General features: G+C 69.6%; 49 protein-coding genes, 1 tRNA gene, 1 pseudogene and 1 riboswitch (1 of these 52 running past the window's edge). Of the genes and pseudogenes, 30 read left to right on the top strand and 21 right to left on the bottom strand.

Going from position 1 to position 56,108, the window contains the following annotated elements; translation table 11 throughout:
• The 8 genes in view from SPF06_RS16815 to SPF06_RS16780 are tightly spaced (at most 54 nt apart) and all read right to left on the bottom strand, a layout consistent with a single transcriptional unit that may run on beyond the window.
• On the bottom strand, positions 1-29 hold the 5' portion of the coding sequence (locus SPF06_RS16815; protein WP_323280288.1) for a hypothetical protein. The gene continues 676 nt to the left of window position 1, outside the view; 29 of the gene's 705 nt are visible here — the first part of the coding sequence; its start codon is at positions 27-29; its stop codon lies beyond the left edge, outside the window.
• Positions 17-1,639 carry a serine/threonine-protein kinase gene (locus tag SPF06_RS16810; RefSeq protein WP_323280287.1) on the bottom strand — a complete coding sequence of 541 codons (1,623 nt, stop codon included), beginning with the start codon at positions 1,637-1,639 and terminating at the stop codon, positions 17-19. Before SPF06_RS16810 ends, SPF06_RS16815 begins: the two co-directional genes overlap by 13 nt.
• The gene (locus SPF06_RS16805) at positions 1,636-3,072 is read right to left on the bottom strand and encodes an FHA domain-containing protein (RefSeq protein WP_323280286.1); all 1,437 of its coding nucleotides are present in this window, start codon (positions 3,070-3,072) and stop codon (positions 1,636-1,638) included. The genes SPF06_RS16810 and SPF06_RS16805 overlap by 4 nt, the downstream gene beginning before the upstream one ends.
• A complete protein-coding gene (locus SPF06_RS16800; RefSeq protein ID WP_323280285.1) occupies positions 3,050-3,871 on the bottom strand; it encodes a PP2C family protein-serine/threonine phosphatase in 822 nt (273 codons plus the stop codon). The genes SPF06_RS16805 and SPF06_RS16800 overlap by 23 nt, the downstream gene beginning before the upstream one ends.
• Complete coding sequence (locus SPF06_RS16795) at positions 3,868-6,192, bottom strand: transglutaminase TgpA family protein (RefSeq protein ID WP_323280284.1); 2,325 nt, start codon at positions 6,190-6,192, stop codon at positions 3,868-3,870. Before SPF06_RS16795 ends, SPF06_RS16800 begins: the two co-directional genes overlap by 4 nt.
• Positions 6,192-7,508 (bottom strand): DUF58 domain-containing protein, encoded by a 1,317-nt coding sequence (locus SPF06_RS16790; RefSeq protein ID WP_323280283.1) that lies wholly within the window; start codon positions 7,506-7,508, stop codon positions 6,192-6,194. Before SPF06_RS16790 ends, SPF06_RS16795 begins: the two co-directional genes overlap by 1 nt.
• A complete protein-coding gene (locus tag SPF06_RS16785; RefSeq protein ID WP_323280282.1) occupies positions 7,505-8,479 on the bottom strand; it encodes an AAA family ATPase in 975 nt (324 codons plus the stop codon). The genes SPF06_RS16790 and SPF06_RS16785 overlap by 4 nt, the downstream gene beginning before the upstream one ends.
• A 54-nt stretch (positions 8,480-8,533) precedes the next feature.
• A complete protein-coding gene (locus tag SPF06_RS16780; protein WP_323280281.1) occupies positions 8,534-14,575 on the bottom strand; it encodes an Ig-like domain-containing protein in 6,042 nt (2,013 codons plus the stop codon).
• A 212-nt stretch (positions 14,576-14,787) separates the two neighbouring features.
• Between SPF06_RS16780 and SPF06_RS16775 the strand changes: the two genes are divergently transcribed.
• On the top strand, positions 14,788-15,003 hold the full coding sequence (locus tag SPF06_RS16775) for a helix-turn-helix domain-containing protein (protein ID WP_323280280.1): 216 nt from the start codon (positions 14,788-14,790) through the stop codon (positions 15,001-15,003).
• Between the two features lie 254 nt (positions 15,004-15,257).
• Here SPF06_RS16775 and SPF06_RS16770 read toward each other — a convergent pair whose 3' ends face one another.
• The 3 genes from SPF06_RS16770 to SPF06_RS16760 are packed head-to-tail and all read right to left on the bottom strand — an operon-like array spanning position 15,258 to position 19,101.
• Positions 15,258-16,559 (bottom strand): aspartate aminotransferase family protein, encoded by a 1,302-nt coding sequence (locus SPF06_RS16770; RefSeq protein ID WP_323280279.1) that lies wholly within the window; start codon positions 16,557-16,559, stop codon positions 15,258-15,260.
• A 32-nt stretch (positions 16,560-16,591) separates the two neighbouring features.
• Positions 16,592-17,632: a phosphotransferase enzyme family protein gene (locus SPF06_RS16765; RefSeq protein WP_323280278.1), complete on the bottom strand. Its 1,041-nt coding sequence runs from the start codon at positions 17,630-17,632 to the stop codon at positions 16,592-16,594.
• Entirely contained in the window at positions 17,629-19,101 is a 1,473-nt protein-coding gene (locus tag SPF06_RS16760) for an APC family permease (RefSeq protein WP_323280277.1), read from the bottom strand. The genes SPF06_RS16765 and SPF06_RS16760 overlap by 4 nt, the downstream gene beginning before the upstream one ends.
• A 134-nt stretch (positions 19,102-19,235) precedes the next feature.
• On the opposite strand from SPF06_RS16760, the gene SPF06_RS16755 reads away from it, so the two are divergent.
• A complete protein-coding gene (locus SPF06_RS16755) occupies positions 19,236-19,850 on the top strand; it encodes a TetR/AcrR family transcriptional regulator (RefSeq protein ID WP_323280276.1) in 615 nt (204 codons plus the stop codon).
• On the opposite strand, the gene SPF06_RS16750 is transcribed toward SPF06_RS16755, so the two are convergent.
• Positions 19,847-20,857, bottom strand: coding sequence for a GTP-binding protein (locus SPF06_RS16750; protein ID WP_323280275.1), 1,011 nt, complete (start codon positions 20,855-20,857; stop codon positions 19,847-19,849). The two genes, SPF06_RS16755 and SPF06_RS16750, sit on opposite strands and share 4 nt — an antisense overlap.
• Positions 20,858-20,941: 84 nt before the next feature.
• On the opposite strand from SPF06_RS16750, the gene ykgO reads away from it, so the two are divergent.
• Together ykgO and SPF06_RS16740 are read left to right on the top strand one after the other, a co-directional pair.
• Positions 20,942-21,064 carry a type B 50S ribosomal protein L36 gene (gene ykgO / locus SPF06_RS16745; RefSeq protein ID WP_323280274.1) on the top strand — a complete coding sequence of 41 codons (123 nt, stop codon included), beginning with the start codon at positions 20,942-20,944 and terminating at the stop codon, positions 21,062-21,064.
• 30 nt (positions 21,065-21,094) lie between these two features.
• Positions 21,095-22,516 (top strand): dihydrolipoyl dehydrogenase family protein, encoded by a 1,422-nt coding sequence (locus SPF06_RS16740; protein ID WP_428985788.1) that lies wholly within the window; start codon positions 21,095-21,097, stop codon positions 22,514-22,516.
• A 47-nt stretch (positions 22,517-22,563) separates the two neighbouring features.
• On the opposite strand, the gene SPF06_RS16735 is transcribed toward SPF06_RS16740, so the two are convergent.
• Positions 22,564-23,409, bottom strand: a complete 846-nt coding sequence (locus SPF06_RS16735; RefSeq protein WP_323280272.1) for an aldo/keto reductase — start codon at positions 23,407-23,409, stop codon at positions 22,564-22,566.
• Between the two features lie 219 nt (positions 23,410-23,628).
• On the opposite strand from SPF06_RS16735, the gene SPF06_RS16730 reads away from it, so the two are divergent.
• The 5 genes from SPF06_RS16730 to SPF06_RS16710 all read left to right on the top strand — a co-directional run bounded on the left by SPF06_RS16730 (position 23,629) and on the right by SPF06_RS16710 (position 29,587).
• On the top strand, positions 23,629-25,101 hold the full coding sequence (locus SPF06_RS16730; RefSeq protein WP_323280271.1) for an MFS transporter: 1,473 nt from the start codon (positions 23,629-23,631) through the stop codon (positions 25,099-25,101).
• Between the two features lie 58 nt (positions 25,102-25,159).
• Positions 25,160-26,050, top strand: coding sequence for a helix-turn-helix transcriptional regulator (locus SPF06_RS16725; protein ID WP_323280270.1), 891 nt, complete (start codon positions 25,160-25,162; stop codon positions 26,048-26,050).
• 188 nt (positions 26,051-26,238) lie between these two features.
• Positions 26,239-26,922: an ABC transporter ATP-binding protein gene (locus SPF06_RS16720; protein ID WP_323280269.1), complete on the top strand. Its 684-nt coding sequence runs from the start codon at positions 26,239-26,241 to the stop codon at positions 26,920-26,922.
• Positions 26,919-28,955 carry a YhgE/Pip domain-containing protein gene (locus SPF06_RS16715; protein ID WP_323280268.1) on the top strand — a complete coding sequence of 679 codons (2,037 nt, stop codon included), beginning with the start codon at positions 26,919-26,921 and terminating at the stop codon, positions 28,953-28,955. Before SPF06_RS16720 ends, SPF06_RS16715 begins: the two co-directional genes overlap by 4 nt.
• On the top strand, positions 28,952-29,587 hold the full coding sequence (locus SPF06_RS16710; protein ID WP_323280267.1) for a TetR/AcrR family transcriptional regulator: 636 nt from the start codon (positions 28,952-28,954) through the stop codon (positions 29,585-29,587). Before SPF06_RS16715 ends, SPF06_RS16710 begins: the two co-directional genes overlap by 4 nt.
• Positions 29,588-29,757: 170 nt before the next feature.
• Here SPF06_RS16710 and SPF06_RS16705 read toward each other — a convergent pair whose 3' ends face one another.
• Together SPF06_RS16705 and SPF06_RS16700 are read right to left on the bottom strand one after the other, a co-directional pair.
• Positions 29,758-31,356, bottom strand: coding sequence for a glycoside hydrolase family 68 protein (locus SPF06_RS16705; RefSeq protein ID WP_323280266.1), 1,599 nt, complete (start codon positions 31,354-31,356; stop codon positions 29,758-29,760).
• 315 nt (positions 31,357-31,671) lie between these two features.
• A complete protein-coding gene (locus tag SPF06_RS16700) occupies positions 31,672-33,276 on the bottom strand; it encodes a glycoside hydrolase family 32 protein (protein WP_323280265.1) in 1,605 nt (534 codons plus the stop codon).
• 78 nt (positions 33,277-33,354) lie between these two features.
• Here SPF06_RS16700 and SPF06_RS16695 point away from each other — a divergent pair, with 78 nt between their 5' ends.
• Positions 33,355-33,906: a hypothetical protein gene (locus tag SPF06_RS16695; protein WP_323280264.1), complete on the top strand. Its 552-nt coding sequence runs from the start codon at positions 33,355-33,357 to the stop codon at positions 33,904-33,906.
• Here SPF06_RS16695 and SPF06_RS16690 read toward each other — a convergent pair.
• Both SPF06_RS16690 and SPF06_RS16685 read right to left on the bottom strand, forming a co-directional pair.
• Positions 33,851-34,402: a SixA phosphatase family protein gene (locus tag SPF06_RS16690; RefSeq protein WP_323280263.1), complete on the bottom strand. Its 552-nt coding sequence runs from the start codon at positions 34,400-34,402 to the stop codon at positions 33,851-33,853. The genes SPF06_RS16695 and SPF06_RS16690 overlap by 56 nt on opposite strands.
• 25 nt (positions 34,403-34,427) lie before the next feature.
• Positions 34,428-35,237: a winged helix-turn-helix domain-containing protein gene (locus SPF06_RS16685; RefSeq protein WP_323280262.1), complete on the bottom strand. Its 810-nt coding sequence runs from the start codon at positions 35,235-35,237 to the stop codon at positions 34,428-34,430.
• Between the two features lie 583 nt (positions 35,238-35,820).
• Positions 35,821-36,013, top strand: a riboswitch (cyclic di-AMP (ydaO/yuaA leader).
• Between the two features lie 4 nt (positions 36,014-36,017).
• Here SPF06_RS16685 and SPF06_RS16680 point away from each other — a divergent pair.
• On the top strand, positions 36,018-36,698 hold the full coding sequence (locus tag SPF06_RS16680; RefSeq protein ID WP_323280261.1) for an aggregation-promoting factor C-terminal-like domain-containing protein: 681 nt from the start codon (positions 36,018-36,020) through the stop codon (positions 36,696-36,698).
• Positions 36,699-36,918: 220 nt separating this feature from the next.
• Here the strand turns inward: SPF06_RS16680 and SPF06_RS16675 are convergent, their stop codons facing one another.
• Positions 36,919-37,962, bottom strand: a complete 1,044-nt coding sequence (locus SPF06_RS16675; protein WP_323280260.1) for a hypothetical protein — start codon at positions 37,960-37,962, stop codon at positions 36,919-36,921.
• Positions 37,963-38,163: 201 nt separating this feature from the next.
• Between SPF06_RS16675 and SPF06_RS16670 the strand changes: the two genes are divergently transcribed.
• The 3 genes from SPF06_RS16670 to SPF06_RS16660 are packed head-to-tail and all read left to right on the top strand — an operon-like array spanning position 38,164 to position 40,704.
• Positions 38,164-38,904, top strand: a complete 741-nt coding sequence (locus tag SPF06_RS16670; RefSeq protein WP_323280259.1) for a response regulator transcription factor — start codon at positions 38,164-38,166, stop codon at positions 38,902-38,904.
• The gene (locus SPF06_RS16665) at positions 38,901-40,454 is read left to right on the top strand and encodes a sensor histidine kinase (protein ID WP_323280258.1); all 1,554 of its coding nucleotides are present in this window, start codon (positions 38,901-38,903) and stop codon (positions 40,452-40,454) included. Before SPF06_RS16670 ends, SPF06_RS16665 begins: the two co-directional genes overlap by 4 nt.
• Positions 40,455-40,473: 19 nt before the next feature.
• Positions 40,474-40,704 (top strand): hypothetical protein, encoded by a 231-nt coding sequence (locus SPF06_RS16660; protein WP_323280257.1) that lies wholly within the window; start codon positions 40,474-40,476, stop codon positions 40,702-40,704.
• 68 nt (positions 40,705-40,772) lie between these two features.
• Here SPF06_RS16660 and SPF06_RS16655 read toward each other — a convergent pair whose 3' ends face one another.
• The gene (locus SPF06_RS16655; protein WP_323280256.1) at positions 40,773-41,687 is read right to left on the bottom strand and encodes a DMT family transporter; all 915 of its coding nucleotides are present in this window, start codon (positions 41,685-41,687) and stop codon (positions 40,773-40,775) included.
• Positions 41,688-42,102: 415 nt separating this feature from the next.
• On the opposite strand from SPF06_RS16655, the gene SPF06_RS16650 reads away from it, so the two are divergent.
• Genes SPF06_RS16650 through SPF06_RS16640 form a run of 3 tightly spaced genes read left to right on the top strand, consistent with a single transcriptional unit; the run spans position 42,103 to position 47,730 of the window.
• On the top strand, positions 42,103-43,410 hold the full coding sequence (locus SPF06_RS16650) for a bifunctional glycosyltransferase family 2/GtrA family protein (RefSeq protein ID WP_323280255.1): 1,308 nt from the start codon (positions 42,103-42,105) through the stop codon (positions 43,408-43,410).
• 46 nt (positions 43,411-43,456) lie between these two features.
• Positions 43,457-45,640, top strand: coding sequence for an ArnT family glycosyltransferase (locus SPF06_RS16645; RefSeq protein ID WP_323280254.1), 2,184 nt, complete (start codon positions 43,457-43,459; stop codon positions 45,638-45,640).
• On the top strand, positions 45,640-47,730 hold the full coding sequence (locus tag SPF06_RS16640; RefSeq protein WP_428985786.1) for an ArnT family glycosyltransferase: 2,091 nt from the start codon (positions 45,640-45,642) through the stop codon (positions 47,728-47,730). Before SPF06_RS16645 ends, SPF06_RS16640 begins: the two co-directional genes overlap by 1 nt.
• Before the next feature lie 84 nt (positions 47,731-47,814).
• Here SPF06_RS16640 and SPF06_RS16635 read toward each other — a convergent pair whose 3' ends face one another.
• Positions 47,815-48,192 carry a glyoxalase superfamily protein gene (locus tag SPF06_RS16635; RefSeq protein WP_323280252.1) on the bottom strand — a complete coding sequence of 126 codons (378 nt, stop codon included), beginning with the start codon at positions 48,190-48,192 and terminating at the stop codon, positions 47,815-47,817.
• Between the two features lie 184 nt (positions 48,193-48,376).
• Here SPF06_RS16635 and SPF06_RS16630 point away from each other — a divergent pair, with 184 nt between their 5' ends.
• From SPF06_RS16630 to SPF06_RS16620, 3 genes are all read left to right on the top strand, one after another.
• Entirely contained in the window at positions 48,377-48,973 is a 597-nt protein-coding gene (locus SPF06_RS16630) for a protein tyrosine phosphatase (RefSeq protein WP_323280251.1), read from the top strand.
• Positions 48,974-49,199: 226 nt separating this feature from the next.
• Positions 49,200-49,712: an RNA polymerase sigma factor gene (locus SPF06_RS16625; protein WP_323280379.1), complete on the top strand. Its 513-nt coding sequence runs from the start codon at positions 49,200-49,202 to the stop codon at positions 49,710-49,712.
• Positions 49,709-50,362: a hypothetical protein gene (locus tag SPF06_RS16620; protein ID WP_323280250.1), complete on the top strand. Its 654-nt coding sequence runs from the start codon at positions 49,709-49,711 to the stop codon at positions 50,360-50,362. The genes SPF06_RS16625 and SPF06_RS16620 overlap by 4 nt, the downstream gene beginning before the upstream one ends.
• Positions 50,363-50,384: 22 nt before the next feature.
• Here the strand turns inward: SPF06_RS16620 and upp are convergent, their stop codons facing one another.
• Complete coding sequence (gene upp / locus SPF06_RS16615) at positions 50,385-51,020, bottom strand: uracil phosphoribosyltransferase (RefSeq protein WP_323280249.1); 636 nt, start codon at positions 51,018-51,020, stop codon at positions 50,385-50,387.
• Between the two features lie 124 nt (positions 51,021-51,144).
• Between upp and SPF06_RS16610 the strand changes: the two genes are divergently transcribed.
• The 10 genes and pseudogenes from SPF06_RS16610 to SPF06_RS16565 all read left to right on the top strand — a co-directional run bounded on the left by SPF06_RS16610 (position 51,145) and on the right by SPF06_RS16565 (position 56,028).
• Positions 51,145-51,297, top strand: coding sequence for a hypothetical protein (locus SPF06_RS16610; protein WP_323280248.1), 153 nt, complete (start codon positions 51,145-51,147; stop codon positions 51,295-51,297).
• Between the two features lie 37 nt (positions 51,298-51,334).
• Positions 51,335-51,841, top strand: a complete 507-nt coding sequence (gene tadA, locus SPF06_RS16605) for a tRNA adenosine(34) deaminase TadA (RefSeq protein ID WP_323280247.1) — start codon at positions 51,335-51,337, stop codon at positions 51,839-51,841.
• Positions 51,842-51,868: 27 nt separating this feature from the next.
• On the top strand, positions 51,869-52,378 hold the full coding sequence (locus SPF06_RS16600; RefSeq protein WP_323280246.1) for a methylated-DNA--[protein]-cysteine S-methyltransferase: 510 nt from the start codon (positions 51,869-51,871) through the stop codon (positions 52,376-52,378).
• A gap of 61 nt (positions 52,379-52,439) precedes the next feature.
• Complete coding sequence (locus SPF06_RS16595; protein WP_323280245.1) at positions 52,440-52,943, top strand: RNA polymerase sigma factor; 504 nt, start codon at positions 52,440-52,442, stop codon at positions 52,941-52,943.
• Positions 52,940-53,650, top strand: coding sequence for a methylated-DNA--[protein]-cysteine S-methyltransferase (locus tag SPF06_RS16590; protein ID WP_323280244.1), 711 nt, complete (start codon positions 52,940-52,942; stop codon positions 53,648-53,650). Before SPF06_RS16595 ends, SPF06_RS16590 begins: the two co-directional genes overlap by 4 nt.
• Complete coding sequence (locus SPF06_RS16585) at positions 53,647-54,378, top strand: alpha-ketoglutarate-dependent dioxygenase AlkB family protein (RefSeq protein ID WP_323280243.1); 732 nt, start codon at positions 53,647-53,649, stop codon at positions 54,376-54,378. The genes SPF06_RS16590 and SPF06_RS16585 overlap by 4 nt, the downstream gene beginning before the upstream one ends.
• Complete coding sequence (locus SPF06_RS16580; RefSeq protein ID WP_323280242.1) at positions 54,375-55,025, top strand: DNA-3-methyladenine glycosylase I; 651 nt, start codon at positions 54,375-54,377, stop codon at positions 55,023-55,025. The genes SPF06_RS16585 and SPF06_RS16580 overlap by 4 nt, the downstream gene beginning before the upstream one ends.
• Positions 55,016-55,291, top strand: a pseudogene (locus SPF06_RS16575) (AlkA N-terminal domain-containing protein); the annotation flags it as partial. The gene SPF06_RS16580 and the pseudogene SPF06_RS16575, both read left to right, overlap by 10 nt.
• A gap of 65 nt (positions 55,292-55,356) precedes the next feature.
• A complete protein-coding gene (locus SPF06_RS16570) occupies positions 55,357-55,854 on the top strand; it encodes a DNA-3-methyladenine glycosylase family protein (protein ID WP_323280241.1) in 498 nt (165 codons plus the stop codon).
• 87 nt (positions 55,855-55,941) lie between these two features.
• Positions 55,942-56,028 (top strand) — tRNA-Ser (locus SPF06_RS16565).
• The last annotated feature ends 80 nt before the right edge of the window (positions 56,029-56,108 follow it).

Below are 56,108 nucleotides of genomic sequence, written 5' to 3'. Positions count from 1 at the left end.
TGCACTTCGGAATCGCTCACGGCGCGCACCCCAGCGTGGGATTGTCCGACGTTCTGCCCGAGGAGCGGCGCAGGAACACCTCAATGCAGGTCTTCCCGCTGGCCGCCGCGGGCACGGTCGCAGAGGGCTTGTCGCTTGCTGTGAGCGGGCCCGACGAGCCTTGGTCGACCGTGTGCCAGAGGAAACCGTCGCCGTCCTTCGGATCCGGGTCTGACCACGTGAAGACGATGTTGGAGCCGTCGACTTTCCCTGTCACCGCGGCAATCGACGGCACCGTCGCGGCGGCCTGGATGTCGACGGGAGCCGCGGTGGAGGGCCGCGGGGTGTTCTGCTTCGGGCTATTCAGCAAGCCCGTGGCGGAGAGCCCGAAAGACAGCGCAATTCCAGCGACGACGACGGTCGCTGCACCGGCGGCGATCAGCACGCCCTTGCGACGGCGTCCGGCCGGCACTTCCTCGACCGGCTGCTCGGCGGCCACGGGGCGGAGGACAGTGTCCGCAACCGGCGGCGCCTCTGGAGCCGCGAAACGCGAGGACGACGACGGCGACGCCTGAGAAGGCGACCGAGCGGGCTGAATCGTCGTACCCCAGTGCGCGACGTCGTCGGACGCAGCGAGCGGTTCCGCGTCAGCGACGGCTGCCCGTGATCGACTATTTCGAGGATGAGGCTCATTCGGCGCTGGTGCCGACGGCGCCTGCGCATCAATGGTGACAATATTTCGGATGCGCGTTCCGTCGTCGCCATCCGGGTCTTCGTCGAAAAGGAACTCGTCCTCCGTCACGTCAATGGGCGTGGGTTGGATGCCAAGCCCGATCTGCGTCCGCTGAAGTTCGCGCGCGAAAGCCATGGCGCTCGGAAAACGATCCCCGGGCGACTTGGCCATGGCCTTTCGGAGGACATCCTCGAACGCAGACGAGACGTCGGCGCGGCCTATCGCCGGCACCGGAACGGTGTTGATCCGGCCGATCAGGTCGATATAGCTGTTTGACGCCCCGGGGATTTCGAAGGGCGATCGTCCGGCCAGCACGGTGTAGAGAGTTGCCCCCAGAGCGTAGACGTCGGAGGGGGCCTCGCTCCGCGCCGGCGACGCGAACGATTCCGGAGGCGACCAGGGCACCGACATCCCGCTGGCCTCAACGGCCCCGCCCGCCGTCGCCGCGATCCCGAAGTCCGTGAGCGCCGGCCGGCCGTACTCGGTGACCAGGACGTTCGCGGGTTTGATGTCGCGGTGAAGGATCCCCGCCCGGTGTGCTGTCTCGACAGCGCCGGCGATCTGCACTCCAACACGCAGGGCCTCGGCTTCGGAAAGGCGCTCTCGGCGATACCGGGTTTGGAGGTTCGGCTTGGAACAATATTCCATCACCAAGTACGGGCGTCCGTCTCCCGAGATGCCGGCCTGGTAGACCGAGACGATCGAGGGATGCGTGGCAAGCTGAGCCATGGCGTTCGCCTCGTCGGTGAACTGGCTAATCGTGTCTGCGCCAAGTTTGTCGGAGAGCATGACCTTGACCGCGACTTGCCGCCGGGGCAGCTGCTGCTGATAGAGGAAAACATCCGCAAAGCCCCCCGAGCCGAGGACGCGAACGTAGTCGAATCCGGGCAAGGCCGGTGGGGCAGAGGGGGGTCGGCGCGAGTTCATCGGAGTCCTTCGAAGTCAAGGAGAATGCCATCGCCCAGATCGAGCCGGTCTCCGGCGACAAGCATCGTGGCATCCCCCGGCTGCAGCCTGACCGGATCAACCCCTGGGCGGAGGAGCTTCGTGCCGTTCGTCGTATCAAGGTCGACGGCAAGCAGATGCGCACCTTCCACGCGCAATTCCACATGGCTCCGGGACACGTCCTGATTTGGGCTCGGGACTGTCACGAGCTGCGGCACGTTCCCGCCCTGCACGCGGGCGAGCCGGGGGCGCCGCCCCACGACGGCCCCGCGGTCAAGCGTGATCCGCTCGCCCGTGGAGACAACGAGCGTGATAGGCGACGGCGCGTGCCCCGGAAGTGCCGGGAGGCCACTCGCGGACGCCGACGTCGAGGCTTGCGTCTGCAAGGCCCGCAGCTTGGCGATCGAGATGGTCTCGCCGTCGTGGTCGCCCAACTCGGGTGATGACGGCGCCTCGTCCGGATGGGCAAAGCTCGGGAGCCCAGAGATGATCGGGCGGGCCCCGCCGTCGTGCTCGGTCTGGGAGTCGTCCTCCGTGACCCTGACCGCGGCGTCCTCGACCGTGGATCTGACCGTGTCGCCGTAGAGAAGCTGATCGTAGTCGTCGTCGAACTCGTCCTCGGCCAAGGCCAGAAGGTCTCCGGCAAGAGGCGCAATCGTGGTCTCCCCGCTGGGCGCACTGAACGCCTGCTCCTCGGCGAAGGCCTCGGGTGCCTCTCGTGACTCCGCCGACTCTTCGGCTGCAGGGACGGGTTCTTGGGGTCCCGGGATAGGTTCTTGTGGTGCGCGGACAGGTTCTTGGGGTGCCAGGACAGGCACTCGCTCCACAACCTCATCGGGTGCGAATTCCACGGTGCCCGGATCCTCGGGTGCCTCGGCGGCTGTTTCAGGCACCAACGGCGCGTCGATGAGCGACGGCGTGGCCTGCCTTGCGTCGATCCGCACCGCTTCTGCCGGCGCTGCCTTGTCAAAGTGAGCGTCCTGGAAGGCGAAAAGAATGCGGTTGGCCAGCACCACGCCGTCGTTGATCGGCAGGCTCACGGCCGCCGCTCCCGGCAGAGCCGCCTGGACGACATCGACGCCGTCGATGGACCTTTCGCTCCACGTCGTCACACCAAGGCCGGTGACGGCCGTTTCCGCGCCCGAGGCCTTCACGACGACCTCTATCGGCCCTCGCACGGCGACCTGCACGCCGTCGCCCGCGCTCGTGCGGGAAGCCACCGCGAACGGTGGGAGAGAGGAGAGGCTCGTGCCGAAGGCCCCCACGATGCCCTCGAGCACCGCACCGAGCCCGTGACCCTTGGAAAGGGCCAGCCAGACCCGCTCGACAAATTCCGGCGTGACGCTGTCCGGGAGCATCGCGAGACCGTCTGGAGTCACGAGGGTGTACCAGTCACCCGAGCTGTAACGGTGCATCTGGCGTCCTTTCCTCTTCTGCGACGGGGCGTGGCACGGTGTTCTCGTCGAAGGAGTACGTTGCCGTGTCATCGTCGTCGGGTTCGCCGCTTCGGATGGCGTCGACGACCACAGCCGTGACGTTGTCGCGCCCGCCGTGGATAAGCGCCTCGTGCACGAGCCGGACCGCAGCACCCTGCGCCGAGGCCTCCTCCGCGAGAACGTTTGCCAACTGCTCAGAGCTGAGCTCCTTGCTCAGTCCGTCGGAGCAGACCAGGATCCGGTCCCGATCGCGCACCGGAAGCAACCAGTAATCCGGCATGTCGCTCGAGCCGGCACCCACCGCTTTCGTGATCACATTGCGCCGTGGATGGCGTTCGGCATCCGCCGCAGAGAGCTCACCCCGGTCCACGAGCTCCTGAACTTCGGAATGGTCCACGCTGATTTGTTCGAAGACCCCGTTGGACAGGCGATACGTGCGGGAATCGCCGATATTGAGGACGAGCCAATACGTGCCGCCGTCCTGTTCGGACACGGCCACACCGGAGATCGTCGTTCCGGCGTCGCCTCGCGAGTCAATTCCGGTCACGTCGTGGACGGCCCGGGCAAAGGCCTGCTCGACGTCCTCAAGCGAGACGGACGGGCGCCCGGACAGCTCAGCAAAGGCACTGATCGCTGCGGCGCTCGCCTTGTCACCCGAAGCGTGGCCTCCCATCCCATCGGCCACCAGGAAAAGGGGTGGCTGGGCGAGGCAGGCATCTTCGTTCAGCGCCCGTCGCAGCCCACGGTCGGAGTGCGCTCCCCAGGCCAGTTCGATCACGGCCGTGGCCCCTTTCGCCTCAGTTCCCGCACGACATCGAACAACCGCAAACGATCGGGCAGCCGATCGCGCCACCGGATTCGCCCGAGCTCGGCCCGAACATCGCGCAGCACTGAATGCGCGAAGTAGCTCGCGCGCAATCGGCCACGCCACCCCACCGAACCGCGGATGCGCTGCGTTGCCGTCTCGACATCCGCCCAGTAGGCCTCGATCTCGGCTTCGCTCGGCTCCGCGTGGCCGAACACCGCATGATCGGCCCGAGCTGCCAAAGGGGCGACGGCGTGTTCGGGGAAGCGCTCGCTCAGCGCCAAAGCCTGCTCTCGGCGCGTCGCCCCGGCCGGAACAGGCGCGCCGTGGTCGAGGACCACGTCGACGAGTTCTTGCCAGCCCCCGTTGATTCGATCGGCCGCACGCGTCGCGCCCTGCCGACCCCGCCGTCGTCGTGCTTTGGCTGCCGCGATGGCCAAGGCTGGCCCGAGCAGGAGCGCGAGGATGCCCACGCCGGCGCCGCCCCAGCGCAGCGTCGCCCACAGCACGCCCAAGTCCGCCTGGGTTGGACCTTGGGCTGCCTGCTTCGCCGGCGGCGCTGGCGGAAGCTGTACGGGAGGGACGATCGGCGGCGGGGGCTGCTGTATCTGCGGCTGAGGCTTCTGGCGGTGCTGCGGAACTTCTTCCTTCGGCACCTGATCCTTGGGTGGAGTCGGATCGAATGCGACCCAGCCCACCTGATCGAACGGGACCTCGACCCATGCGTGCACGTCAGCTCCGGTGATCATCACCGGCCCCGGGGCAGGGTGATCAGGCCGGAACCCCATCACGACGCGGGCGGGGATGCCGAGCGAGCGGGCCATGAGGGCCATGGCGACCGCGTATTGTTCGTCGTCGCCCACCATTTGCGCGCCGTCGAGAAGCGCCGAGATGCGCTCGGACGTGTGCCCCGCTCGCGATCTGGCTTGGCCTTCGAGCCCGTTGCTGAAGAAGCCGGTGGTATGGAGCTTCGTCTCGATGGCGTGCAGCTGGGCCCACGGGGTGTCGGCGCCAGCCGTGAACTGCGAGGCAAGCGTGGAGACGATCTCGGGGACGCTCTGCGGCGTCGGCACGCTGACTGATTTGATGCGGACCTTGGCGAGTTGTGCGTCGTCGGGCGTCCTCGGCAGCACGGCCTCGGCCGTGTACGAATCGCCCTGGCCAAGCCCTCCGATAAGGACTGCTGTGCCCGTCGCCGCGTTGTAGTTGAGATCGCCGCGCCGCTCGGCGGGCATGCCGTCCCCGAGGGCGAGGGAGGAGAGATAGCCAGCATCGGGCATCCAGACCCCGGTGAGCTGGTCGATTGTGACCGTGACGGTTGTCGAGCTGCCGGATTCGGGATTCGAGATCGCCCTTCCGACGCGCGAGAACTGGCCGGACCCGGCGGAGCCGTTCCCGGTGACTCGGTAGACGATGCCGTCATATTGGTCCAGCGTCGCCAGTCGAACGGAAGCGCCCTGCGGCAAGCCCTCGACGGTGAAGAGCTTCATTGCTGCGCCGCCCGTGGTGAACTCGCGGAACGAGGTGAGCGGGCTGGGAAGATCGCGGACGTCAAGGGGCGGGACGATGACATCCCGCAGCACCGCGCGATCCGTGGGGAGCGGGGCAATCGTCCCGACCCCGATTCCCACGGCGAGCGCTATGGCCAGCATCCCCGCGGCTCCCGCGTAGCGGCCCCGCCGAGTGCTTGTCTCGGCGAGATTCTCCAGGCCACGAGGCCGCCCGCCAAGGACGCACCACGCAAGGAGGACGACGGCGATGACCGCCCCGATCGCGGCCGGCGCCAACGCCGCGTAGGTTCCGAGCGTGATGGCCGTGAGCAGGAGGACGACGACGGGGAGTGCCGTCCATTGGGGTCGCTTGGCGCGCATCGCGATGCTTCCCGCCGTCAGGGCACCGAGAAGGCCCATGAGGTACGGCGCGATGAAGAGCGACTCGATGCCCGCTACCGGTGTGGCTGCGGTGAGCATGTCCTTCCACACGCGGACAACGCCGATGGCCAGATCTTGCAGGACGCCAACGGTCGGCACGGCTCCGAACAGGCTTGCCGACCGCAACGCAAAAACGCCGCCGAACACGAAATACGCGGCGACCGCGAGACCGGCCACGTTGAGCGCGCCAAGTCTCAGCCGCGCGCCCGCGAGCGCCAGCAGCGTTCCGAGAACCACCCCGCCGCCGAGGGCAACCCAGAACTCCGTGGCCGAATAGACGGGGTACAGAGGAAGCAGTGCCAGCACAACGGACACACTCGTCAGGAGGCCAATCCCGGCCTGACGCAGGGCTCCCGTCATCATCACCCGACTCCCTTCCGCAGAGCAACGGCGAGATCCTCAAGCCGGGGCACCGTCACAACGGTGAGTTCCCCCGCCGTACGCCGCCCCAGGTCGCCCTTCGGATCGACGCGCACGCCCACACAGCTCGCTGTGAAGGGAAGGCGTGCGGCTGCACGGCGGAAGTGCTGCGTTTCGATGCCGGTTCCGGCCACGAGCACCACGAGGGATGTCCCCGGAGACTGAGCCGCGACGGTTCCGGCCTGTTCGTCGAACCGCTGTGAGCGTCCGTCCAGCTCCACGCCCGCGAGCCCATCGAGAAGCTGATTCCGAGTGTGGCGGACGAGCGCACGGTGCGGGCCCATGAGCGTCAGCGTCTTGCTGTCGGCAAGTGCGTTCAGGCCGATCGATCCTGCCACGCTCACGGCGAGCTCGAATTCCTCGGGATCGGAATATTCCGTTGGATGCGAGGACAGCAGGATCGCCACCTGCGAACGGCGGGTCTCCTCGAACTGGCGCACCATGAGCCGCTGGCTTCGAGCGCTCGATTTCCAGTGGATATGGCGCCGGTCGTCGCCCGGCGCATATTCCCGCAGCGCGTGGAACGAAATGTCGTCGTTCGAGAGCCGCTGCCGGGCTACGCCGTCGAGGTCACGGAGGAGACCGGTTGAGGTTCCGGTGAGGGCCACCGTGCGGGGGTGGATGTAGAGCTGTTCAGGCTCCGTCAGGGAGCGCTCGCGGCGAAGCAGGCCTAGCGGATCCGACTTGACGGAGCGGGCCGGTCCCAATTGAAGGACCCCTCGTCGCTGGGTGGGAATGGTGAACAGTTCCTCGAGTTCTTCGTCGGCCTTGAGATGCGGCACCGCGAACGTTGCGAGGGCCCGGCCGACGGGGAGTTCGATATTCGTGGCTCGGGCCTCGCGACCGTCGCCGCTGACGCGCAGTCGCCCCACCGCCCGTTCGCCGACGACCACTCGAGTGCTCGCGAGGTCGATGGTGACCTGGTGGCGATCCTTGCCGAGGACGAAGACGATGGCCACGAAAAACAGGGCGAGGATCACCAGCGCCGCCGCCCACAGCTCGCGCCACCCCAGCAAGAGGGAAAGGCCGAGCGAACCGGCGAGCGCTCCGAGGCACACCCAACCGGCCAGGCTCACGATCGCGAGCTTCGACCGCAGGATGGCCCGCACGGGGGCGGAGCGTTCGACGACGGAGCGGACACCTGAGCGGATGCTCGCCGCGATCGGCTGAACCCGAGCCCAGGCCGGGGCTGCGTACGAGCCGAGGCGCGACGGCATGAGGCGAAGCCCGCCGAAACGCCGCCCGACCGCCTCGCTCATGCTACGGCGCCCCGCGCTTGAGGAGCCGCGACATCGGCAAGCACCCTCGCGAGGACTGTCTCCGCGCCGACGCCAGCGAATTCGGCGTCCGGGTCCAGCACGATGCGGTGCTGCCACACGGGCACGGCCAGCACCTTGATGTCATCGGGCAGAACGTAGTTCCGACCCTCAGTCGCTGCCCAGACCTTGGCCGCACGGATCATCGCGAGCGAGCCGCGCACGGAAACCCCGAGGCGAACCTGGGGGTCCGTGCGGCTCGCCTCGGCGAGCTGGGCCGTATATCGGAGAACTGCCGCGTCGACGTGGACGTCATCGACGAGGCTGGCCATGTCGGACACCGCATTCGTGGTGATGACAGGGCTCACCGTCGAGGACCGGTCCCGTGTAGACGCGCCGCTCAGGATGGCCTCGGCCGCCTGCAGATCGGGGTAACCGATGCTCGCTTTGATCAGGAACCGGTCGAGCTGGGCCTCCGGGAGCTTGTACGTTCCAGCCTGCTCGATCGGGTTCTGGGTCGCGATGACCATGAACGGGCGCCCCACATCGTGGCTCTTGCCTTCGACCGTGACTCGACCTTCCTCCATGACCTCGAGGAGTGCGGACTGGGTCTTGGGCGAAGCGCGGTTGATCTCGTCGGCGAGCACGATCGACGCGAAGATTGGGCCTTCGTGGAATTCGAACCGACGCGTCTGCTGGTCGTACACCGTGATGCCCGTAACGTCCGAGGGCAGGAGGTCCGGGGTGAACTGGATCCGGTGATGGGTTCCCTGCACGGTGGCGGCCAGCGATTTCGCGAGCTGAGTCTTGCCCGTTCCGGGCGCGTCCTCGAGCAGGACATGCCCCTCCGCGAGCAGCGCCGTCAGTACGAGCCGGATGACGTCATGCTTGCCGAGAATTGCGCGGCCGATATTGTCACTCAGCTGCTGGAAGGTCCCGGCGAACCACGTGGCCTGTTCCTGGGTGATAGTCATCGATGGTCTCCATTCCTTAGGTCTGCATGCGGTCGAGGACTGCACGACGGTCGCTCATCCGGTCTGAACGTCGCCGACGTTGAGCCAGGGTCCGTACTTCCACGGCTCGACTGAGAAGGTGTCGTTCGCGTTCGGACAAGTGATTGAAATCTGGCCGCTGCCAGCGGTGATCGACCCAGGGACAGTGGCAACGATGTTCGCGGTCCCTTGTTGCTGCATTCGCGGCACGTTGTAGCAGCGGAACATCGTCACCTGATTCCACGACCCCGGATCGACGTTCTTCCAGTGGTAGGTCAGCACGTTTCCACTGCGAGTGAGCCACGTTTGCCAAGGATTGGAAGTCGCCGAGCCGGACGCAGAACCACTTGCACGTGACGGGTCCGCCGCATCAGTTCGAATGGTGACAGTGACATTGACGGTGTTCCGAGACCCGAGACCATTCACGGTGTAGCTCGTGAGCCCAGCTCCGCCAGAAGTGCCCCCGCCACGGGAATCGGAGACTTGGACACTCGTCACGTTCCGCCCGTTTCCATCGACCGCCCACGTGAAGGCCACGGTGCCGTCGCTGCCGGAGCCCACAAGGTTCCGCACGATCGGCGCACCGTAGGGATTCACGGGATTGGAGGAGGCCGCGGGCCCCGGGGAAACGCCTTGGACCGTCGACTCGCCCCAGACTTGGATCGTGTAGGTCGTGCCGTTGGTCAGCCCGGTGATGGTCCCGGACGTCGCACTGCCGAAGGAGCCCGTGAGGCCTCCAGGGCTCGTCCTCCACTTCCAATTGACCTCGCTGGAACTGCTTCCATTCAGCGCCCCGGGTGTGAACGAAACCTGCGAGCTGTGGTCGCCTTCGGTCGCCATGACCGACGTCGGAGCACCCGGGGCGTTCGCTGCGCGTCGTGGGGCGGAATCGGCACTCGGTGCCGAACTGCCGGCCTTGTTGCGCGCGGTCACCGAGAAGGTGTAGTCGGTCTGGCTCGTATCGACCGTGACGTTCTGGCTTGTGCCGGACACGGTCAGTGTGTTCAGGACCGCTCCTCCCCGCTTGACCGAGAGCGTGTAGTCGGCCACGGGATCGCCGTTCGCGGAGCCTGGCGGCGCCCACGAGACGGTGATCTGCGCCTGGGATCCGACGGGAGTGGACGGCGTCGTCGTCGGCTGGGCCGGCGCGTCAGGGACGCCAGCAGGGATCATCGCCGCCGAGTACGGGCTCCATGCCGAGGGTTCGGGCGCGCGGTTGTTCGCCTGGACGCGGACCTGATACGAAACACCGTTCTCAAGCCCGTCCCACACGAGCGAATTGCCCGTGACGCCCGTCTTCTGAATCGCACCATATTGCGGCGCTGGCGAGATTTCGAGCGTGTAGCTCGTGACGGGCGATCCGTGGCTAGCAGGAGTGGGCCACGACACCGTGAGTTTCTTGTCTCCGAACACGAGGGCTGGGGCCGACGGGGCGTCTGGCCTCGCGTCCGGCCGTGCAGGCGCAGACGCTGGGGACGGATCGGAGACGCCGACGGCGTTGGTCGCGGTCACGGTGAACGTGTACTCGACGTCGTTGGTCAGCCCATCGAGCGTGCACGTGGTTGCGGCGCACGACTTCCGGTAGCCGTTCTGCGAGGTCACCGCGTAGCCGGTGATGGGCGAGCCGTTGTTGGCCGGTGGCGCCCACGACAAGACAACCGTGCTGTCCTGAATCGAGCTCACGCTGGGCGTGGCGGGAGCCGCCGGCTTGCCCTGGACGGTCAGTTTCACGTGCCCCTCGACCTCGCGTTCGGGGGCTTTCGTGGCATCCTGCACGCGGTAGCTGACCACCATGGTCCCCACGAAGTCCGAGGACGGCGTGATGGCGAGCTTGCCGTCTTCAATCGCGGCAGTGCCTTGGCCCGAGTCGACGTTCGCGCCGACAAGTTGAAGAGGCGTCTCCGGGAACGGGTTCAGGTCATTGGCCAAGACGTCGACGACTGACTTCTGGCCCGCCTTCGCGTCGGACACCGAATAGTCGTTCGCCACGGCGAGCGGTCTTGATGAGGCGATGGTCGCCAAGGTGAACCTGGCCGTTGAAGGCGCAGCCACGCCGTCGCTCACTTGAACGGTGAGATCCGCGGAGGTGCCGCGGGGAGTCGACGAATCGGCCTTCACGAACAGCGTCTGGCCATCGATCCTCCCCGAGAATCCCTTCGGGACCGCCCCCTGGATCTGGTAGTTGAGGTGGCCCAAGAGACTCGGGTCAGGGTCGCGCGAGAGGCGAGTGAGATTGAGCTGCACCTCGTCTTCGCCAGGCGCCACGTCAACGGTGGTACCGAACAGGGTGGGGGAAACGTTCTGCGCGGGCTTCACCAGGATGGGAATAGATATCGTGGCCGTCACGCCCTTCGCGTCGTCAGGGCCTGTCCCGTCGGTGACTTTCGCAGTGACCACATCCGGGCCGTAATAGCCTGGCGCCGAAACGTAGACGAACGTGTGCTCGTCCTTCAGCAGCGACGCACCATTGGAGTGCATGCTTCGCACACTGTCCGCGGTTGCGACGCGCGGCGTATGGCCATCCCTGACCCGCACGACGTCGCCCAGGCTGATGGTGAGGGCATCGCCGCTCTTGACCTCGAGGGGATTCGTCACCGTCGCCTGGGGCAAGAGCTCGTTCCGCCCGGGCACGTGGATGAACGCGGACGCGGTCATCCCATCGAGGTTCGTCACCGTGTACAGGATCAGCTGCGACTCGTCGGCCACGTTGACATGCACGACGCCCCCTGAACCGAGCGACGCGTTGGGATCGTTGACCGAGACCTTGAGTTCGGATGCAACGCCGTCCGGATCCTCGTCATTCTCTAGTACCGGCACGTCCACGCCCGTCTTGCCGAAAACGTCCGTTCGCGCGACATAGTCGTCCCGCGCAATGGGTCGCTGCAGAGGCGCGTTGTCGCTGACATTCACCACGAGATCGCCGACGGCCTTCGCGCCCGACGTGTTGGAGACCGTGTACCGCAGGGTATAGGCCCCCGGCTGCGTGGGTGCCGTCACGAGCACTCTGTCCTGGACCACTTCGGCCTTCACGTGGTCAGGCACGGTCAGCCCGTCGGGAACGAGGTAGATCCCATCGCCGTTCGGATCGCTGTCATTCGAGAGGACGGGGACGGACACTGCGCGCCCAGGCTTCACGGTGACCGAGTCCTTGACGGCATAGGGCGCTTGAATCGTGAAACTCGGCGGCGCGATCCCGACCGTCACTGTGCCGACAGCTTCTGCACCTAGGCGGCTGCGGACCACGTACGTGAATGTGTCCCGGCCGGACGAGTTGGGGTACGCCTCATAGTTGAGCCACGTGTCGCCGACGGTGACACGTCCTTGCTTCGGAGCGTCGCGCTGGCCGATGAGTTCCACCGAATCCCCGTCGGGATTGATGCCGTCCAAGGGCACCGGAATCCTCACGGTGGTGCCCGCAATGACACGAGCCGTGATGGGCTGTGGCCGAGGCGCGGAGATGTGGGAATCGTCCCGCGGAACGACCTGGATCGTCACGTACCCGGCGGTCCGGTTGCCCTGTGAGTCGCCGACCTCGTACGTGACGTGCACCGTGCCCGGGTTGTTTCCGGCCTTGAACCGAACCTGGTCGCCCGCAATGAAGGCAACGCCTTCGCTCGGCGTGGGCTTCGGTTCGACCAGGTCAGGCAGCAGCGTGAGGCTGTCCCCGTCAGGGTGATAGTCGTTGCGAAGCACGTCGACATTGACGACGTCGCCAACCCTCACCGTTGCCGACGTATCGACCGTCACGGGCGGGCGCAGGACGGCGGGGAGCGGCACGGGGAGGACGAGCACGTCACCGGTGGCAGCCTGACTTCCGTTGGACACCGTGTAGTGGAACAGCACGGGGCGCGTGAGGCCGGCGGAGTCCGTCACCCTGATGACCCTGTTCTCGAGCACCTGGGCCGAGATACCGAGGCCAGCGGGCACCTCGACGGACTGCACGATGAGTATCCCACCCGATGGATCGCTGTCGTTTGCGAGCACGTCCACGAGGGTCGAGCGCCCTACGGGGAGCATCGCAACGGCCCGCACTGCGACAGGGCGGCTGTTTCCACCATCAGCGAGCACATCAATGCGGATAAGGCCGACGGCGGAGTTCGGCCCGTCCGTCACGAGGTACTGCATGTAGTACACACCAGGCGTCGCCGTCTCGAAGGTGATCGTCCCGGCGTCGAAATCCGCGGTGATCGTCGCTCCGGAAACCGAATCGTACTTGGCGAGTCGCAGCGGCGCTCCAGAAGGGCTCACGTCGTTGAGCAGCGGTGAGATCGTGACCGGCGTGGACGCCACCGTTGTCGCGTGATCCGCGTTGGCGATAGGGCGCAACGAGCCCTTGGGAAGCACCTCGACCCGCACGACGCCCTGTCCGTCGGCCATGCCGTCCGAGACCACGAGGTTGACGTCCTTCACGCCGGTCTGATTGGAGACCGCGGAGAAATCGATCACGCCGTTGCTGCGGTACGTCACCCGGTCGCCGCTCGTTGTCGTTGCCGACTTGAGGAACATCTCATCGCCATCGGGGTCGCGCCATCCCCGCAGCGCGTCCTGCTGTATCGAGGCGCCAACCTCGACCTTGATGGTCTGCGGATGCTTGAGCTCGGGCGGAAAGTTCTCTCGAGCGGGATGTACGGTCAGCGTGACTTTCGCCTCGGCGGTGCCCCCTCGCCCGTCGTCGACCCGGTAGCGGAACGTGACTGTCCCGCTGGCGCTCGTCGGCACCGCAACCTGGAGGGCAGCGCCATTCAGAGCCGGCTGAATCTCGAATCCGGCGGGCGGCGATCCCGCGAGAGAGGCCGAGAGGACATCACCGTCCGGATCGGAACAGTCCTCGGTCACCGGCAGCAAGGCGGTCCGACCGGCGCGCACGCCATACTCTTCGTCGACCGCGACCGGGGGATGGTTCTGATCGCTCCGCTTCGGGAGGGTCACCTGCTTGTCCGGACTCTTCTCCTCTTGCGTGTCTTGGATGTCCGGCGGTGGAACCACGTCGTTCCAGTTCTGGACCAGGAGCATCTTCTGGGAGACGAGCCACACGCCGCCGCTCTGGACATCGTTCAAGACGACAACATCGCGATTCACCCGGAAGACGAGTTTCGCGTTGCGAGGCGCGTTCGCCACGACTCCTGACTCCGTCGTGCCGCCGCAATCCCGCACATAGGCAGAGGCGCCAGACCACGCTGCGTACGAGCACCCGTTAAGCCATACCGGTGCCGCAGGGAACGAATTGTCGTCGGCCTTGGGCGCCCGGGTCACCTTGGGCGCGCTTCCGTCGAGCGGCTGGGAAACGAGAGCGGTCGGGGTGGCCACGAGCACCCGATCCGCGGCTTGGCTGTCCTGCTGCAGCACACCGCGCGTTCCATCAGGCACGGCAACGTCCCGGCCGCCCGGAAGAAAGAGCCGGCCGGATCCAGCATCGAGCACGGCCGAGTCCGGGCCTACAGCCGCAATCGACACCTTGGCATCGGCGGCGAGGCTGCCCAGCTTGCGGGAGGCCTTCTGGGCATAACCCTGCCCGTCCGAGGCGAAGTCAAGAACCTGTCCGTCGGCCGGGGAAACGGCGTGGATCACGCCGTCGAGCCCCACGGTGACCGCAGCACCATCGCCCAGTTTCGCGAGGGGGTCCGCCCCTTTGAGGCGGATCCCCTCGATCCCCGTGGCTGGGAAGGCATAGAGGTCACCGTGGTCGAGCACCGCTACGGTGCCGCCCCCGGCGGCGACACTGGATCCGGCCGACAACGCCGCCGTCCCGCCCAGCGTCACCGTCGCCGGATCGAGTTGCTGAATCGTGGAGTTGGCCCGGTCGTAGACAAGGACGGTGTTGCCCTGCTGAAGGATGTCGTATTCGGGCGCCTTGGCGCGGACGCTTGAATCGAGGACCCGCGAGGGGAAATTGAGGTGCCCCACGAGCAGGTCCGACTGCTTCGTGACCCACACCCCGCCGTCGTTGAGGCTGAGATCAGCCGAGCGCAGGCCGTCGTAATGGATCGCCAAGATCGAGACGGCCAGTGAAATGCCCGCCAACGTCGAAACGGATGCCATCGTGCGGCGCCGGGCACGCAGCGCTCTGAGGTTCCACATTTCGTCCCCCCTTGGTCTCTTGGCGGTCTGCCACAATCATGGGCACCGTCAAGTAGAACCTTTAGCAGGTGGGGGCGCAATGGGGCAAAATCCCCATCATTGGGTCGACACGAAGTCACTTTGGGGTGCAACTGGAAGGTCGATCAAGCCCATGTGCTACTTATAAGTCTGTGGATTTTCGATCACTCGCTCCGGTAGGAGTTGAATTCGTTATGAATGGGGATCTTCAGCGGGCGCTTGGCGTGAACCTCCGCCGCATTCGCACTGAACAAGGCATGAGCCAGGAAGCGTTCGCCGACACCGTCGGCGTTCACCGCACGTACATGGGCGGCCTTGAGCGGGGAGAGCGCAACGTCACCCTGAAGGCGGTCGAGAGGATCGCAGAGATCGTCGGCCGCGATCCCCTCGACCTCCTCCGGCCTTCCTGAAGAAAGGCACCGGCCAGACTTTACAAAATCAGTCATGCTATGACGGATTTGGCAAAGCTCCCATCGGGGTGCATTTTGATTTGCGGCACCCACCGGATCATGCGATCATCATCGTTTTGAACTCGCCACGAGAGCATTACCGGAAGGTTTACACCAGCTCACAGGCTGACGACGATGACCGTTGAAGACGCCTTGCTGCAATCGAGCCAGAATATAAGAGAACACCCATTTTAAAAACACCGGAATGGGACGCCTCACGTCCGGCTGAGCGCCTCCACCTCCGCGAGCGAATCCGCGAGCGTCTCCACGAGGATGCCGACCTCGCCCGGCTCGATCGCGAGCGGCGGCCGCATCTTGAGCACGCTGTCGGTGCGGCCGATCCGGCTGATGAGGACGTTCCGCGCGCGCATCGCCTCGACGATGGCCTTGGTCCGTCCCGGGTCGGGAACCGCCCCCGCTTCCCCCACCGGCCGGTCGTAGACGTCGAAGCCGAAGAACAGGCCCTCGCCCTTCGCGGGCCCGATCCACGGGTGGTCGCGGCGGAGCCCCTCGAGCGCCGCCCGGATCCCCGCGGCCCCGGAAGCGGCCCGCTCGACGAGGCCTTCCTCGGCGAGCACGTCGAGCACGGCCTGGCCCGCCGCGGCCGAGACCGGATTGCCTCCGAACGTGTTGAAGTACATATTCCGCGGCCCGAACTCGTCGAGGAGCGCGGCCGAGAGCGCGACGGCGCCGATCGGGTGACCGTTGCCCATGGGCTTGCCCATCGTGACGAGGTCCGGGACGATCCCGTGGTTCTGATGGCCCCAGAACGATCGGCCAGTGCGCCCGAATCCGGACTGCACCTCGTCTCCGATCACGAGCCCGCCGGCGGTTCGGACCCTCTTCGCGAGCCCCGCGACGTACCCCGAGGGAACGCGGTTGAGGCCCTCCGTCGAGAAGAGCGAGTCGAACAGCACCGCGGCGACGCCGTGCCCCGCTTCCTGCAGCGAGGCGATCGCGGCGTCAACCTCGGCCAAACTCGAGGCGAGCACTTCGGCCTCCGGCCGGCTCGCGTCGGCGGCGTCGAGATCCGGGACCCGGATCGGGCGGACGTGGGCGCCGAGGCCCTCGTGCGCCACGAGCCCGGTCGTCGCCACGGCGAGGGCCTGCGTGTGCCCGTGGTAGCTGAAGTCCGAGATCAGCAGCCCTCGAGCGCCCGAGTGCTGGTTGGCGATACGGAGCGCGAGATCGTTCGACTCGGAGCCGCTGTTGGTGAAGATGATGCGGTCGAGGGGCGCATCGAGGGTCGCGAGGAGGCTCTCGGCGTAGTCCACAACGCGATGGTTGAGGTACCGCGTGTGGATGTTGAGCGTCCCGGCCTGCTGCGCGATCGCCTCGACGACGCGCGGATGCGCGTGCCCCACGTGCGGGACGTTGTTGTAGCCGTCGAGATAGCGCTGGCCGTCGGCGGCCGTGAGCCACACGCGCTCCGCACGCACGAATTCGAGCGGCTGGGCGTAGAACAGCGGGCTGTACGGGCCGAGGGTCTTGTAGCGGCGTTCGAGGAGGTCTGCCAACGGTCTTCCTTGCTTTCTGTGAGCGGCGGGTTCTACGAGCCGACGGGGAGGTCGGTCCAGCCCGTGCTCCCCGTGTCGAGATAGGTGCGGGCGGCCGCGGCGATGCGCGGCGCAAGTTCGGCGACGTGGAACGCGGTTGCCTCCTCGTCCGGCCGTTCGACGGACCACGCGAGATACGTGAGGGCCCGCGCGAGCAGGAGCGGATGCCATGCGAGGGCGTCCTCCGGAGCGAGAGGGCGTTCGACGGCGTAGCCCGCCAGGACCGCGCGGATCATCGCGTCCGCGTCGGGATGGCCCGTGAAGAAGAAGCAGGCCGTCGCGATGTCGAAGACGTACCAGCCCTCCCCCATGTCGTCGAAGTCGATGACGACGAGGCCGGCCTCATCCCGCAGGACGTTCTCCATCGTGAGGTCGGCGTGGATCGGGCCGTAGGTGCGCGCCGAGCGCTCGAGGCCCCGCAGCTCGCGGGCCAGGCGCTCCTCGGCGGCCCGCACGAGCGAGCGCGTTGCGCCGTCGAGCGCTGGAAGCTCGCTCGCGCGCCCCCAGACCGGCGACTCGCCCACGAGCCCCTCGGCGTCCCACGCCGGGCGTTCGTAGCCCTCGGGCGTCCCGACGTCCTCGGCGCAGCGGTGCATGAGGGCCATCGTGCGGCCGAACTCCCGGAGGGTCTCGTCCGAGGGCCTCGCCCCGCCGAGGAACACGCGGGCCGAGTCCCCGATGGGGCTCGCGTCCCGGACCCACGCCTGCATCGTCGCCTGCCACGGTTCGCCCTCGGGGCCGACCTGCGCAACATACGGGCCCGCGAGCGAGCGGACCGGGGCGGGCACGCGGATGCCCGCGGACGCCATGAGCCCGCACACGGCCGCCTCCGATTCGATCTCACGAGCCGTGCGGTAGCCGGGGCGGTGAAGCTTGAGGGCCCAGTCGCCGTCGTCGTTCGTCACGCGGAACACGTGGTTCTCCCGCCGCGTGACGAAGGCGATGCGCGAGCCGGGCGCACAGCCGAACGCTGCTGCGGCGTCCCGTGCCGTCGCCTCGAGGGCGAGCTGTTCTGCCTGGTCGGCCGCGGTCACGCGCTCACCTCGGCGAGCTCCGCGTCGGGCTCCTCGCCGCCCGCCCGCTCGATGTCCTCGGCGAGCCCCGCGTACGCGGCGGGGTTGCGCTTCCGCAGCGCGGCGGCCGCGACGAGGCCGCCGACGACGGCGAGCGGCAGGAGCGCGGGAAGCAGCCCGATGATCGGGGCGTCGGAACCCGCGAGGATCGGGAAGTTGACGATCGCGAGCACGACGATCACTGCAAGACCCACGAGGCCCAGGCCGGGCGCGACGAGCGTCGAGAGGATGCGGGGATCCCTGCGGCGCCGGAAGAAGACGACGATCGCGAGGGCCGCGAGCAGCTGGAGCGCGAGGATCGCGAGGGTCCCGAAGCCCGTCATGCTCGGCACGAGGGACGCGATCGGGTCGAGCCCCGCAACCGCGAAAGCCCCGGCGACGAGCGTCGCGAACACGAACTGCGCGATCGACGCGATTTGCGGGACGCCGTTCGAGCGGGTCCGGCTCAGGCGCTTCGGCAGGATCTGCGCGCGGCCGAGGGAGAAGAGGTACCGCGTCGCGGAGTTGTGGAGGGCCATGAGGGCCGCGAAGAGGCTGATGAGCAGCAGGACCATCATGATGTCGGTCAGCACGGGGCCAAGATAGTGCTGCGAGAGCGAGAAGACGAGGTCTCCCGTGGCGAGGTGGTCCGCCGCGGCGCCCTGCGCCTCTGCGGTTCCGGTCGCGCTCACGATCGCCCACGTCGTGAAGGCGGCGAACAGGCCGATGAAGATGATGGCGGTGTAGGTGGCCCGGGGAATGGTCTTGAGCGGGTTGCGGGCTTCCTCGCTGAAGAGGCCCGTGGCCTCGAAGCCCACGAACGTGTTGGCCGCGAACAGCAGGGCCACGCCGACCGCGCCCGAGAACACGGTGGACGGCGAGAACACGTCGAAGGAGAAGCCGCTCGTGAAGAGGACCGCGAAGTCGAACACGAGCAGGATCGAGACCTCGAGGACGAGCGAGACGCCGAGCACCTTCGCGCTGAAGTCGATGCCCTGGCGGCTCAGGAGGAACGCCGCGACGACCGAGACGAGGCTCCACACGAACCAGTGCACGTCCCAGCCCGTGAGCGAGGCGATGATCGTCTGCATGAAGAAGCCGCTCGTGCCGACGGCCCCCGCGACGAAGAAGTTGTAGCCCAGGAGTGCCACATAGCCGGCGGCGACGCCGGCCGGGCGGCCCAGGCCCTTGACGGTGTAGGCGTAGAAGCCGCCCGCGCTCACGACCTCCTTCGACATGCGCGCGTAGCCGACCGCGAACAGCAGGAGCGCGGCGGTCACGAGGAGGAAGGCACCGACCATCCCGGCGCCGTTGCCGAGGGCGATGCCGAGGGCGGCGATGACGACGATCCCGGTCAGGGGTGCGACCGCAGCCAGGACAAGGAAGACGACCCCGGCGACGCCGAGGGAGTTGCGGGCCAGCACGGTATGTCCGCGTTCGCTGTCAGCCATAGTGACTCTCCTCACAAAGAGTTGTTGAACTGAGAGTACAGCCAATAGACGCTCGATATAAGTTCCTTCATCGAAATTTAACTTACGGCGACGTCGGTGCGCTGCGGCGAGCCTCCGCGCGTACGCTGAACGGGATGGCCAGAGAAACCACGCCGCTCCGCGAGCGGCAGCGCGCACGGACCCAGAGCGACATCCTCGAAGCGGTGATCGAGGTGATCGCCTCGTCAGCGGCGGACGGCCCCCTCATCGAGCAGATCGCAGCCGAAGCCGGGGTCTCGCGAGCCACGCTCTACGCGCACTTCCCCGGCGGCATGGACGAGCTCGCCACGAAGGCCTACGAGCGCGCGGCCCTCCGGTTCATCGAACGCGTCCGGGAGCTTCAGGCGGTCGCCGGGACGTGGAGCAACCGGATCGTCGCCCACGGCCGAGCCATGGTCGACATTGCCGAGAGGGGACCGCTCGGGCGCTTCTACAACGTCTCGGCGGCGCGCTACGCGAGCGTCGCGGCCGTGAGCGGTATCGGCTCGCAGGCCTCCCACGACGACTTCGTCGCGGAACTCTCGGCCGCGCGGGACCTCGGCGAGCTCGCCGACGTCGACCTCGACGAGACAGCCCACCTGCTCACGGGAGCCGTGCGCGTCATCGGCGTACGCGCCGCGGAATCGCCCGCGCTCGGCCTCGCGAGCCTTCACGCCTTCGAGCGCCTCGTCGAGGGCCTCCGCGAACCGGGGCCGCGCGCGCGCTCCTAGCCGTGCTCGGCGCGGGCACCGCTCGCCCAGCGCGGCAGCGGATCGGGGTACGCCATCCACGCGAGCGGCCCTTCGGCGAGCTCGCGGTCGGTCAGGGCGCACGCGTCGAGCGCGCTGGTGAGCCCGTCGCGATCGAGGTCGAGGCCGACGACGGCGAGCTCCTGGCCGATGGCGAGCATCCCGCCGTCGCCCGTGGCCGGGAGGGGCTCGAGCCCGATCACGCCGCCCACCTGCTCCCATTGCGCGAGGATGCCGGGGCGCGACGCGAGCGAGCAGAAGCCGGCCGAACGGACCAGGCGGCCAAACCGCCCGTGCCCGATGTCGCCGTCGAGCGCTTCCGCGAGCCGCCCCGCATGGAAGGGCCGCATCTGCTCGTAGACGAAGCCGCTCACGCGGGAATCTGTCATGTACGGCACGAAGTCGCGGTTGATGAGGCGCATCCAGCCAGCACCATCCTGCTCGCGGCCGACGCTGCCGAGCTCGAGCTCGAGGTTTGCCGCGGGCTGGTCGAGGCGGAGCCTCGCGCGCGGGGCGAGGTGGTTGACGAGCGCCATGAGGGTCGAGAGGTCCGGCGTCGGGAGCGGCTCCCAGTTGACGAGCACGACCGTCGACGCGAATTCGATGCCATGGACGAGCCGCTCCGCAGCGGTCGACGCGCCCTCTTCCGCGCCGTCGTCGTCCGCGAGGTCGTCGAAGAAATGGGCGACGTCGACGACGGCGACGAGCTGCGCGAGGCGTGCGCCGCCGGCCGCGCCGTGCCCATCAGCCTCGTCCCCCGCGAGCGCGCCGATGAGTTCGACGGCGTCCCACCGCCCCGCGGCGTCGAAGACCGCGGCCTCGCACTGCGGCCCGTTGCCGATGGCTGTTGCGAGGGTCTCTGCAAGGCGGCCCGCCGGAACTGACCGGAGCGCCTCGACGACGGGCCACCGGTTCGCCGCGGCGAGGCGGCGGGCATACCCGCGCCGCTCCTGCGCGCACACTCCGACGACGGCGACGATGCTCACCACGGGCCAGGCCTCCTTCGATCATGGGAATATCCGTGGCCCAGTGTACGCTACTGATAATCGTTCCCATTAACGGAAGGAGGACCCATGAAGGTCCGCGCATCCATCAGGTCCCTCAAGAACCAGCCTGGCTCGCAGGTCGTGAAGCGCCGCGGCAAGGTGTTCGTGATCAACAAGAAGAACCCGCGGCTCAAGGCCCGCCAGGCCTGACGGCGATCGCGTCCGCCGCCCTCCCGTACCATCTGTGAGGTGGAGAGCGAGTACGACGTCATCGTGATCGGTGCCGGGGCTGCCGGCGAGAACGCCGCGGACCGCGTGGTGAAGGGCGGGCTCACCGCGGCCCTCGTCGAGAGCGATCTCGTGGGCGGCGCGTGTTCGTACTGGGCGTGCGAGCCGTCGAAGGCCCTCCTCCGGCCCGGCACCGCGCTCCACGCGGCCCGCCGAGTACCCGGCGCCCGCGAGGCCGTGACCGGCCAGCTCGCCGTCGAGGCCGTCCTCGCGCACCGAAACGACGCCGTGAACTCGTGGGACGACAGCTCCCAGGCCGACTGGGCCACGGGCGCGGGCATCACCCTCATCCGCGGCCGCGCGCGCCTCACGGGGGCGAAGCGGCTCTCGGTGGCCGACGCGGCGGGCAACCATTTCCCGCTCGTGGCGCGCCACGCCGTCGTCCTCGCCACCGGCTCGACGCCGTCGATCCCCAAGGTGCCCGGCCTCCAGCACGTGAGCCACTGGACGACGCCGGATGCGACGAGCGCGCGCGAGGTCCCCGAAAGCCTCGTCGTCCTGGGCGGCGGCGTCGCGGGCTCGGAGCTCGCGCAGGCCTTCGCGCGGCTCGGCTCGCGCGTCACGGTCCTCGCGCGAGGGCATCTCCTGAGCGGCTTCCCCGAGGACGCGCGATCGCTCGTCGCGACGGGACTGCGCGAGGACGGCGTCGAGATCCTCGAGGGCGTCACCCCCGAGCTGATCGAGCCAACGGACGACGGCGGCGCTCGCCTCACGCTCCCCGACGGCCGCACGCTCGAGGCGGCCAAGGTGCTCGTCTCGGCCGGCCGGCGCCCCGCGCTCGACGGACTCGGGCTCCCCGCGTTCGGCATCGAGCCCGCCTCGCTGCGCGTCGACGAGACCGGGCTCGTGATCGGCAACTCGTGGCTCTACGCCGTCGGAGACTGCTCGGGCCGTGCGATGCTCACACACCAGGGCAAATACCAGGCGCGCATCACGGGAGACACGATCGTGGCACGCGCCCGCGGCGACCTGGACGGCCGTCCCGCGGCGTGGAGCCGGCACGCCCGCACGGCCGACGAGCTCGCCGTGCCGCGCGTCGTCTTCACCGATCCCGAGGCGGCCATGGTGGGCCTCAGCGAGGAAGAGGCCTGGGAGCACGGGATCCGGGTCCGCGCCGTCGATCTTCCGATCTCGGTCGCGGGCGCGTGGCAGCACGCCGTGGACTACGAGGGGTGGGCACGGTTCCTCGTGGACGAGGACCGCCGCACGATCGTCGGCGCGTGCTTCGCGGGCCCCGACGTCGCCGAACTGCTTCAGGCGGCGACGATCGCGATCGTCGGCGAGATCACGCTCGAGCGGCTGTGGCACGCGATTCCGGCGTTCCCGACCGTGAGCGAGGTCTGGCTCCGCTTCCTCGAGGCGTACGGACTCTGAGAGGCCCGGGCGGGCGACGCGACGCCGTCGCCCGCCCGGGCATCCGCTCAGAGCTGGGTGTGCGCCGCCGTGGCCGGATCGCCGCCGATCCGTGCTCCAGAATCGAGCGCGCTGATCCGCTCGAGCTCGTCGGGGCCGAGCACGACGGCGACTGCGGCAAGGTTCTCGCGCATCCGCTGCGCGCTCGTCGTCTTGGGAATCACGATCGTTCCCTGCGCAAGGTGCCACGCGAGCACGATCTGGGCCGGGGTCGCGCCATGGGCCTCCGCCACCGCCCGCACGGCCGCGGCGTCAAGGTCCCCGCCCTGCCCGAGCGGGCTGTAGGCCTCGACGGCGATCCCCCGCGAGCGGCTCCGCGCGGCGAGTTCGCGCTGCTGGAACGTCGGGTGGAGCTCGATCTGGTTGACGGCGGGAACCACGCGAGCGGACGCGGCGAGCGCGTCGAGGTGCTCGGACAGGAAGTTGGAGACGCCGATCGAACGGGCCACCTGATTCGCCTGGAGCTCCTCCATCGCGCGCCATGCGCTCACGAAAAGCCCCTGCGACGGCACGGGCCAGTGGATGAGATAGAGGTCGAGGTAGTCGAGGCCGAGGGCGGCGCGGCTGGCCTCGAACGCCTCGAAGGGCCTCCCCTGCTCGCCGTTGCGCAGCTTCGTGGTGATGAAGAGGTCCTCGCGGGGAATTCCGGACGCCGCGATCGCGGCGCCGACCCCGGCCTCGTTGCGGTACGCGGCGGCGGTATCGATGTGGCGGTAGCCCGCCGCGAGGGCGTCCTCGACAACGCGCTGGGTCTCCTCGGCGGGCACCTGGAAGACGCCGAAGCCGAGCTGCGGAATATCGGCGCCGTCGTTGAGCGTGACGGTGGGGACGGAGATTCCTGGGGTGGTCTGCATGATGGTTCCTTCGTGAGTTTCAGATAGAGCTTGATCGGGGTTCCATGGCTTCTACGCTATGGACCGGACCCCGGCCGTGTCAGGAGGGAAGGACCACCCTCCCGTTCCTAGGAGTCGGAGACCTACGCTCGCGGGACTAATCTGCGCGGCCTCGCGGTTCACGCCTATGGGCGGCAGGACGCCCGCGCCCCTCTGCGACCGACCTAGAGATCCGGACTCATGACGACGACACGCACCGACGTAGGCTTCCGCTCCGAACGAGGACCCATCCTCATCGCCCTCATGCTCTCGACGGGCCTCGTCGCGATCGACTCGACCATCGTCGCCACCGCGGTGCCGTCCATCGTGAAGGACGTCGGCGGCTTCTCGTCGTTCCCGTGGCTGTTCTCCGGGTACATGCTCGCACAGGCCGTCTCGGTGCCGGTCTACGCGAAGCTCTCCGACATGCTCGGCCGCAAGCCGATCATCCTCGCGGGCATCGGGCTCTTCCTCCTCGGCTCGATCCTGTGCGGCGTCGCCACGACGATGCCCGCCCTCATCGCGTTCCGGGTGATCCAGGGGCTCGGCGCGGGCGCCGTCCAGCCGATGTCGATCACCATCGCGGGCGACATCTACTCGCTCGCCGAACGCGCCAAGGTCCAGGGATACATCGCGAGCGTGTGGGCGATCTCCTCCGTGATCGGCCCGACGCTCGGCGGCGTCTTCGCCTCGCTCGGGCTGTGGCGCGGCATCTTCCTCATCAACATCCCACTGTGCCTCCTCGCGGGGTGGATGCTGTGGCGCGCGTTCCACGAGAACATCGAGCGCACACAGCATCGCGTGGACTACCTCGGCGCGAGCCTCCTGACCGGCTCGATGACCCTGCTCATCCTCGGGGCTCTCGAAGGCGGGCAGGCGTGGGCGTGGGATTCTCCCATGAGCTTCGGGACGTTCGGCGTCGGCGCCGTCCTGTTCGGTGCGTTCCTCGTCGCGGAGCGGCGCGCCGCCGAACCAGTCCTCCCGCTGTGGGCAGTCTCGCGCCGGCTCCTCCTCACGACGACGCTCGTCTCCTTCGCCGTCGGCGCCGTCATCCTCGGCCTCACGTCCTACGTGCCCACCTTCCTCGAGGGCGCCCAGTCGGTCTCGCCCATCCTCGCGGGGCTCGCCCTCGCCGCGCTCACGATCGGCTGGCCCATCAGCGCGTCGCAGTCCGGGCGCCTCTACCTGCGGATCGGGTTCCGGGCGACGGCCACGATCGGCATCCTCATCGCAGTGGCGGGCGCCGCCGCCCTCGCGTTCACCGCCCACACGCCGAACGTCGTGCTCGTCGCGGCGAGCTGCTTCGTCGTCGGCCTCGGGATGGGGCTCGTCGCGACGCCGACGCTCATCGCCGCGCAGTCGAGCGTCGAATGGAACGAACGGGGCGTCGTCACGGGGACCAACCTGTTCGCCCGGTCGATCGGCAGCGCGCTCGGCGTCGCGGTCTTCGGCGCCGTCGCGAACGCTATCTACACGGGAGCGTCCAGCGGGGCCGCGAGCGGCGGCGACCATACGCTCCCGATCGTCCCGGCCTCCGCCGCGGTGTTCCTCGCGGTGCTCGTCAGCACGGTACTCGCCGTCGTCGCCGTCGTCGCGATGCCCCGAGACCGCGGCGGCGCCGACCGCGAGAACGAGCCGTCCGAGGCGGCCAGCGAATCGTCGCAGCCCGCCTAGGACGCGAAGTCCTACCCTTGCCATAGCACCCCACCGGGGTCGAGACCAGAATGGAACCATGGGTCAAAGCGCGGAATTCGGCCGCTTCCTCAAAGCCATGCGCTCACGGCTCTCGCCCGAGCAGGTGGGAATCTCCGCCGTCGACCGTGGACGGCGCGTCCCCGGCCTGAGGCGCGAGGAGATCGCGCGGCTCGCTGGCGTGAGCACCGACTACTACACGCGGCTCGAGCAGGGGCGGAACATCCACCCGTCCCGCTCGGTGCTCGACTCAGTGGGCAGGGCGCTGCACCTCGACGAGAGCGAGCACGCCCACATGATCGACCTCCTCGAGAACTGCGCGAAGTCCCAGCGCAGGCCCGCGCCCGCCCAGCACGTGCGGCCCGCGCTCGCGCAGCTCCTCGACGCGGTCGGCAACGTGCCCGCCCTCCTGCTCGGCCGGCGCACCGACGTCCTCGCCGGGAACCGCCTCGCGTACCTCCTCCTCGCGGACTTCGCGGCGATGCCTCCGGAAGAGCGCAACCTCACGCGGTGGATCATCCTCGATCCGCTCGCGCGCGAGCTGTTCTCCGACTGGCAGGTCGTCGCGGCGGAGGCCGCCGGCGCGCTGCGGGTCGACGTCGGCCGGCATCCCAACGATCCCCGGGCGAATCAGCTCGTCGGCGAGCTCGCAGTGCATAGCGAGCACTTCCGGCAATGGTGGGCGGGCCACAGGGTCGTGACCGAGTACGCGGGAATCCTGCGGATGCACCATCCGGTCGTCGGGGACCTCGAGCTCGACTTCGAGGACCTCGCGCTTCGGCACGACCCGGACCAGACCCTGAGGGTCTTCACGGCCAGGCCGGGCTCGCCGTCGGCGGATTCGCTCGCGCTCCTGGGAAGCTACGGTGCGGAGGCACCGTCGTCGCGGGCAGGCCAAGAGTCGGCCTCCCCCGCCGAGGACAGAATCTAGCCGCCCCCGCCCAACCCGTGGCCACGTCCCACCCAACCCGTGGCCACGTCTCACCCAACCCGTGGCCACGTCTCACCCAACCCGTGGCCATTGGCCACGCATCCGGCGAGATCTGGCCAACCGTTGGGTGAGAGGTGGCCAACAGTGCATATTTTGAACTGACCAGTCAGTTTGATTAAACTGGGAGCATGCTTTCAGTTCGTGAGCTCCGCATGGCCGGGCGCCGGGCCGATCTCGTGGCCCCCACCTCGTTCGGCGCCCCCGCCGGCGCCCTCACCCTCGTCCAGGCCAACGGCGCGGAGACCCGCACCGCACTCGCCCTTGCCGCGAGCGGTCGCTTCGCGCCCGACGCAGGCCTCGCCGCCTGGGGCGCGCCGAGCACGCCGAAGAAGAACCTCAGGTCGCTCCGCCGGGCCAGCGCGCTCGTCGACTCGCCGAGCATCAACGAGGCCGAGCGGCACGTGAGCGTGCGCGGCCTCGTCGCGGAGGACCTCGCCCTCCTCCCCCGCCGCGGCCGGGCCTTCGACGCGGACGCGTGGCTCACCGTGCACGCCTTCGAGGACGTCGCCCGCGCGTGGGCCCACGAGCTTCCCCCGCGCCGCCGCGTCGAGCTCCTCACCGAGCTCGCGCTCGCCGACCCCGCGGTGCGCCTCCTTGTCGTCGACTCCCCGGACCGCCACTCCGACCGCATCGAGGACTGGCTCCCCCGCCTCGAGGCCCTCGCCGAGAATCCCGGGCGCGAGCTCGCCGTCGTGGCGATCGTCGGCGAGGTGCCGATCGGCTGGGAGGGGCGTTCCGCCGTCGTCGGCAATGCGGCCGAGGCTTCCGCAGCTGCCGGGGAGGCCGCAGAAGCGGAGGTGGCGCTCGCATGACCGTCATCCGCCTCGCCCGCTCCGAGCTCCAGCGCATGACCTCGGGCCTCCTCCCGAAGCTCGTGATCCTCGCCCTCACGATGGTCCCGCTCCTGTACGGGGCCGTGTACCTCTACGCGAACTGGGATCCGTACTCGAACATGGGGCACATCAAGGCCGCGCTCGTCGTCGAGGACCGCGGCGCCACGACTCCGGACGGATCGCGACTCGAGGCCGGTGCGAAGGTCGCGGACAGCCTCGTCGAGCGGCACGTCTTCGACTGGCAGCGCGTCCCGGACGTGCAGACCGCCGAGGCCGGAGTCCGGAACGGCACGTACTCGTTCGCGCTGCGCATCCCCGCGGAGTTCTCCTCCAATCTCGCCTCCCCCGCGAGCTTCGACGCGGCCAAGCAGGCCATGCTCGACGTCACGACGAACGACGCCAACAACTACCTCCTCTCGACGATCGTCGACAAGGTCACGAAGGCCGTCCACGACTCGGTCGCGAAAGAGGTGGGCACAGAGACCGCGAACAAGCTGCTCACGGGCTACGGCACGATCCACACGCAGATGGTCCAGGCCGCGGACGCCGCGGGGCAGCTCCGCGACGGCGCCGGCCAGGTGGCCGACGGCGCGAACCGCCTCGCCGACGGAACGGCCCAGCTCCGCACGGGCGCGGCCCAGCTCGCGGACGGGCAGCAGCGCCTCCTCGACGGCTCGCTCGCCCTGCGCGACGGCGCGGGCCAGCTCGCGGGCGGCCTCGACACGCTCCAGCGGAAGACGGCGTCGCTCCCCGCGGACACCCAGAAGCTCGCCGACGGCGCCGCGCAGGTCGCAGCGGGCAACGCGGTGCTCAGCCAGAAGCTGCAGGGTGCGGCCACGGCGGCGGATGCCGCGCAGGCCCAGCTCCAGCAGCAGGTGAGCGATTCGCTCGCGACGCTCGTCGCGAACGGCACGATCACGCCCGCGCAGGCACAGCAGGTCGGCGCGCAGCTCGGCGCCGCGACGCAGTCTCCGACCGTGCAAGGAGCCGCGGCCCAGCTCCACGCGGCGGCCGGGCAGGTCGCCCAGCTCGCCGCGGGTTCGCAGCAGGTGGCCGACGGCGCGCGGCAGCTCGCAAACGGGATGCCCGCCCTCACGTCCGCGATCGGCCAGGCCGACGCGGGAGCCCATCAGGTCTCGGCGGGCGCGGCCCAGCTCGCGGACGGCGAGCAGGCCGCCGTCGTCGGCTCACGTCAGCTCGCCGACGGCGCGGCCCAAGCGGACGACGGCGCGCAGGCACTCGCTGCGGGCGCCGCGAAGGCGCACGACGGCGCGGCCCAGCTCGCGGACGCCCTCGCCGCGGGCTCGGGCAAGGTCCCGAACCCGAGCTCCGCGCAGAAAGACAACCTGTCGCAGGTCATTGCCGACCCCGTAGCCGTCAACAGCGTCTCGCAGGCCAAGGCCGCGACGTACGGCGCGGGCCTCGCCCCGTTCTTCCTCTCGCTCGCGATGTGGGTCGGCATCTTCATGCTCACGCAGGCCATGCGGCCCGTCACGAAGCGCGCGCTCGCCTCGAACGCGCCCGCGTGGAAGATCGCGATCGGCGGCTGGCTCCCGTTCGCCCTCGTCGCCGCCGCCCAGGCCACGGTCCTCACGGCCGTCGTCGACTTCGGGCTCGGCCTCCAGCCTGCCCACCCGTGGCTCATGTGGCTCTTCATCATGCTCGGCGGCATCGCGTTCAGCGCGCTCATCCAGGGCATCGTGTCCTTGCTCGGCTCGGCCGGGAAGTTCGTGGTGCTCATCCTGCTCATCCTGCAGCTCGTCTCCTCGGGCGGCACGTTCCCGTGGGAGATGGCACCCGCGCCGTTCCAGGTCGCTCACGCGGTCCTGCCGATGGGATACGTTGTGACCGGAATGCGACACCTCATCTACGGCGGCGACCTCTCCGGGATCCTCCCGCTCGTCGCGGGGCTCGTGGGCTACACGCTCGCCGGCGCGGCGCTCAACATCCTCGGCACGCGCAGGAACATGACGTGGCGGCTCAAGACCCTCCAGCCGGAGATCGCAGTATGAGCCCGGCAGCGGGGGCCGCACACGGCCCGGCGCGGACCGGTCGAACCGCAGCCACGAAGCAGCGCCTGTTCGAGGCGGCCATGGAGCTCATCGGGCAGCGCGGGGCCGACGGCGTGACGGTGGACGAGATCGCCGCGGCCGCCGGGGTCGCGAAGGGCACGGTCTACTACAACTTCGGGAGCAAGAACGAGCTCGTCGAGCAGCTCCTCCGGCATGGCATGAGCCTGCTCATGGAGCGGCTCTCCAACGGCGGGGCGTCGCCGTCGTCCGACCCCCTTGACGACGTGCGCGGCGAGATCGAACGGGCGCTCGGGTTCATCGCGGAGTACCCCGCGTTCGTGCGGCTGTGGCTCGGCGAGCAGTGGAGGGCCGACGGCGCGTGGCAGGGCCTGCTCACGGAGATGCGGGCCGAGGTGCTCGCCGTGATCGAGGCCGGGGTGCGGCGCGTCGCGGCGGACCGCCCGCTGCGGGCACGCGTCACGCCGGGCGGAGTTGCCGTGGCCCTGTTCGGGGCGGCGTTCGTGACGGGCATGGACCGGGCGGCGTACCACCGATCGCGCAGCCTCGACGAGGCGAGCGAGGCGGTCTTCTCCCTCGTCTTGGGTACGCTCGAGCCGGGCTCGGGCCGCTGAACCTCGCGACCGTCCGTCGGCAGCAGGCCGTCCTTGGCGTCAGGCCAGACGGAGACACCGAAGGGCTGCCCCGCTGGGTTCAGCGGGACAGCCCTCGGTTCGGCGCCAGGGTTCTGACGCCAGGGTTCAGGCGCCCACGGATTCGGGCGCCGGGGTCAGGCGGTCGAGGACTACTTGTAGAGGCCCTCGCCGCCGACGCGGACGTTCGTCGGGAGGTACCCGTACGGGCCGAGCCCGTTGGTCCCGAACGAGCGGTCGACCTGGGTCACGCCACCCTTGAAGTCGATCTTCACGGTCGGCGAGAGCGATCCGCCGCGGGTGCCGTTGACGTTGTCGATGAACGACTGCACGAGGCCGCCCGGCATGACGTAGTGCGAGTACGCCTGGAACTGGCGCCCGTTCTGCTGGCCCGAGATCGTGCCGCTCGGGTTGTTGGCCGGGAGGTTCAGGTCGGTCGGCGAGCCGAGCGCGAGGCCCGAGTTGTTGACCGGCTGGAAGTCCGAGCGGATGCCGTTGCCCACGAAGCCGTACACGCCGTCCGGGCCGCGCATGCGGTCCGCGTAGGTGAACTGGTGGCTGATCGTGAAGAGGTAGTACTTGTTCTGGCCGTTCTCGTTCTGGATGTAGAACTGCGGGCGCTCGGTCTGGTCGTTGACGCAGTTCGAGGTCAGGATAGGCGGCAGGAAGTGCCACTGGGTCAGATCCTTGCTGTCCGCTTCAGCCAGGCCCACCGAAGCGGTCTGGTAGAACGAGCCCGTGTGCGTGTTGACGTCCTCGAGCGTCTCGCCGTTCGGATCGCCCTCGCGGTAGCCGAGGTCGGACTGGGTGCAGCGGTAGGTGCCGCGCGTTCCGGCCGTGTTGCCCTCGAAGACCATGTAGACCTTGTCCGGGTGGGCGGGGTCGACGAACGGGTACGGATCGCGGAACGCGAACCCGGCGTTCTGGGTCTTGGTCTGGTACAGCTTGCCGTCCGGCTCGAGCAGCTTGGTGTGCTGGAAGCCGTCGAACCACACCTTGTCCTTGTCGGCGTGGATCTGGCCGAGGGCCTTCGCGATCGCCGCGTCCGGGGCGATTCCGCCGCCGCCCGCGTTGCGCTGGGCCACGTCGTAGAACGTCGTGGCCGTGTAGAAGACGTTGACGTTGTCGCCCTCCATGAGGCGCGTCGAGCCGGACCACTCGGTGTTGCCGATCGAGCTTCCCTCGGCGAAGAGGTGGCCGCCGTAGTTCCACTTGTCCTTGGTCGGGTCCGCGTTGGTCTTGCGGTAGAAGAACCCGATGCGGGCGTTCCAGTGGCGCTGGTCGAAGCTGTAGCCGGCGTGCCGGTCGGCCACGAGGGAGAAGATGACGTCCCAGCCCTTGTAGCTGATCTGGTTGCCCTTCATGTCGGAGAGGGACCACGTGTCCCACACCCACACGTCATCGTTCATCGCCGGGAAGTCCTGGGGGATCTCCGGCATGGTCACGTTCGGGCTCATCGAGCTCTGACCCGTGGGGACGTTCGGGTTGCTCTGGGCCATGATCTGGCGGGCGTCGGCGCGGGTCCACTTCGAGGTGAAGTCGGACTCCGGATCGTGCGCCTGCTGGCTGTGCTGGGTCGGAAGCGGGAAGCCCGGGGTCGGGGCGGGCATGCCGACCGACGGGGAATCCGCCGGCGGCTGGGCGAAGACAGCGGGGGCTGCCATGAGAGACAGGGCGACGCACGCGGCGACTGCCGCCGCGCGCTGTCGGCCGCGTCCCGTGGGACGCGCTGGGGCCTGCTTGTTCTGCATGATGTGCTCTTTCACAGTTCGTGGCTGAAAAGGGGCAGATGACTGCGGGGCACACTGGCGACCTCCGACGGCAGGCGCCGCAGGACGCCGTCGTGCTTGCCGCTCCGCGGCCGCTTGGCCGCGGTGATGGGGTTGCGAGGCCCTTTGGGGGCCGCGCGGTCCCCACTTTCGCAGACATTCCCACACGGTCACAACAGTTCCCACACAGGTGCAGCACAGGCTTCCACCGGGTTGCGTAAGCGCTTACACCTTATTGCCTGCGCGCGCGTATCGCGGCACCGCGCATCTGTCGAGTCACGAAATGTGACACCTTCGCTACGGCGCGAGGGAGGCGAAAGTCACAGAGCCCTGAGAGGCCTGCACCCGGACAGTCCGGTCCCCCGGCGGCGCGAACGTGAGCGCCGTGAGCGAGCGCGAGCCGTCGTCGACGAACACCTCGACCGAGGAGCGGTCCACGTAGACGCGCAGCCGTACGTGGTGCGCACCCGGGGCTCCCTTGGCGGCCCTCGCCGCGCGGTAGGCCTCCCCGGGAGCAGACGACGGCGACGACCGTGCGAAGGCGTCCGCACCCCGCTCGACGAATGCCTGCCCTGCAGCGAAGTCGTAGCCGATCGTCGCGTAAGCAGCCCCGCCGCTTGCGAGCTGGATGCGCGCCACGTTCCCGCCGTCGCCGGGCCCCCGCTCGAACTCGGCATCGAGCGCGAACGCCCCGTCGCCCGGCTGGGCCTGCTCGACCTCGGCGCCCGAGAGCTCCCGCGGAGAGCCCCCGCCTCCCGCCGGCACGGGCTCGGACGTGAGGCGAGCGGCGCCGTCGACCGTCCTGAGCCGCACTGTCCGCACGATCGAATCGGCGCCCGCCCAGTCGCCCGTCGGGAGGAGGTTCGCGTACGCCCAGTTGTTCATCCAGGCCATGAGGTATCGCGAGTTGCGCCGCTCCGCGGGCCCCAGGCGCGGATCGTCCCACGTGACGGCCGCGTAGAAGTCCGGTCCGTCGTCGGCCCATTGATGCGCGCGGTCCCCGCCGTCCGGGACGAAACGCGTCCCATCCCACGTCCCGGTCCAGTAGGCCGTGCCGGTCGTACGGCCCTCGGACGCGCCGTTCGCGCCCGCCATGAGGACCCAGCGCGGTGCCTGCGGGTCGCCGTCGAGATTCAGCTCGAAGAGGTCCGGGCACTCGAGGACGCCGAGATCCTGGGTCTCGAAGCCGGACGCGTAGCTCCACGCGCGCAAGTCCTTCGACGTGTAGAAGCCGATCTTGTGGCCTTCCGCGAGGGCCATGACCCACTGGCCGTGCGCGTCGTCGCGGACGATCTTCGGGTCGCGCCAGTCCTTCGCCCCGGGGTTGGGCATGACCGGGTTGCCGGCGTAGCTCGTGAAGCTGCGCCCGCCGTCGGAGGAGGAGAAGAGCGACTGCCTCTGCACGCCGTCGAGCTGCTGGGTCAGGACCGCGACGAGGGCGCCCTTGCCGAAGCCCGCCGCGCCGTCGTCGTCGACCACGACGCTGCCTGTCTCGACGTCGCCGAGCCCGTTCGCAAACTTCTCGATCGCCGTGCCCGCGTCCGTCCAGTGGATCAGGTCGGTGCTCGTCATGTGCCGCCAGGAGGTACCGTTCCCTGTCGGGTAGTCGGCGTTGTAGAGGTAGTACGCGTGCCACACGCCGTCGATGAGGATCGGGCGCTGCGGATCGTTCATCCAGTGCGCCGCGGGGGCGTTGTGGAACGCGGGGCGGTAGGGGTCGGACGACGGCGCGCGGCCCGCGGGGGCGGCCGGCGCTTCGTGCGGCGGGGCCCCTTGGAAGACCAGCGTGCCGACGGCGAGGACGACGGCGGCGACCGCGAGGACGGCGGCGACGATGGGCCAGGGCTTGCGGGGGCGGGGGAAACGGAAGGGCAGGAACTGCGGGCGGGGGAAACGGGCCATGAGGATCTCGGGGTAGCGAGCGGTGGACCCGTCGAGCCTACCGGGCCGGTCAGGGCCCGCGGGTGACAGACTAGCCCCGTGGCACCCTCGCGATTCCTTCCGTTGCGCCGCAGCGCCCGCGCAACGCTGTGGTGCACGCTCGCGGCCGCGATCCTTCTCGCCCTCACGGCGTGGACCCTCGAGGAGTGGCTTGGAGCCCTCGCCCTCGCCGCCCTCGCGGCGTTCGTGCTGAGCGCGCTCTACGCGATCCTCGGCATGGGCCGCTACTGGTTCGCGGCGGCGGCCGCCCTCGGTACGGCGCTCACGATCGGGTGCTCGCTCGCGTTCCTCCGGGTGCTCGGCGTCGCGTGGGACGACGCCCCGAACACGGTCACGAGCGTCTCGAGCCGAGATGCGGACCCCTATTTCGCGGGGGCTGTCGTGGCGCTCGTCGCGACGCTCGGAATCCTGTTCGCGGGCGCCGTGTGGCCGCGTCGGCGGCAGGCCGCACGCCGTCCGGGCCCCGCCAAGCCCTCGCGCCCGGCGCCGTCAGGAACTCGCCGCCCGCCACGGCCCACGGCCACGGCCACGAGGTCTAGTGCCGGTGCCCGTGCTTCCGCTCCCCGGCCCGCGGCACCGCGAAATCGGTGAGGCGGGCGTCCTGGCCGTCGAGCTCGCCCCACGGCTTGTCGACCTCGAGCACGGCGAGGCCAGTCGTCGGGAAGTGGTTCGCGGCGTCGAGATAGGCGTCCTGATCCGAGTCGCGCGAGGCGAGGCGCAGCACGAGGTCCTGGACGCCGGGCATGTGCGCGATGAGCAGGAGCGTGCGCACCGTTTCAGGCACGTGATTGACGACGGCGAGCATGCGCCCCGCGCCGGCCGCGTACAGGCCTGTCTCGAGCTTGGGCGTGGGAGCGAGGTCGCCGAGCTCGTCGCACACCCACGTGCACGTCTGGCGCGTGCGCAGCGCGACCGAGCAGAGGATGAAGTCGGGCACGACCTCGTGGTGCAGGAGCCACTTCCCCGCCTCGGGGGCGTCGGCGTGGCCGCGCTCCGCGAGCGGGCGCTCGATGTCCGGCACGCCCTCCGGCCACGCCGCCTTCGCATGGCGCAGGACGACGAGCCTCTTGACGTGGTGCTTGCTCATGGAGCAAGCCTAGGGGCCGGGTCCGTCAGATGGAGTACTCCGGCGCCGCCCACACGACCACCTCGGGGTGCTCGTAGAAGCGGTAGCCCTGCCCGCGCACCGTCCGGACGGTGTTCGCGAGGCGGCCGAGCTTCGAGCGGAGGCGGCGGATGTGGACGTCGATCGTGCGCTCGTTCGGAACCTCTTCGGCGTTCTTCCACAGGTTCTCGAGGAGCTCGTCGCGGCTCACCGTGCGCGTCCCGTTCTCGACGAGGTAGTTGAGGAGCTCGAACTCCTTGAACGTGAGGTTGAGCGTGAGCCCGTCGAGGTGGACCTCGCGGCGGGCGAGGTCGATGAGCACGCCGCTCGGGCGGCTCTCGTTCGGCTGGGCGGAGCGCGGCTCGGGGCGCGGGCGGTTGCCGATGGTCGGATCGCCGAACGTGGAACGGACGACGTCGAGCGGGCTCCCCTGAGCGGCGGCCGGGGCGACGGCGACGGCCGCGTAGCTTTCGACGCCCGGAACGAGGTTCTGGGCGTAGGCGCGGATCTCCTGCGCGATCCGGGCGATCGAGGAGCCCGCGGCCGCGGCCTGCTCCTCGGAGATGCCGACGTAGAGGACGAAGCCGTGGGCCACGGTGTCCGCGGCGACCGCGCGGACCGGCTCGACGCCCGGAGCGATCACGGGGGTCGGCGCGGTCATGGGAGAGTAGTCCTCGACGGGGCGGAGGGGGCGGGACGCGCCGTAGGGCTCAGGCTGGCCCGTGGTGCGGCCGCCGAACGGCTGACGGGCGGCAGCGGCCTGGGCGCGCTGCGCGTTGCGGACAGAGATGTGGACGTATCCGGATGCAACTGACATGAAGTGCTGACCTCTATGTGACTAGCCGCGTACGGCTTCGAATGCTGAACAGGGGGAGCGAAAAGCCAAGTGCTGGGGTGGCGCAGTCAGCTATGCATTCGACAACGGCACATCGTCCGAGCGGCCGATGGGCCGGTGCGGATGTCCAGTGCAGGAGCCGTTGAGTTCTTGTTCACACTTCGAGTGTCCCCGTAACAATGGCTACAGGCAAGTAACAATGGGGGTCCCGTCTCACATAATGAGACGAATCGCGAGATTGTGACATATCTCACAATTCGGCAAGTGGCACATGTGAACCTGTTTTTTCACATCTAGGGCCCGAAAATCGGGCTCCGTCGAATATTGTTCGACGGCATCGGGGCTTCGCAGAGCTGTCCGGTGACCGCGCAACTGTCTCATTATTCGGACAGTTGTAGAAATCACGCCCGCGAGTGTGCATGCGAACTGGACTCGTCCGCGCTCCCTTCTGCAGAATATCCGGCCCCTATCCGGGCCCTGCCCATCCGCTGTTACCCAAATGTGACAAAGGTTCACGTCATACCGTACGGTGGAACAAGTGCACGGGAAACCCCGCGCAACGCTGAGCCCCTGTTCGCCGAACTCTGCCGACAGCTCAGCGTGACATCTAAGGCAGAGACGGAGGACCCAATCGGTCGCCTCAGGTTCCGCCCAGCGCGGGACCGCGGCCAGGGGTGAAGCCCACGCCACATGGCGAGGGCCGGATGGCTCGCATCCGAACCCGGCAGCTAACTTCGCAGGCGCTAACGAGAGGTTCCTTGCGTGAGCAACACCATGACCCTGGGTACGCCTGTGCGCCGTCGGGGCCGCCATCGCGCGGAGACCCCGCCGAGCCGCCTCACCCGCATCACCGCCGGACTGGGCACCGCCACCGGCGGCCGCTACCGGAACGCCGTCGTCGCCGCATCCGTCGGCCTTGCCGCGGCCGTGAGCGGCGGGGCCGCCGCCGGCGGCGACGTCGCGGCCGCGGGCTCGATCTCCCCCGTTGCCTCGCCCCAGATCAACGCCGCGGCCGACGCGAAGCTCGACTTCATCCGTCCGAGCGTCGGCTCGATCTCGAAGGCCGACGCCGACCAGCAGGCCCAGGCCGCCGCGGCCGCCGCCAAGGCCGAACTCCTCAAGACCCAGCCGGTCAATGACCCCGCCGGCGCCCAGGCCTACGCCTCGACCCAGCTCGCCAAGTTCGGCTGGGGCCAGGACCAGATGCAGGCCCTCATTACGCTGTGGAACCGCGAGTCCAACTGGACCACGACCGCCACGAACTCGAGCAGCGGCGCGTACGGCATCGCCCAGGCGCTCCCGGGCGGCAAGATGTCCTCCGCCGGAGACGACTGGCAGACGAACTACCGCACCCAGATCGACTGGGGCCTCGGCTACATCAAGAGCCGCTACGGTTCCCCCGCGAACGCCCTCGCGTTTCATTACACGCACAACTGGTACTGATCGGTTGCCGTCCACACGGCGGCAAGCCGAGGCGACCACAGACGACGGCGCCGCTTCCCACCGAGGGAAGCGGCGCCGTCGTTCGTTGAAGCCCGGGCGAGATCTGGCCACTCGACTTGCGAAAGGTGGCCACTCGTCGGGGGCATGACGAGTGGCCACCTTTCAACCAACGAGTGGCCACCTTTCAACCAACGAGTGGCCACCACCGAAGGAACCCGGCCTAGTTGCTCTGGCCCGTCGCACCCGGCGTGCTGGACCCGGACGAGCTCGCCGCGGATTCAACGAGGATGGTGAGCGCGGCGTTGCCGTCCTTGAGGGCGGTGACGCGAACGCTCTGGCCCGTTGCGAGGCTCGAGGCCGTGAGAGAGCCCTGGCCCTGGGACTGCGACTGCCCCTGTGACTGGCCCTGCTGGCGTGTGCCCCGGGCGCCGAAGCTCGCGATCGTGGTCTGCGACGAGATCGCGTACGTCTGCACGTAGCCGTCGGGGCTCTTGACGGTCATCTGGCTGGCCGAGACGGCCGTGATCGTGCCGGTCTGCTCGAGCTCAGTCACGTACTGTCCGTTGCGCTGCACGACGTACTCGCCATGAACCGCCTGCCCCGCCGCGCCGAGGCCAAGGTTGCCGGGGCCGAACCCGCCGCCCTGGCGCAGGCCGTTCTGGCCGGGTCCGTTCTGGCCCGGAGCGTTCTGGCCAGCGCCCGGGCCGCCGAGGCCCTGGCCGCCGGCGTTGTCATTCGCCGCGTTGTTGACCGCGGTCGTTGCCGCGTACACCGCGGCGCCTGCACCGCCCACGACGACGACGGCGACCCCCGCCGCGGCGAGTCCCTTCTGGACGGGCGTGAGGCGGGCGAGCCGCCCCTTCTTGGGGGCCGCGGGCGGCTGCTGCCCCCATCCTTGGCCGGATGCGGGTGAGCCCGGGGCACCCCAGCCCTGGCCCGGCGCGCCATAGCCCGGGCCATAGCCCTGGCCCTGGGGACGGGCGGACGACGGCGCGCCCCACCCGGGTGCCGCGTTGGAGCCGGGCGCAGCCCAACCCTGGGCAGGCTGCGCACCGGGCGCGGGATGCTGCCCCGGCCCGCCCCAGCCCTGGCCCTGCGCGGGCGGGACGCCGGGCTGCACGGCGGTGGGGGCCTGGCTGGGGTAGAGCGTCTCGGTCGGCTGCGCGGCCGGGTCGACCGGCCGGGCGGGCTGCTCCGGGGTGGGCTGCTGTGGCGCGCGGCCCGGCTGGGGGTCCTGCGGCGCGGGGTTCTGTCCGAGTGACATGCTGTTCCTCCGTGGGTCGTCTGTCAGCTGCAACCAGAGTCGCCGCGAATCCTGTGCCGCCGCTGTGCCGTTCGGCTGGACTGGCTGTGCTTCGCCCCGCGCAAGGGCACCGATATTCGGGCCGAGGTCTACGCTTGGCTCCACAGGGTGCACACAGGAAGAACTCAGGCTTGGACTACCCATCCACAGGAGGCTGGAACCATGGCAAGCCCCTACACGACCAACAACCTGCCGTCCCTGACCCACCCAGACGGCTCGCCCATCCGTGCTCTCGTGGTCGACGACGAACCGAGCCTCTCCGAGCTCATGAGCATGGGCCTGCGGATGACGGGGTGGAGCGTGCAAGTTGCCGCTGACGGGCCTGCCGCGGTCAAGGCCGCGCGCGACTTCCGCCCCGATGTCCTCGTGCTCGACGTCATGATCCCCGGCTTCGACGGCGTCGAAGTCCTCAAGCGCGTGCGCCAGTTCCTCCCCGAGGTGCCCGCCCTGTTCCTCACGGCGAAGGACGCCGTCGAGGATCGCATCTCGGGCCTCGCCGCGGGCGGCGACGACTACGTGACGAAGCCGTTCAGTATGGAGGAGGTCATGCTTCGCCTCCACCGCCTCGTGCAGCGCTCGGGGGTCGCGGCGCAGGACGACGCCGAGCTCGTCGTCGGAGACCTCGTGCTCAACACCGACACGCGCGAAGTGACCCGCAGCGGCGAGGACATCCAGCTCACGGCGACGCAGTTCGAGCTGCTCCGCTACCTCATGGAGAACCCGAAGCGCGTCATCAGCAAGGCGCAGATCCTCGATCGCGTGTGGCAGTACGACTTCGGCGGGCAGGCGAACATCGTCGAGCTCTACATTTCCTACCTGCGCAAGAAGATCGATGCGAACAGGGCGCCCATGATCCACACCGTCCGCGGCGCGGGCTACGTCATCAAGCCCGCTGACGGATGAACCAGCTCTCAGGGGCCGTGCCGCGTTCGACGGCCGACGGCGACGAGCAGCGCCGCCGTTGGCGCGACCCCAACTCGTGGCACCTCCGCACGAAACTCGTCCTCGCGACGATGCTGCTCCTCGTCGCGATCTGCTCCGTGGTCGGATCGCTCCTCTACGCGTCGATGGACAACTTCCTCACGCAGCAGCTCGACACCCAGCTCTTCCAGGCTAGCCACCGCGCTGCCGAGTTCAGGAACCTCATCCAGAATCCCAGCGCGGGGACGGGCCAGAACTCCGGGGCCTCCCCCTCGAGCCAAGACCCGCTCGATGCCCCCGGCCAAGGAGCCGGGACGATCAGCGCCCGCCTGCAGGGCAACGCGCTCGTGCTGCCCCCCGCCATGAGGAGCCCCGACGGCCAGCGGGTGACGCTGCGCCAGTCTGACCAGGCCGCGCTCATCTCCATCGCGCTCTCTTCCGCCATCCAGTCCGGGCAGCCCCAATCCGTTCCCGTGGACCGCCAGCTCAGCGTGGGCCATTACCGCCTCATGGCAGCCAGGACCTCGTCGGGCGACATCGTCGTCACGGGCCTCCCGCTCGCAGCGAAGGACAGTGCGCTCGAGCAGCTCATCCTCACGACCGTTATCGTCTCGCTCGGCGGCCTCGTGCTCATCGGCCTCATTGGCACTTATGTGATCCGCCGGACCCTCAAGCCACTCGACCAGGTCTCCGCCGTCGCGGCGAACGTCGCCCAGCTTCCGCTCGACGCAGGCGAGGTCGCGCTCGCGATGCGGGTTCCGCCGTCGGCCGCTCACGCCGGGACTGAGGTGGGCAACGTGGGGCACGCGCTCAACCGCATGCTCGACAACGTTGCCGGAGCGCTCCAGGCCCGGCAGGAGTCGGAGATGAAGGTGCGGCAGTTCGTCGCGGACGCGTCGCATGAGCTGCGCACTCCGCTCACCGCCATCCGGGGCTATACGGACATGCTCAAGATGACCGAGTCGCTCTCACCGCAGGGCACTGAGTCGCTCGGGCGCGTCGAGACGCAGTCGCTGCGCATGAGCCGCCTCGTCGAGGACCTCCTCACGCTCGCGCGGCTCGACGAGGGCCAGCCGCTCAAGCTCGGCCCCGTGGACCTCACCCAGCTCGTCGTCGAGACCGTAACCGACCAGAAGGTCATCGCGCCGGACCACCAGTGGCGCCTCGCCCTGCCCGATGAGCCTGTCGAGGTCAAGGCCGACGGCGCTCGCCTGCACCAGGTCATGGTCAACCTGCTCTCGAACGCCCGCAAGCACACGGAGGCCGGAACTGTCGTCACGGCGGGAGTGGCGCGCTCCGCGACGGGCGACGCCGTCATCACCGTGACCGACAACGGCCCCGGCGTGCCCGCCGAGCTGCAGAAGAAGGTCTTCTCGCGCTTCACCCGTGCGGACAAGGCGCGCACAGGTACCGAGGGGTCGACTGGCCTCGGCCTCTCGATCGTGCAGGCGATCGTCGAGGCACACGGTGGCTCGGTCGAGCTTCACTCCAAGCCCGGCCGGACCGAGTTCGCGGTGTACCTCCCGGCGTGATGACAAGCTCGCCGCGCTGGTGGGGAACCTTGGGACGGACGACGGCGGAGGCTCGCTCGCGCGGAAACGCGGTGAGGCGTGCGCCGCCGTCGTCCTTGGGCGCGTGCCCAACGCGACGGTCATCGCGCTCCCGTTCGACGCGGGGCTCTCCCTCCCCAGGCCCCTTGCGCCGGCCGCCTGCGGGGAGTCGACGCGGCGCGCCGTTCTCGAACTCCGCACGTCGGTGTCGCCGCGTGGGGAGTCAACATAACCGTCCCCTCGCTGCATAACCGTCCCCTAGAGCGCGAGATAAGGGACGGTCATGCTGCTCAGGGACGGTCATGGAGTTGGGGCGCCCTCCGGCGTCGGGGCGGCCGAGGCGCCCGCCCGGGCGATGTCGACGTCGGCGCGCGAGCGACGGGTCGCGAGGAACGTGCCCGCGAGGACGAGGACGGCGCCGGCGCCGATGAGAGGCGTGAGCGGGTCGCCGTGGAGGCTCACGCCGAGCGCGAGGGCGACGACGGGGTTCACGTAGGCGATCGCGGTCGCCCGGGCGGGGCCCGCCTCGGCGATGAGCCGGAAGAAGAGCAGGAACGCGAGCGCCGTGCACAGGAGCCCGAGCAGCACGAGGGAGCCCGTCGCGGTGGGCGTCGGCGCGGCGGCCGGCCACGTCGCGATCGCGAACGGCGCCGAGATGACCGCGGCGATCGTGAGGCAGACCGCCGTCATCGGCAGGGCAGGCACGTGGCGCAGCCTGACCGCCGCGACCTGCGGCGCGATCGCATAGCCCACGGCGACGAACATCATCTCGACCACCGGCCATGCGCCCGAAGCCTCCATGCCGCCGCCCCCGAGGACCGCGACGCCGCCGACCGCGAGGACGAGGCCGAGGATCCGCATCCCGCCGATGCGGCGCTCAAGGCCGATGAGGCGCGCGACGACGAGCGCAAGAACCGGCGCGAACGCGATGAGGAGCCCCGCGAGCGAGCTTGAGATGTGCCGCTCGGCGTCGCTCAGGAGGAACCACGGCCCGACCATCTCGAGCAGCGCGAACGCGAGCACGGGCCACCGGTGCTCCCACACCGCGCGGAGCTGACGCCACGCGAAAGGCATAAGGACGACGGCGCCGATCGCCGTGCGCGAGAACACGACCATCGCTGGGCTCACCTGGGCGACGGCCTCGCTGATGAGGAGGTACGGGACGCCCCAGATAAGGCTCATCGCGATGAAGAGAAGCCACGTGCGCCGCGTCATGAGCGTGCCCCGGAGACCTGGGAAGGGGAAGTGAGATCGATCACCCGACAACTCTAGAACCCACCTCCGACAGTCTTAACCATTCGGCCACAGCCGAATCCTCGCGGCCCCGATCCCCAGGATCCCCCTCCAACCTCCCCACCGTCCGCGCCAACCTCCCCGTCCTTGCAACCGACGACACCGCAACACGCCGGCGGTTTCGGCGACCCGCCGCCGGTTGAAGCTTGAAGTTGGGGAGGACGGCCGGAATCTTGGGGACGACGGCCGGGAACCTTGGGCAGCCGAGAACTCGGGTCGCGTCGAGAATCTGTGAATTCGGCGGGTCAGAGCAAGGAGCATCACGAACCGCAGGGGTCACAGGGGCGGCACAGCTTCGCGCTAATGCGAACACAAGGCCGACGGCGAAAGTCTAAGCATGACGCTCACGGATCGCACCGGCACCCACCCCGACCCATCCGGCGCGCTCGGCGCCGTCGCCGTCCAGCCTGTGCACCGCCCGGGCACGGCGATCGATCTCGCCGCCCTCAACGGCGCGGGAGTCCCCCTCCTCGACGTGACGGTGCCCGTCTACAACGAGGAGAAGGACCTCGAGACGTGCGTGCGGCGCCTCGATGACTACCTCGCAATCCAGTTCCCGCACACGTACCGCATCACGATCGCGGACAATGCGTCGACGGATGCGACGCTGCGGGTCGCCGAGCGCCTGGCCCGCGAGCTCGAGCACGTGCGCACCGTGCATCTCGACGAGAAGGGCCGCGGGAACGCGCTCCGACGCGTGTGGCTCGCCTCCGACGCGCCGATCCTCGCGTACATGGACGTCGACCTCTCGACCGATCTCAACGCGCTCGCCCCGCTCGTGGCCCCGCTCGTGTCAGGCCACTCCGACCTCGCGATCGGCACACGGCTCGCGCGGTCCTCGCGGGTCGTGCGCGGGCCCAAGCGGGAATTCGTCTCCCGCTCCTACAACCTCCTCCTCCATTCCCTCATGGGCGCGCGCTTCAGCGACGCCCAGTGCGGCTTCAAGGCGATCCGCGCCGACGTCGCGCAGCAGCTCCTCCCCCACACGCTGGACAAGGCGTGGTTCTTCGACACCGAGCTCCTCGTCCTCGCGGAGCGGTGCGGACTGCGCTGCGCCGAGGTCCCGGTCGACTGGACGGACGATCCGAACTCGAAGGTCGATATCGTGCGCACCGCGGCCGAAGACCTGCGGGGCATGGTCCGCCTCACGTCGGACATGGCCCGGGGCCGGATCCCGCTCGCGCAGCTCCAGGCCGCCCTCGCACGGGGCCCGCTTCCCGCTGGCGAGCGCGCCGCGGAGGCGGGGCGCAGGCAGAGCCTCTTAGGCCAGCTCGTGCGCTTCGGGGCGATCGGCGCCGCGTCGACGCTCGCCTACGCGGCGCTGTTCCTCCTGGGCCGGGTGTTCATGGACGCGCAGACGGCGAACTTCGTCGCGCTCCTCCTCACGGCGATCACCAACACTGCGGCGAACCGGCGCTTCACGTTCGGCGTGCTCGGCTCGGCGCGGCTGGCCCGGCACCACGCGGAAGGACTCATCGTCTTCGGGATCGGCTGGGCCCTCACGGCCGGCGCGCTCTTCTGGATGACGTCGATCCCCACCCCGGGCCAGTGGATCGAGCTCACCGTCCTGACTCTCGCGAACCTCGCCGCGACCGCCGTCAAATTCCTGCTCTTCCGCCTCTGGGTGTTCCGGCGCCGGGCCTGACCCCGTGTGCCCCTCGACGATTCCTTCCGACCGAAAGGCCAGTCCCATGACCACCTCCCTCGCCCCCGACCCCACGGCGGATCCGACTGCCCCACCCGCCCGCCCTACCCCGCCCCTGGGCCCGGCCGCGCGCCGTCGTCCGTCCTCCGGCGGCGTGTTCTCGGGAAGCCGCTGGCAGCGCCTCGCGTTCGGCGAGGGCCAGCCGCGCTGGGCCCGCCCGTCCGCGTTCGGGCTCGTCGTCGCGAGCGCGTTCCTCTACCTGTGGAACCTCACGAACTCGGGCTACGCGAACGAGTTCTACGCCGCCGCGATCCAGGCCGGCAGCAAGAACTGGGTCGCATGGTTCTTCAGCTCCATCGACGCCGGCAACGCGATCACGGTCGACAAGCCTCCGGCCGCCTTCTGGATTCCGGGCCTTCTCGGCAGGATCTTCGGCTTCAATTCCTTCACGATGCTTCTGCCCGAGGCGCTCATGGGCGTCGCGTCCGTGGCGCTCATGTATGCCGCCGTCAAGCGCGTCAGCGGGCCGGCAGCCGGCCTCCTCGCGGGCGGCGTGCTCGCGGCAACGCCGGTCGCGGCGCTCATGTTCCGGTTCAACAACCCCGACGCGATGCTCACGTTCTGCCTCGTGCTCGCGGCCTACATGACGGTGCGGGCCATCGAGAAGGCGGGCTGGAAGTGGCTCGTCGGCGCGGGCGCGCTCATCGGCCTCGCGTTCCTCACGAAGATGCTCCAGGGCATGGTGATCGTCCCCGCACTGGCCCTCGCGTACGTGTGGGCCGCGCCGACCTCGCTTCGCCGCCGCATCGTGCACCTCCTCGGCGCCCTCGGCGGCATCCTTGCCGTCTCGGGAGCGTATGTCCTCGCGTTCGCCCTGACCCCCACGAGCGTCCGGCCGTACATGGCGGGCTCGCAGACCAACAGCTTCCTCGAGCTCACGTTCGGCTACAACGGCTTCGCGCGCATCTTCGGGAACCTTGGCGGCAACCGCGGCGCGGGTGGCGGCTTCGGCGGCGGCAACCCCGGAAGCGCGTCCGACGTCGGTGCTGCCGCCGGCTTGGGCGGGCTGGGCAACTTCGCGGGCGGCCCGGGCATGGGCGGCCCGGGCGGCGGCAACGCGGGCTTCGGCGGCGCCGCGGGTCTCCTGCGGATGTTCGGCACGAGCTTCGGCACCGAGATCTCGTGGCTCCTCCCCGCCGCGCTGATCCTGCTCGTGGCCGGCTTCTGGTTCACACGCCGCGCCCTCCGCACCGACCGCGTCCGGGCTTCGCTCATCGTGTGGGGTGGCTGGACGCTCATCACAGCGGCCGTGTTCAGCTTCATGAGCGGCACCGTGCACCCTTACTACGCGATCGCTCTGGCCCCGGGGATCGCGGGCGTAATCGGCATCGGCGGCGCCGAACTGTGGCGCGGAAGGGCGTACTGGCCGTCCCGGATCGTCCTGGCCGTGACCGTCCTTGCCGCAAGCGTCTGGACCGCCGTCCTGCTCGGCCGCGACGCCTCGTGGCTCCCGTGGCTCCGCGTCGTCGTCGTGATCCTCGGGGTGCTCGCCGCGCTCGGGCTCCTCGTCCGATTCGACCGGCTCCGCCTTGGTGCCGTCGCCGTCGCCGTGGCCGCGATCCTCGCGGGCGGCCTCGGCTCGACGGCGTTCACGATCGCGACCGCCGCCCAGGGACACACCGGCTCGATCCCGACATCGGGGCCCTCCGCGCAGGGCGGCTTCGGGGGCCAGGGCGGCTTCGGCGGCGCAGGCTTCCGCGAGCGCACCGGCGGCTTCGAGAACGGCACGGCGCCGGGCAGCACAGCGGCGGGCGGGACGCAGCCCGGCACGCAGAACGCCCCGTCCGGCGCGACCGGGGGCTTCGCCGGGCCTGGCGGCCCTGGCGGCGGGGCCTCGGCGTCGAGCGAGCTCGTCGCGCTGCTCAAGGAGACCACCACCAAGTGGTCCGCGGCGACGAACGGCTCGAACTCCGCGGCGAGCCTCGAGCTGGCCTCGAACACGAACGTCATCGCGATGGGCGGATTCACGGGCAGCGATCCGTATCCGAGCCTCGACGAGTTCAAGGCGCTCGTCGCGAAGGGCGAGGTCACGTACTACATCGCCGGTGGCGGCATGGGCGGCTTCGGTGGCCGCGGCGGAAGCGACACGTCCTCGATCACACAGTGGGTCGAGGCCAACTTCCAGGCCACCACTGTCGGCAGCACGACCGCGTACAAGCTGGTGAAGTGATGACGACGCAGACCCAGCCTCATCCGGTGGCAGGCCCCGAACCGCCCGCAACCGGCGGCTCCCGCGAGCTGGGCCGTCCAACGATCCGAGGGTCCGACCGTTCAACCGTCACCTCCCGTGGGTTGAGGGAGACCCTCCGCCTTCGGATTGAGCTCGGCGCCCTCCTCGCGGCGGTCGCGGTCCTGTACGTCTGGAACCTCGCCGCGAGCGGCTGGGCCAACGCGTTCTACAGCGCCGCAGCCCAGGCCGGGAGCCAGAACTGGGAGGCATTCTTCTTCGGCTCCTCCGACGCCGCGAACTCCATCACGGTGGACAAGCCCCCGGCGGCCCTCTGGATCATGGACCTCTCGGTGCGGCTCTTCGGCCTCAGCTCGTGGTCGATCCTCGTACCCGAGGCCCTCATGGGCGTCGCGACGGCGTGGATCCTCTACCTCGCGGTGCGGCGCGCGGCCCTCCCCGCGACCGAGAGCGAGCGCGTGGCCCACGTCGCGGGGCTCGCCGCGGCCGCGGCGCTCGCCCTGACCCCGGTCGCCGCACTCATGTTCCGGTTCAACAACCCCGACGCGCTCCTCGTGCTGCTCATGACGGCGGCGGGCTACGCCGTCGTCCGCTCGGTCCAGGACGCCAAGGCGCGTTGGCTCGCCGTCGCCGGGGTCCTGCTCGGCTTCGGCTTCCTCACCAAGCAGCTCCAGGTCCTGCTGGTGGTACCCGGCTTCGCCCTCGCCTATGTGGGGGCGGCGCCGCACACGCTCCGCAAGCGGCTCCTGCACCTTCTCGGTGCCCTCGGCGCCATGGTCGCGGGCGCGGGCTGGTGGATCGTCGCCGTCATGCTCACCCCCGCGAGCGCGCGGCCGTTCATCGGCGGTTCGCAGACCAACTCGATCCTCGAGCTCACGTTCGGCTACAACGGCTTCGGCCGGCTCACCGGCGACGAGGTGGGCTCCGTGGGCGGCCGCAACGGCTGGGGAACGCCCGAGCTGTTCCGGTTGTTCTCGGACTCGTTCGGAGGCCAGATCGCGTGGCTCCTCCCCGCCGCGCTCCTCCTCGGCGCCGCGCTGCTCTGGGTCGGCCGGCGGGCCCCTCGCACCGATGCCGTGCGGGCGTCCGTGATCGTGTGGGGCGGCTGGGTGCTCGTCACCGGGCTCACGTTCAGCCTCATGCAAGGCATCATCCACGAGTACTACTCCGTGGCGCTCGCCCCCGGGATCGCGGCCATCGTAGGCCTCGGCGGCGGTGTCCTGTGGCACCGGCGACGCTTCCCGACCGACGCGTTCGCCCTCGCCGCAGCGATCGTCGCGGCTGGCGTCACGGGCGCGGTCCTGCTGGGCCGGGCCTCGGGGTTCGTCCCGTGGCTCGCGTGGGCCGTCGTCATGGCGGCTCTCGCAGCGGGCGCGGGAGTGCTCGCTTCCGGCTTCGGCGTCCGGCTCCCCCGTGCGGTGGGACGGACGACGGCGGCGCTCGCCCTCGTCGCGGGCCTCGCCGGGCCGTTCGCCTTCACTCTCGACACCGTCGCGACGCCCCATTCGGGCGCGATCGTGAGCGCGGGGCCGTCGTCGGGCTTCGGCGGACGCGGAGGCTTCGGCGCGCCGGGTGGCTTCCGCAACGGCGGAATCCCGCGCGGGCAGAGCCAGGCCGGCGGCCAAGGTGGCGGGCAAGCCGGACAGGGCCAGGCTGGCGCTTTCGGCGGCCCGCAGGCCCTCGGAGGCGCGGGCTTCGGCGGGGGACGCGGTGGCGCGGGTGGACTCCTCGGCGCCACGACGCCGTCGTCCGCCCTCGTCTCCGCGCTGCAGACTGACGCCTCGAAGTACACGTGGGCGGCCGCCGTCGTCGGCTCCAACAACGCGGCCGGCTACCAGCTCGCGGCGCAGCTCCCGGTCATGGCCCTCGGCGGGTTCAACGGCACGGACCCGTCGCCGACGCCCGCGCAGTTCCAGACGCTCGTGAAGGAGGGGAAGATCCACTACTTCATCGCCGCGAGCCTCATGCAGGGCAGCTCGGGCTCGAACGACGCGCAGCAGATCGCCGACTGGGTTGCCGCGAACTACACAGCGCAGACGATCGGCGGGACGACGGTCTACGCGCTCAACTGACCCGCTCGCTCCTGTGCCGCTTCCTCGCAATTGGGCTGCGGACCCGCGGCCCCATTGCGGGGAAGGGCGCCCGCTGCGAAGGGGCTATGCGTTCTGCTTGTACGGCATGTACTGGACGGCCCACTTGTTCCCGTCGGGATCGTGGAAGTACACGAAGTGCCCCCAGTCCTGGATGTCGATCTCGCTGCAGTCCACCCCGTTGCCCTTGAGCTGGTCGTAGGCCTTCTGGATGTCCCCGACCACGAGCTGAAGGCTCGGCGCCGTTCCGGGAGGGGCGTCGTTGAGCCCCTCCCCAATCGCGATCGAACACCCCGAACCGGGAGGCGTGAGCTGCACGAAGCGCAGGTTCTCGTTGACGCGCTCGTCATAGTCGGCGTTGAAGCCCACCTTATTAACGTAGAAATCCTTGGCCCGATCTACATCGGAGACGGGCACGAACACGAGTTCAAGCTTCCAATCCATGCCCTCAACGCTAGGGGCGCACGACGGCGACGGGTAGGTTCCGCGGACGGGCTGCGGACAGTTTGTGTCCGCAGAAATTTTTTTCCGGATCCGCGTGACCTCCGTGGGAGACGTGTCGGTTAAGGCGACGTAGGGCCGACCGCGGCGGCCCTCCCGCAACGTCGACCCTTCCCAAGGAGCTCTTGTGTCCTTCTTCAGCGTCATCGCTTCGAGCAAGCTCGCTGCCAGCGCCCTCGCCGTCGGCGCCCTCGCCGTCGGCGGTGCCGGCACGGCCGCGTACGCCAACGCCCTCCCCGCCCCCGCGCAGCAGGCGGCCCACGACCTCATCGGCGCGCCGTCGCCGAGCGTGCCCTCGGCTCTCGCCAAGGGCACAGCCACCGCCGACAAGGCCGCGGGCGAGGCTGCGTCGGCCGGTCCGTCCGCCCCCGCCGTGCCATCCTCCCCGGTCTCGCTCCCGAGCACGCCGGACCTGAGCGGCGTCTCCCTCGCCGACCTGTGCCAGACGTTCGTGCACGGTGGGCTCACGGCCGGCTCGGCCGGGCTCAAGGACCTCACGGCCGCCGCCCATGGTGAGGCCAACATCACGTCGTTCTGCGCGGCCACGCTGGAGTCCGGCGCGGCCGCCGGCAGCGGCTCGGCCCAGGTCGGCGCGAACGTCTCGGCGAGCGCCGACGGATCGGCGCTCCCGGCCGCTCCCTCGGTCCCGGCCGTTCCCTCCCCGGCCGTTCCCTCCCCGGCTGCCGGGATCGCCGACGACGCCACGAACGCCCTTCACAAGTAGGGCCAGCGCCGTCACGACGGGTAGTCTGGCTAGTCGTTTCGGGGGCCCGGCCGTCGTCGGGCCCCCATCCGCCGGCTTGAGACCGGCACGCGAGGCGTGCACCGACGCGCCTCGCGCACGCCAGAACGGAAGGGCTGATCGGTTGACGCAGTGTGAGAAGACCTCTCGTGAGAGCCCTTCCGGGGATCTCGACGGGCAGGCCGAGCTCTTCACTGCTGCCTACCGAATGCTCTCCCCGTCGGTGCTCGGCTATCTCCGGGCACGCGGTGTCGAGGACGCGGAAGCCGTCACCCAGGACGTCTTCCTCGCCCTCTACACGAGGATCAGCTCAGCTGGCACCGCGGCGGGCCCGGGCTCGCCGAGGCACCGCGGCGTCACGGGCGGCCTCGACGGGGCGAAGGCCCTCGTCTTCACGATCGCCCACTCCCGAGCCGTCGACTTCTACCGGCGCCGCGAGCGGAACCCCGCACTCGTCCCCCACGAGCCAGAATCCGACCTCCGCACCACGTCGGCGAGCGCCGAGGACCTCGCCCTCTCGGGCGCGGGCGCCGTCCGCCTCCTCGACGGGCTGAGCGAAGACCACCGCGAGGTCCTGCTCCTGCGGGTCGTGGCCGACCTCTCGATCGAGCAGACCGCGGGCATCATGGACCGCACGCCTGGTGCCATCAAACAGCTTCAGCGCCGAGCCCTCGACGCGCTCCGGAACAGCGCGCTCCTCGCAGAACAGAGCCATTCATGACCTCGCGACCCAGCCCCGAAGACCGACTCGTGATCGAGCAGCTGCTGCTCGACGTCGAGCCGGCCGACTCCGCCGAGCTTCGCCCCCTTCTCGCGGAACTCCGCACGCTAGCGCACGGGGGCCCCGTCGAGCCGAGTGCCGACGTCGCCCGCCTCCTCGTGCCGGAGACCACCCAGCCGCTGCAGCTCGACGTCTACCGCCGTTCCGCGGCGTCGACGGCTCGGCATGGCGGGGCGGCGAGAAGCGGACGACGGCGCACGCTCGCCGCCGCCGTCGCCCTCACGGCCGCGCTCGGGGCCGGGACCGCTGCCGCCGCGGCCGCGGATCCGGGCTTCCGCGGGGCACTGGGCGATGGCGTCGCGACGGTCGTCAACGTGCTCACGGGCCGTACCTCGTCGCCGCCCGCCCCCGCACCCAAGGCTCCCGCTGTCCCCGCCCAGCAGGCGCCGTCGTCGTCCGCAGGAACGCCGAGCGCCCCGCCCGCGGGCGAACGCCCCACGGCGCCCGCGACGGCAGCCCCGAGCTCGCCGCAGGGACGTCCGGTTCCGCTCCCGCGCCCAAGCCTCGGGATTCCGTCCCTGCCGCTTCCCGGCGCGTCAGAACTGCCGCAGCCGGACGTGGGCACAGGCCAGCCGCTCCCGCTTCCGTGAGGTCCGGGGCCGGCGCGGCGGGCTACTTCGCGAGCCCGTAGAGGCGGTCGCCGGCGTCGCCGAGCCCCGGAACGATGTAGGCCTTCTCGTTGAGGCGCTCGTCGATCGAGGCGAGGACGATCTTGACGTTCGCGTCGCCCAGACCGGCCTCGAGCCGGGCGAGGCCCTCGGGCGCGGCAAGGAGGCAGATGCACGTGACGTCGCTCGCGCCCCGGCGGAACAGGAACTTGATGGCTTCGCTCAGTGTGCCCCCGGTCGCGAGCATGGGGTCGAGGACGAACACCTGCCGGCCCGTGAGGTCCTCGGGGAGCCGCTCGGCGTAGGTGACGATGTCGAGGGTCTCCTCGTCGCGCGCCATGCCGAGGAAGCCGACTTCGGCCGTCGGGACAAGCTTGACCATGCCCTCGAGCATGCCGAGGCCCGCGCGGAGGATCGGTACGACGAGCGGCGTCGGCTTCGTGAAGGCGGTCCCAACCGTGGCCGTGATCGGAGTCTCGATGGTGACGGGCTCGGTGCGCACCTCCCGCGTCGCCTCGTAGGCGAGGAGCGTCACGAGCTCCTCGGCGAGCTGCCGGAACACGGGGCTGGGCGTGTTCTTGTCCCGCAGAACCGTCAGCTTGTGGGCGACGAGCGGGTGGTCGACGACGAGTGTGCGCATGGCTGCCAAACTACCATTCGGTCGTGCCCCGGCAGGAGGACTTCCGGGGCTCTGCAGGCGAGCCTACTCGGCGGTACACTGGAGCTCTTCCTCAGTGAGGAGGTGATGCGTCACGAAGGCGCTCATGGTCTCCTTGCTCGCATATTCCACCGCAGCGACTGGGGTGCTGTTCGGAGTGTGGCTCGCCGCCCGGTGGCCGAGCCCGCGGTGGGTCCATATCCTCGTGTCGTCGGGGGTGATCGTCGCCGCCATCGGACTGTGGGCTGCTGCCCTGTGATCGGGCGATGCCGGGCCCCGAACCTATCATTGACACCATGTCCGCCCCTGCCCCTCAGCCCGAGGTTCCCCGGCACGAAGCCTGGATGCGCCTTGCCCTCGGCGAGGCCCGCGCCGCGCTCGCGACCGGGGACGTGCCGATCGGCGCCGTCGTCGTGGGGCCCGACGGCGCCGTGCTCGCTGCGGGGCGCAACGAGCGCGAGGCCCTCGGCGATCCCACGGCGCATGCCGAGCTCGTTGCGATCCGGGAGGCCGCCAGGGCATTGCGGAACGGCGCCGCTGGCCGCCCCGGGGAAGGCTGGCGGCTTGAAGACTGCACGCTTGTCGTGACGCTCGAGCCGTGCGCGATGTGCGCGGGCGCGATCGTGCTCGCCCGGATCCCGCGCGTCGTCTTCGGCGCGTGGGACGAGAAGGCGGGCGCGGCCGGGAGCGTCTTCGACATCCTGCGCGAGCGCCGCCTCAACCACCGGGCGGAGGTCTACGGGGGCGTCCTCGAGGACGAGTGCGGCGAGCTCCTCCGGGAATTCTTTGCGGCCCACCGCTAGCCGAGCCACGCGTGGTGGAATGAACCTATGCGCTACACGGAGGCGGAAACGGTCCTCGGGCCTCTCACGCTCGTCGCGGAAGCGGAGGCGCTCACGGCGATCTACTTCCCCGGCCACTGGACGCTTCCTCAGGGCGCGAGCTTCGGGGAACGGATTGGCTCACCCTCGCAGGATCCGCTGTTCGACGACGCCGCGCGGCAGCTCCGCGAGTACCTCGCCGGGGAAAGGCGCGGCTTCGAGCTCACGACGGCGCCGCGCGGCAACGATTTCCAGCTCGCCGTGTGGGCGATGCTCCGGGACATCCCGTACGGGCAGACGACGACGTACGGAGCGCTTGCCGTCCAGCTGGGCCGGCCTGGGCTCGCGCAGACCGTCGGCCAGGCCGTGGGGCACAATCCGCTCAGCATCGTGATTCCGTGCCACCGGGTGGTCGGGAGCGATGGAAGCCTCACGGGATACGCCGGCGGGCTCGAACGGAAGCGGTTCCTGCTCGAACTCGAGGAGCCGCCCGAAGCGAAGGAGGCACGGCTTTTCTGACCGCGCCCGATGGGCATGGCCCCGACCTCACATTTCTGGCCTGCGCGTCGTCTACAGAGTGATGGAGATGAAACAGCCCTTCGAAAAGGTCGTGGAAGGCCACGGCGCCACCGTTTTGCGGGTCTGTCGCGCCGTGGTGGGGCCAGTCGACGCCGAGGATGTCTGGCAGGAGACGTTCCTCGCGGCGTTGCGCGCCTACCCCGACCTTCCGGCCGACGCCAATACGGAGGCGTGGCTTGTGACCATTGCCCATCGCAAGAGCCTGGACGCCGTGCGGGCGGTCGGGCGAAGGCCTGTCCCCGTCGCGGAGGCCCCCGAGGAGCACTCACCCCACGGGATACCAGACGCCGAACGGGCCGGCGACGGCATCTGGGCCAAGGTCGCGCGGCTGCCCGACAAGCAGCGCCGAGTCATCGCGTACCGCTACCTCGCGGATCTGCCGTTCAACGACATCGCCGAAATCCTGGGCGGGTCTCCGGCAGCCGCCCGCCGGGCCGCCTCGGACGGCATCAGATCTCTCCGCGCAGCCCTTTCCGCCGCGCAGACCGAAGGAGAAAGCGCATGATGGCGCACACGAACATCAGCACTCAGCAGAATGGCATCGGCGCTCGTCGGAACGGTGAAGCCGTCACGGCCGGGGGCCCGTCGGGCAAGGGCCCGGCGCTCGGGCCCGTCGACCTCGCGCTGGCCCCCGAGCTCGTGACCGTGGACCCCGGCATCCTTGGCCGACTCCATGCCCGGCTCGCGGAGCGAGCCTCGGACGAAGGGCTCCTCGACGTGGCCTACCGGGTTGTCGAGACCCCGGTCGGCCGGCTCCTCCTGGCCGCGACCGAGCGGGGCCTCGTGCGGGTGGCCTACGAACGAGAGGGGCACGACGCGGTGCTGAGCCTGCTGGCCGAGCGCCTGAGCCCGCGCATCCTCGAGGCGCCTGGGCGTCTAGCCGAGGCCGCGCGGCAGGTTGACGAGTATTTCGCGGGGCGGCGCCGCTCCTTCGACCTCCCTCTTGACCTCAGCCTCTCGCACGGGTTCCGGCGGACCGTCCTCCAGCACCTTTCGGGCATCCCGCTCGGGGCGACGGAGAGCTACGCGGAAGTCGCGAAGGCCGTCGGCAATCCGCGGGCAGTGCGGGCCGTCGGGACGGCATGCGCGACGAATCCGATTCCCGTGGTCGTGCCGTGCCATCGCGTGGTGCGCTCCGACGGGAGCCTCGGCGGGTACGTCGGGGGGCTCGAGGCCAAGACGTCGCTCCTCCGCCTCGAAGCGGCGGCATGAGCACGCTGTTCGGCGACGACCTCATCCCTCGCCCTCGCCGAGAGCTCGCACCGGGTGCCGTGCACGTCCCGGGATGGCTCACGCTCGAACAGCAGTCGTGGATCGCCGATCGTTTCCGGGAGTGGGCTGCCGGACCGGTCCCGCTGCGATCGGCTTCGGTTCGCGGTCACGAGATGTCGGTCAAGACCGTATGCCTCGGCTGGCACTGGCAGCCGTACCAGTACACGCGCGAGGCCACCGACGTGAACGGCCAGCGCGTGCTCCCGATGCCGGAATGGATGGTTCGCCTGGGCCGCCTCGCCGTCGCAGAAGCGTACGGCCAGGGCCTTGGGGCCTCGGCCTACGCCCCGGACACGGCCCTCGTGAATTACTACGACGCGGCCGCCCACATGGGGATGCACCAGGACCGGGACGAGCTGTCGAGGCAGCCTGTCGTCTCCCTCTCCCTCGGGGATACGTGCATCTTCCGTTTCGGCAACGCCGAGGGCCGGGGGCGCCCGTACGAGGACATCGAGCTCGCGTCGGGCGACCTCTTCGTGTTCGGCGGGCCATCTCGCCTCGCGTATCACGGTGTGACGAAGGTCTTCGCGAATACCGCGCCGCCGGGCTGTGGCCTCGCGGAGGGAAGAGTAAACATCACACTGCGCGTTACCGGAATGGACGAACCAGAGCCACCAGCACGGCGACCAGAGCCACGAGCACAGGGAAAGGGGCAGGGGGACCGATGAGCGAAGTGACTGCTCCGAACATCTCGGCGGAACCAGGAGTCGAGGAGGCGGCCATCGCGGGCGGTGTCGTGATCGGCGAGGACGGACACGCGCGGCCCACGTGGGCCAGCACGGACGCCCTCATGCGGGAGTACTACGACAGCGAATGGGGCATGCCGGTCCGCGACGAACAGGGGCTGTTCGAGCGGATCAGCCTCGAAGGGTTCCAGGCCGGGCTCTCGTGGGCCACGATCCTGCGGAAGCGACCCGCGTTCCGCGAGGCGTTCGCCGGCTTCGACCCGGACGTCGTGGCCTCGTTCACCGACCAGGACGTCGAGCGCCTCATGCTCAACGAGGGGATCATCCGGAACCGGGCCAAGATCCGCGCAACGATCCGCAACGCCCTCGCGACCATTGCGCTCCGGGAGGAGGGCGGGCTCGTCGACTTCGTGTGGTCCTTCCAGCCCGAGTCGACGCCCGCACCGCGGACGCTGTCCGAGATTCCCAGCACCTCGGCGGAATCGATCGCGCTCTCGAAGGCTCTGCGGAAGAAGGGCTTCTCGTTCGTCGGCCCCACGACGATGTTCGCGCTCATGGAGGCCATCGGGATTATCGATACCCACCTCGTGGGCAGCCACCGGCGCGGCACGTCCGGCGTATGGTCGTGACCATCCGGGTCGAGGCGCCGGGAGGCCTAGACCCCGATGCGGTGCTCGGAAGCCTCGCGGCGCACACGATCCCGGGCGCCGAACAGACCGACGTGGAGGCTCGAAAACACTCTCGCCTTGTGAGCCTTCCGTCGGGCCGCTACGCCGTCACTGTTCGGCCCGATTCCCAGGGGGTCGAGCTCTCGGCGGCGGCCGACGGAGCGCTCACGGAGCTCGCGACCCTCGTGCGGGACTGGTTCGATCTCGATGCCGAGCTGGCACCGGTCCGCGAGTTCCTCGCGGAGGACCCGTTCCTGGCACCTTTGCTCGCGGCGCGTCCCGGCCTCGCGTCATGGGCACGACGGACCGCTTCCAGACAGCTGTCACGACGGTACTCGGCCAACAGGTCTCGCTCGCGGCCGGACGCACCTTTTCGGGACGGCTTGTCGCGGCCTACGGAACCGAGGGGCCCGGCGGGCTGCGGTGCTTCCCCGGCCCGGCCGCCCTCGCCGACGCACACCCCGAGGAACTCCGCGCCACCGTCGGCCTGACCTCGGCCCGCGCGCGCACCGTCTCGGCTCTGGCCAGCCTTTGGGCCGGGTCGGCGGGGACACCGAGCCGCGAGGAGCTCCTCACGGTGGCGGGGATCGGGCGGTGGACGGTCGACTATCTCGCCGTACGGTATGGAGACCGTGACGCGTTCACGCCAGGCGACCTCGTGCTGCGCCGCGCCCTCGGCGGAGTCAGCGCGCGCGAGGCCGAGAAGCGCTCCGAGGCGTGGCGACCCTATCGCGCGTACGCCCTCATGCATCTGTGGACCGAGGCGGCCTACACCGGGGCAAAGCACTGAGATTCGGCGCCCTTCCCGGCCCAGAGCTTCACCCCCCGGACCCCGGTTTGGACTCGCAGCCTCATCCCGGTAAAGTAGTTGCCTGCTGGTGGTGTGTCCGAGCGGCCGAAGGTGCATCACTCGAAATGATGTTTGGTGTAAAAGCCAACGGGGGTTCAAATCCCTCCACCACCGCAATGTGGTGTCTCGGGACATCGGCTACAGATGTCTCGGGACATCGACGACACCCCCGGTCTTCGGACCGGGGGTGTTCT

The organism is Sinomonas terricola, from assembly GCF_034931225.1.
Lineage (GTDB): Bacteria > Actinomycetota > Actinomycetes > Actinomycetales > Micrococcaceae > Sinomonas > Sinomonas terricola.
The sequence above is the reverse complement of the archived record's forward strand: the minus strand, read 5'-3'. Positions and strand labels throughout refer to the sequence as shown.

Excerpts from the sequence above, each read along its gene's own strand:
- SPF06_RS16670 (WP_323280259.1), top strand. The coding sequence starts at position 38,164 with ATGGCAAGCCCCTACACGACCAACAACCTGCCGTCCCTGACCCACCCA.
- SPF06_RS16580 (WP_323280242.1), top strand. The coding sequence starts at position 54,375 with ATGAGCGAAGTGACTGCTCCGAACATCTCGGCGGAACCAGGAGTCGAG.
- SPF06_RS16690 (WP_323280263.1), bottom strand. The coding sequence starts at position 34,402 with ATGAGCAAGCACCACGTCAAGAGGCTCGTCGTCCTGCGCCATGCGAAG.
- SPF06_RS16665 (WP_323280258.1), top strand. The coding sequence starts at position 38,901 with ATGAACCAGCTCTCAGGGGCCGTGCCGCGTTCGACGGCCGACGGCGAC.
- SPF06_RS16610 (WP_323280248.1), top strand. The coding sequence starts at position 51,145 with ATGGTCTCCTTGCTCGCATATTCCACCGCAGCGACTGGGGTGCTGTTC.
- SPF06_RS16635 (WP_323280252.1), bottom strand. The coding sequence starts at position 48,192 with ATGGATTGGAAGCTTGAACTCGTGTTCGTGCCCGTCTCCGATGTAGAT.
- SPF06_RS16640 (WP_428985786.1), top strand. The coding sequence starts at position 45,640 with ATGACGACGCAGACCCAGCCTCATCCGGTGGCAGGCCCCGAACCGCCC.
- SPF06_RS16780 (WP_323280281.1), bottom strand. The coding sequence starts at position 14,575 with ATGTGGAACCTCAGAGCGCTGCGTGCCCGGCGCCGCACGATGGCATCC.
- SPF06_RS16645 (WP_323280254.1), top strand. The coding sequence starts at position 43,457 with ATGACCACCTCCCTCGCCCCCGACCCCACGGCGGATCCGACTGCCCCA.
- SPF06_RS16730 (WP_323280271.1), top strand. The coding sequence starts at position 23,629 with ATGACGACGACACGCACCGACGTAGGCTTCCGCTCCGAACGAGGACCC.
- SPF06_RS16600 (WP_323280246.1), top strand. The coding sequence starts at position 51,869 with ATGCGCTACACGGAGGCGGAAACGGTCCTCGGGCCTCTCACGCTCGTC.
- SPF06_RS16585 (WP_323280243.1), top strand. The coding sequence starts at position 53,647 with ATGAGCACGCTGTTCGGCGACGACCTCATCCCTCGCCCTCGCCGAGAG.
- SPF06_RS16710 (WP_323280267.1), top strand. The coding sequence starts at position 28,952 with ATGAGCCCGGCAGCGGGGGCCGCACACGGCCCGGCGCGGACCGGTCGA.
- SPF06_RS16715 (WP_323280268.1), top strand. The coding sequence starts at position 26,919 with ATGACCGTCATCCGCCTCGCCCGCTCCGAGCTCCAGCGCATGACCTCG.
- SPF06_RS16700 (WP_323280265.1), bottom strand. The coding sequence starts at position 33,276 with ATGGCCCGTTTCCCCCGCCCGCAGTTCCTGCCCTTCCGTTTCCCCCGC.
- SPF06_RS16775 (WP_323280280.1), top strand. The coding sequence starts at position 14,788 with ATGAATGGGGATCTTCAGCGGGCGCTTGGCGTGAACCTCCGCCGCATT.
- ykgO (WP_323280274.1), top strand. The coding sequence starts at position 20,942 with ATGAAGGTCCGCGCATCCATCAGGTCCCTCAAGAACCAGCCTGGCTCG.
- SPF06_RS16625 (WP_323280379.1), top strand. The coding sequence starts at position 49,200 with ATGCTCTCCCCGTCGGTGCTCGGCTATCTCCGGGCACGCGGTGTCGAG.
- tadA (WP_323280247.1), top strand. The coding sequence starts at position 51,335 with ATGTCCGCCCCTGCCCCTCAGCCCGAGGTTCCCCGGCACGAAGCCTGG.
- SPF06_RS16805 (WP_323280286.1), bottom strand. The coding sequence starts at position 3,072 with ATGCACCGTTACAGCTCGGGTGACTGGTACACCCTCGTGACTCCAGAC.
- upp (WP_323280249.1), bottom strand. The coding sequence starts at position 51,020 with ATGCGCACACTCGTCGTCGACCACCCGCTCGTCGCCCACAAGCTGACG.
- SPF06_RS16795 (WP_323280284.1), bottom strand. The coding sequence starts at position 6,192 with ATGATGACGGGAGCCCTGCGTCAGGCCGGGATTGGCCTCCTGACGAGT.
- SPF06_RS16810 (WP_323280287.1), bottom strand. The coding sequence starts at position 1,639 with ATGAACTCGCGCCGACCCCCCTCTGCCCCACCGGCCTTGCCCGGATTC.
- SPF06_RS16725 (WP_323280270.1), top strand. The coding sequence starts at position 25,160 with ATGGGTCAAAGCGCGGAATTCGGCCGCTTCCTCAAAGCCATGCGCTCA.
- SPF06_RS16760 (WP_323280277.1), bottom strand. The coding sequence starts at position 19,101 with ATGGCTGACAGCGAACGCGGACATACCGTGCTGGCCCGCAACTCCCTC.
- SPF06_RS16570 (WP_323280241.1), top strand. The coding sequence starts at position 55,357 with ATGGGCACGACGGACCGCTTCCAGACAGCTGTCACGACGGTACTCGGC.
- SPF06_RS16650 (WP_323280255.1), top strand. The coding sequence starts at position 42,103 with ATGACGCTCACGGATCGCACCGGCACCCACCCCGACCCATCCGGCGCG.
- SPF06_RS16685 (WP_323280262.1), bottom strand. The coding sequence starts at position 35,237 with ATGTCAGTTGCATCCGGATACGTCCACATCTCTGTCCGCAACGCGCAG.
- SPF06_RS16655 (WP_323280256.1), bottom strand. The coding sequence starts at position 41,687 with ATGACGCGGCGCACGTGGCTTCTCTTCATCGCGATGAGCCTTATCTGG.
- SPF06_RS16675 (WP_323280260.1), bottom strand. The coding sequence starts at position 37,962 with ATGTCACTCGGACAGAACCCCGCGCCGCAGGACCCCCAGCCGGGCCGC.
- SPF06_RS16720 (WP_323280269.1), top strand. The coding sequence starts at position 26,239 with ATGCTTTCAGTTCGTGAGCTCCGCATGGCCGGGCGCCGGGCCGATCTC.
- SPF06_RS16590 (WP_323280244.1), top strand. The coding sequence starts at position 52,940 with ATGATGGCGCACACGAACATCAGCACTCAGCAGAATGGCATCGGCGCT.
- SPF06_RS16595 (WP_323280245.1), top strand. The coding sequence starts at position 52,440 with ATGGAGATGAAACAGCCCTTCGAAAAGGTCGTGGAAGGCCACGGCGCC.
- SPF06_RS16790 (WP_323280283.1), bottom strand. The coding sequence starts at position 7,508 with ATGAGCGAGGCGGTCGGGCGGCGTTTCGGCGGGCTTCGCCTCATGCCG.
- SPF06_RS16735 (WP_323280272.1), bottom strand. The coding sequence starts at position 23,409 with ATGCAGACCACCCCAGGAATCTCCGTCCCCACCGTCACGCTCAACGAC.
- SPF06_RS16620 (WP_323280250.1), top strand. The coding sequence starts at position 49,709 with ATGACCTCGCGACCCAGCCCCGAAGACCGACTCGTGATCGAGCAGCTG.
- SPF06_RS16705 (WP_323280266.1), bottom strand. The coding sequence starts at position 31,356 with ATGCAGAACAAGCAGGCCCCAGCGCGTCCCACGGGACGCGGCCGACAG.
- SPF06_RS16785 (WP_323280282.1), bottom strand. The coding sequence starts at position 8,479 with ATGACTATCACCCAGGAACAGGCCACGTGGTTCGCCGGGACCTTCCAG.
- SPF06_RS16755 (WP_323280276.1), top strand. The coding sequence starts at position 19,236 with ATGGCCAGAGAAACCACGCCGCTCCGCGAGCGGCAGCGCGCACGGACC.